The sequence below is a fragment of the Mesorhizobium sp. B2-3-12 genome, assembly GCF_006442205.1.
In the GTDB taxonomy this organism is placed as follows: Bacteria; Pseudomonadota; Alphaproteobacteria; order Rhizobiales; family Rhizobiaceae; genus Mesorhizobium.
Genome location: NZ_VFVR01000007.1, coordinates 173014 through 229643, shown reverse-complemented (window position 1 = coordinate 229643; position 56630 = coordinate 173014). Strand labels below are relative to the sequence as shown.

Here is a 56630-nt window from a genome sequence, read left to right as displayed (position 1 = left end):
CAGCCCGGACGCAACCGAGCGGCAACTCTTTTCAGTCCTGGTGACAGCACAGCGCCTTCAACAGCCGAGAACCCCACACCGCCGTCGACTTGTTCACCGGCTGCCCGCGCTTTCGGCGGTCAGACCCATTCGTCTGATGAGCCACGGCATGGTCAAGCCTTGGACAAAGATGGAAAAGGCAACGACTGCGAATGCGACAACGATAATTTGACTGCGCTCGGCGACGTTTTCAGGAAGTGCGAGCGCCAGGGCCAGAGCGAGGGCGCCGCGCAGACCGCCCCAGACCAAAATGTGCTGGTAGCTGGCATCCACCTTCAGGGGCGTCGCAGCAAGGAGGGCACAGAAAGGATAAATGGCCAAGGTCCGACCAACCAGCACGAGGATGACGGCGACCGCCGAGGTGCCTGCGAATATCCCAAACGGCTGATGGGCTTCATGGCCGCCGATCAGGATGAACACGATCGAATTTGCCAGGAAGGCCGCGTACTCCCAGAACGCCAGAACGTGACTTCTGGCATTGGCGGAAATAGCGCCTTTCCAGCCGACGTTGCCGACAATCAAGCCTGCGGTGAGAGTAGCCAGCACGCCCGACATGCCAAGGTCCTCCGCAAGCAGAAACGAACCGTAGGCCGCGATGGTCGTCAGGGTTATTTCAACAAGATGGTCTTCGGTCCGGCCGGCGATCAGAAGGAGCAGAGCTGCCACTGCCGCACCGGAGGCAATCCCACCCGCGACAGTCCACACCAGCGATCCAGCAACGTTCAGGGGCGTCGCCTCGGTGCCTGCCGCGATCGCGGCCAAGATGCCGAAGCCAACTGCGGCTGCGCCGTCGTTGAGCAGACTTTCCGATTCGACAAGCAGAGCCAGGCGGGGTTGAACCTTCATTTCCTTGAAGGCTGCGATGACCGACACCGGATCCGTCGCCGCTATCAGCACGCCGAACAGCCCCGATCCGATCCAAGTCCATCCGAGCAGCAAATGCATGCCAGCCGCAACCACTGCGGCGGCAATTGCGACCCCGGGAAAAGCGAGCAGAATCGTGACCGGCAGGTTGAGGCGAAAATGACGCCATTCAATCGCAAGTGCCGCCTGGAATATCAGCGGCGGCAAAAAGACCGTGAAGATCAAATCCCGACTGAGGGGAAGTTCGACAACGCCGGGCATGAAGCCAAGGGCTATACCTGCCGCAACTAGCCCGACGCTGTAAGGAAGTTGCAGCCGTCTGAAGATCATCGCCACCAAAGAAGCGGTGAGCAGGATCATCCCCAGGGTGAGGATTGGAAGATCGTTCATGGCGGCCTCAGGTAAGGTCTAATCAGGACAACTAGGGCTATGAGGCCCCAGTGGAACCGCCGGTGCGAAGAAGTTCGCGTAGTTTGAAGGGAGATGTGACCAGAGCAGATCCGGATGCGCCCTAGCCGATACGCCGCGCCACTATGTTCCCGATTACAAACGCGTCAGAAGCGGAACATTTCGGGATGAAGAGGGCGCGGATCAAATAAGCCCGCAGCTGCTGGATCTCCGCCATGAAGCCGAACTTGTTGAGCCGCCGTAGGTTTCTCACGGCAGGTGCGACGGTCACAGCATCGGCCACGATTGGGGCGGCTTCGGCGCGAGACGTCAAAGGCGGCGACGGTGACAGGTGGCTGCCACATCAGGCGGACGCGCCAAACCCGCTCGAGGCGGCTGACTATAAATTCTTCACCGCCGATGAGGTCGCCTTTGTCGAGGCCGCGACCGAAAGGCTGATCCCCGATGATCCTCTCGGCCCGGGTGTCGCGCCTGTGGTGTGCCGCTGTTCATCGACCATCAGCTCGCTGGCGCGTATGGGCGCGCCGGCAGCTGGTACATGCAAGGCCCCTGGGACAAGGGCGAGGACACGCAGGGCTACCAATCGCGCATGACGCCTTCGGCGCTCTACCGCGCAGCGATCACTGCGATTGACCAGCATGCAGTCGCTTCGCAAGGGGGTGAGCGTTTCGCGGCACTCCTGTCTGATCTTGAGAAGGGTAAGGTTGATCTCGGCGGCGTCGACGCCAAGACATTCTTTAAAATGCTGTGGCTGAACACCAAGGAGGGCATGTTCAGCGATCCCATCTATGGCGGCAACAAGGACATGGCCGGCTGGAAGATGCTCGGCTTTCCGGGTGCGCGTTACATTATCTCGAGTGGGTCGACCGCCACGGGGACCGCTACGATCAGCCCCCTGTCGGTATTCGCGGCCGGCCCGCTTGGGACAGCAAGGGATAGGCACCGTGGCTCAGAAGCTTCCTTCGGTTGATGTCGTGCTGGTCGGATTCGGCTGGACCGGGGCCATCATGGGACACGAACTGACCGAGGCTGGCCTCGAAGTCCTTGCGATCGAACGTGGCAGTTTGCGGGAAACCAGCACGGATTTTGCCCCAACCTTCATCCAGGACGAGCTGCGCTATCGCTACCGCGGTCATCTGTTCGAACTGACCGCCCAGGAGACGCTGACGTTCCGCAATACGTCCGACCAGAGGGCGCTGCCGATGCGTCGCCTGGGTTCATTCTTACCCGGAACCGGCGTCGGAGGTTCGATCCTACACTGGAATGGTCAGGCCTGGCGCTTCCTGCCTTATGACTTCGAGATCCGCAGCCAGACGATCGCACGCTTTGGCGAAGGCATGGTTCCGCAGGATATGACGCTGCAAGGGCGTCATCTATGACGAGCTCGAGCCGTACTATACCCGGTGGGAAGAACTGTGCGGGATCGCCGGTCAGGCCGGCAACGTAAACGGACAGAAAAAATCGGGCGGGAACCCCTTCGAGGGACGGCGTTCCAAATCCTATCCCACGCCGCCGATGAAGCAGACCTATGGGCCGACGTTGTTTGCAGAAGCGGCAGGCTCAATCGGGCTGCATCCGTTCCCATGCCCTTCCGCCAACATGTCACAGGCCTATACCAACCCGCTCGGTGTCAGTCTGGCGCCCTGCACCTATTGCGGGTTCTGTGAAAAGTTCGGCTGCGGCAACTTTGGTCTTCGCACCGAAAGCGAGGTCACTGCCATCAATCTCGACAGCTCGCGCAAACACGCCACGGGCGTCACCTACGTCGACATGCACGGGAACGAATACGAACAGCCCGCCGACCCGGCTACGTGACCACGGGCCGGCCGATCGAGACCGAGTTCCTGCCGGAAGGCACCCCAAAATGGAGTGCCAAGTGAAAAAGGCTTTCATCGAGAACTATCTGACCTCCATGTCGGTTTCGTTGATGGGTGCGGTCATGCCGAACGCGGCCAACCACCTGGATCTTGATCCAAGGTATCGCGACGTCTACGGCCGACCCCTGATGCGCATGACTACGACTTCAAGCAGAACGAATTGAGGATGCAGGATTTCACCATGGCCAAGATGGTCGACATTGCAAAGGCGATGAAGCCGCGCGAGATCAAAAAGTCGCCGCGGGGGCCGCATTATGACATCGAGCCCTATCAGTCGACCCACAACGCAGGTGGCGCCATCATGGGCGCCACTCCTCAGGAAAGCGTCGTCAACCGGTATCTGCAGCACTGGGACGTGCCTAACCTGTTCGTGGTCGGCGCCAGCGCCTTTCCGCACAACAGCGGATACCAACCGAGACAGTGAGCGCACTTGCGCTTTGGGCAGCGGACGCGATCCGCAATCAGTATCTCAAGCGACCAGGTCCTCTGGTGCAGACATGACGAAGCAAACGCTCCTCGCCCTGGCTGCAACCACCGCCCTGATCGGCGGGTGGTTGGTTCTTCCCGGCCCCTTCGCCCAGGCGCAGATCGGGGACTTCGCCAGGCAGGAGCGCGGGCGCCATCTGGCGGCAGCCGGCGATTGCGTCGCCTGCCATACGGCGGATGGCGGCTGACTGTTTGTGGCTCGGTATTTCCAGGCGAAAAGGAGCAGCGCTACCAATGTAGGAATCACGATGACCAGCATTACGGCCAGCGAATTGAGCAGGATCTTTGTGTTGCCGGCCGCGATCGGTCCCTGCGGATCGAACACGCCTCCCGAACACCCGGTCAGAACCGTGGAGGCGACCGACAGAGTGGCCACGGCTCGTGCGATGACCGGTGCAGCGCGATCCCTTTGCCAGGTGCCCCCTTGGACTTCGCCCTTGCCTCGCATGCACGAGGACGCCTTTGCGCTTTGGCAATTCCCAACTCTCATTCGAAGTATGCCTTCGCAGCTTCCTGGATGTGGCCGATGGTGCATCCGGAGCAAGACAGTCACAGCGGCAGCGACCGGACCTGCGACCAGAGCTTTACCGGTGGTGGCGTTGGACATCACGGCCCGGGAAGGGCATAAGCGGCAACCTGATCGCCGACCTGGTCCTTCAGAATGGTGTTCCCGCCGGCCACGAACACCACGTACTCGCGGCCGCGGTACTCGTACACCGCAGGATTGGCCACCGCGGGCGCCTGGACGATGTCGGACCACAGTTCCTGTCCGTTCGCGAGAGAATAGGCGCGCACCTTCGCGTCCATCGAACCCCCGATGAATATCAAGCCACCCGCCGTCACGGCGGGGCCACCGATCGTCACCGAGCCGAGGGATTCAGGCATATAGAAGCCCCACTTCTGCGATGCTCCCATCGGCCGCCGCCATTTGACGTCGCCGGTGGTCATGTCGATGGCGGCGATTTCTCCGAAGGGGGGTGCCCAGCACGGCATGCCAAGCCAGTTGAGAGCGTTGTGCAGCGACATGCCGTACGGTGCGCCCTCTTGCGGATAGTAGCCCTGCTCATTGCCGGAATCGCCGGCGAGCCGTTGGTATTCATCGCGCGGATAGAGCTTGATGGATTGGACGACATGCGAGAAGTTGACCACCACCGTTTGGGTGCTTGGATCGAAACCGACCCCGCCCCATTGCACTCCGCCCGCCGAATCCGGGTAGGCCAGCACGCCCTCGCCCTTGTGTGTCGGCGGGCTATACATGCCACGATAGGAGAGGTTGTCCCATAAGCGGGAGCACTCGCCCAGACCGACGACATCAGCTATTCGCCAGATGGGTGGCTTTTTGGACTGGTCCAGCAGCGGTGCGGGTTTGGTCGGGAACGGCTGCGTGGGAGCGTAGACTTCCCCTTGGACGCTGCCGTCGCCGCCCGGTACAGGGCGTTCATCGATCGGCCAGACGTCTTTTCCGGTGCGCCGGTCGACGACGAACAGAAAGCCCATCTTCGTCGCCTGCATGAGGGCAGGAATTTGTTTGCCCGCCACGCTGATGTCCATAAGCGTAGGCGCCGAGTTGATGTCGTAATCCCAGATGTCGTGATGGACCCACTGTCGTGACCAGACGACCTTGCCGGTTTCCAGATCTAGTGCGGTGGTGGACGTCGCAAGCGGTATCGGGTCGGCACGATTGCCGCCCCAGTAATTTGGCGACGGGCTGGAGACCGGCAGGTACACGAGCCCGAGCCCTTCGTCCACGGACATTGCCGTCCAGACATTTGCGGTCCCGGTCCGTTTTGCGATCTGCGCCGGCAGCGCCGAAAACGACCACTGTCGCACGCCCGTCTGAGGATCCAACGAGAACACCGTCCCAGGAGGAGCCTCGGCATAGGCCCAATCCTTGCCAGCCCAGCCGATGATGACGTGGTTGCCCGCCACGGTGGGCGGCTGCAACAGCGAAAGCGGGTACTTGGCGTTGACGTCGTTCCACTGGTTCACATCCAACACGCCACCCGAGCCAAATTTCTTGCAGAGCTGTCCGGTATTGGCATCGAGCGCAAAGAGATGCGCATCCATGGTGCCCAGATAGATGATCTTCTGACAGCCCTCGCCCGCCACGGGATTCTTGCTCTGCCAGTAAGCAACGCCACGGTTCTTCAAGGCTGGCTGTGTCAAGGCCTTGAGAGTGGATTTGGACTCGAATTTCCATTTGATCGCCCCTGTGCCCGGATCGAGCGCCAGCACCCCGTAGAAGGGGGTCCCGATATAAAGGGTGTCATTGGCGAAAATGGGGGTTGCGGACCAGACCGACGGTGGCAATGCGCCCGATCCGTCTGACATATCGCCAGTGTGCAACTCCCATACTTTGCGGAGCGAACCGACGTTGTCCGCGGTAATCTGTGTGAGCGGCGAGTACTTCTGGCCATTGAGCTGGCCGTGAAAGCTGTTCCAGGTCGGCTGCGGCGGGATCAGCGGGATTGGCTTGGGTGCAGGGAGCGGGGCTGTTGTCGCCTCCTCCGGCGAGCCTGCTCCCCCGGCCGAAGGGCTGGTGCCTCCGCTCGTGTCGTTCGGGCGTCTACCGGCATCCGGTATGCCGCCCGGTTGTGACGCGGGTGAATTGTTGTCATTCTGGGCAGAGACGGAATGTGTGCCCAGCCCCAGCAACAGGGAGACGGCAAATGCCAGGCTCGAGCGGAAGATGGCAGTTCTCATCGGGACGGATCCTGAATGTTGGTCTGACGGCAACCCAGGGTGATCAACAGCCCGGCCAGCACGACGGCAACTGCCGCCACGAGCCACCAAGCATGGAGAAAGATGGCGGCAGCGAACGTGCCGAGTGCTCCTAGAAGGCCCAAGATCCAGGCCAGAGTGAAGACGACACCACTTCCTTTGAAGCGCAACACGAGGCCATCCAGCGCAAGCGCCAGGCTGGCAACGAGCACAAGCATCGCTCCTGGGGTTCCCGTTACTCCAGTGAGCGGGGTGGCGAAGTAGTAGAACGCGATTGCGCACGCCAGGGCCGCCGCCGCGATGACGATGAGCGGGCCGCGATGATTGATGTTCGGCAGTTGCTGGGTTTTCATGAACGTTCCTGCGACGTTTCTTAAGCGATCGCTCTCGGGGGCGTCTTGCGGCACGAAGCATGTCGCTAACCCGAGCTCAGCCGGTATGTTCCAGCCGCGGCTTCACCATCGCGTGAGCGGCGGAAGCTCGACGCGAGCGGCGGAACGCGCAGCGCGTGCTAGGGAAACGCAGCTTTGCTGGCCATCGTGCCGTCTGGATTGCCTGTGGCGCCCTCAGCTTCCCGGGGCGTCATCCCACCCCAATAAAGTGCATACGCTTTAGCATTGGGGGGCTCCCGCGCCGGCCCGAGATCCGGGGCATAGGTGAGCAATCTCGCGAGCAATTCATCCCAAGGCAGCCAGCCGACTATCCAGGCGCGATCCGCTCCCGGCCGACTGAGGCTGAGGCAGGGAAATCTGCCGGCGCCTCAGAATCTGGCTTCGCGCACATCCTCCTCGAGCGCGGCTCGCGCCTCGGCTCCGGTGACGTCCAACTCGAGCCGCTTGGGGTCGAGCAGATCAGGACGTGCTTCGGCAAGCTCATGTGCGATGTCGGCCAGCACTTCTTCTTTCGCGATGTTCCGCCCTTCAACCATCACAGCCTCGCGAATGCGGCGCAGATAGACGTCGGCGGCGGCGGCCGACTGGAGACCCGCTGCCTTGACCGCGAGACAGGAAGGCCACGAAGAGGCTGGCGGATCGCGAGCCCATATCGTCGGCTCGAATAGCATGCCAGTAATGCGAGCCGCCTGGATCCAGATCGGACCCATCTGCGCCGGACGGTGAACGTCGTTGAGTGGATCACTGAACTATCCCAGCTACCGATCATGCCGCCCAAACGCAATCGCAAAGCAATCCGACCGGCGAAGCCGTAGCGTAAGCGTCTCAATTGAGGCTCGAAGCCCCAGCTCCAACAGCACAGCGGATCCGTGAAATACGAGATCTCGAGAACCGGCGTGTCGTTGGGCCGAGGGTCGGGCGAGGCTTGGTTCTCGCTCTCACCCACGTCGTCAGATTCCCGTGGTTTGCGCTTTCACCGCCCTTCGCGCACCCTCAGCTACACAAGCGCAGAACTTTCGAGGGCACCCGGTGACCATGTTTCGCAGCGCGATAGGCGCGTGCTGTTCACCGGCGTCTCCGCATCTCCAGCAGGCTCCTGTCCGCTATGGTGTTTCCCGCTCGTCGCGCCGCATTTTGCGGCTGACACCTGTCCGGCCTCGCTGGAATTGCAAGGCGCTGAGCCCGAACATTGCCCCGAGCGCGGCCCACAGAAGGGTGCTGAATGTAAACGGACTGGCGAGCCATTCCAGCATGGGCACGGCATCGCCCGGCCAAGCATAGGCGAGATAGCCGAGTGCAGTCGACAGGGCGACCCCAGCAGCGACAGCGAATATCGTTTCGAATATCGATCTCGTCACAACGCATCAGGGAACGCTAAAAAAAGAGGCCGATCAAGAGCGATAACGCGATCGTGCAATCTGATCCCTCAAATGCTCCAAGCCTCGAAATGTGAATTGCTGCCGCGGCGCCATTCCTATTATCTGACGCCTGTGAACATCTCGAAACTGATAATCTGGATAATGCTGGCGATGTTGCTGGCCATCGGCATTTACCTGTTCGTGCAGGCGGACGCATCCGACTGGTCCCAGCGACTTTGACCTTCGCCGGGAAATCGTCGACGTCCTCGTGAGCTGCGGGAGAAGAACGAGTTTCTAAGGAGCCTTAGCCCGAGGAGAGCATCCGCCAAGATTGCACTTTGGTGCGTTTGGTGCGCCGCATTTTTCGAAGATTTCAGGCGTGCTCGATCGTCCTGTGCCGCCACCTCGCTATCCCGTTGAAGAGTTCCGAGGGTAGGCACCACTCGGGGTGGCTCTGACCCGTGTTCACAGATCATATTGCGGAGCATTATTGTTCGGTGCTGGAAATTTGCTCGTCGGCGATGCCGTGCGAACAGGCGCGAGGCAATCTGTAGCGGGCCTACACATAGGTCGCACCGGAAGATATGGCGCGTACATGAGACCGCGATTATAGATGCGCCGATCTCTGCGGACGACCAACGGGATGAGCCGCGGTGTGGCTGCCGCAAAGCATTGCGCTCAGGCGGTCAAACCATGCTTGACGCCCGCCTCGACATGCCGGCGCAGCACCATCTGCGCCGTCGCCACGTCGCGGGCCAACGCTGCCTCCAGCAACTGTCTGTGTTCGTCGGCCGCGATTTGCCCACGAAAGGTCAGCGATATCATCTGATACCGCAAATATTTGTCAAAAACCGCGGCATGCGTTTCCATGAGCGCACGAGACCCGCAGGCGGAAATCAGCGATTGGTGGAACTCCCAGTCGTAGCGTTTCCAGTCCTTGGTTACCGACCGGTCTCCACCGATCATCCTGATTTCCATCTGATGCAGTTTGTGGTGGGCCGAAACCACCTTACCCTCCCATTCCACATCCCCGGCGCCGAAGGACAATTCCATTGCGTGGCATTCAAGCAGTTGCCGCAGCGCCGCGATTTCCTTCAGATCCTCTGGTGAGACCGGCGCGACTTCGAAGCCCCGCTGTCCTTCTGCCACCACGAGCCCATCGGAGGCCAAACGGTTGAGTATTTCCCGCAGGGTTGAGACGCTGGCTCCGTAGAGGCCCTTCAGCCTTTCGAGCTTGAGCTTCTCGCCGGGAACCAGGCGGCCAAAAATTATGTCGGCCCGTATCTGCCGATAGGCGGTATCCGATATCGTCGCGTCGGAAGCGTTCATAAGCATTTGGCAGGAATATCATGAATTTCTCGAAATGCCATACGTCTGTCATGCTGTCGCGACCCTCCTGAGAACCTTGAAGCTGCTCACGCTGGGCGAGTGCTGTCAGGCCTACTGGCGGTGCGGGAGACTGCTACCCCCGCGGGCGCCAGAGGATCGTCATACAAAATGGCGAATATCTGGCGTCCTCCGCTACGTGGGTTGAACGAGGAAGGCTGTCGTGCGATGCTCGATTGCTGGGCACAACGTCGCCCGACATGCAGTTCAGGGAGGAAAAGCATGACCACTGCCACTTTCGATCGCCGCAGATTTCTCCGCACAACCGCTTTCGCCGTTGCTGGCGCCATGTGTGGTTCACGGGTAGGCGACGCCCTGGCGGACGACAAGATCACACTGAGGCTATCGTCACCGGCAACACCGGGCGATCAGCGCGCGGTGGCGCTGACCAGCGTGTTCGCCCCAGCGGTGCGCGCCTTCGCCACGTTTGAGCCGCACTGGAACGCCGAACTGTTCAAGCAAGGCACCGAACTGGAAGCAATTGCCCGTGGCAATCTGGAAATGTCGATCACCTCGGCGCAGGAACTCGCCTCGCTTTATCCCGAATGGGGGATCTTCACCGCCGGCTATCTGCATCGTGACGCCGAGCACCAAAAAAAGGTTTTCGCGGCTGACTTCATGGATCCGATGAAGAAAAAGGTGGAGGATGAACTCGGTGTCAAGCTGTTGACGGTGATGTATCTCGGCCGCCGCCAATTGAACCTTCGCATCGAAAAGGAAATCAAGACGCCGGACGATTTGGCCGGCGTTAAGCTCAGAATGCCCGGAACCGATGCCTGGCAATTTCTTGGCAAGGCGCTGGGCGCCAATCCGGTGCCAGTGGCGTTTACCGAAATCTACACAGCCTTGCAGACCGGCGCGATCGATGGGCAGGACAATCCCCTGCCATCCGACAAGGATTCCAAATTCTACGAGGTCACCAAGCAGATTTGCTTGACCAGCCACCTCGTGGACCTGAACTACCTCGCCTTTTCCAAGAAGGTCTGGGATGGGCTGGCACCGGATCGGCAGGCGGCGGTGCAGAAGGCGGCGGACGACGCAGCCGAGTCCGGACGGCAGAAGCAGCTGAAGCTGGAATCCGAACTCGAGCAGTTCTTCAAGGACAAGGGTTTGAAAGTCTACACGCCCGACGTCGACGCGTTCCGCAAACATGTGCAGAAGGCCTATCTGGACTCCGACTTCGCTAAGGACTGGCCGCAAGGCATGGTCGACAAGATCAACGCCCTCTGAGCCGGAAAGACCGATGTCCGCAACCATCCGCTGGTTGCAGGCGCGGGCCGATAACGTGGCGGTGGCGCTTCTCGCCGCCATGTTCATCGCCTTCATCCTGCAGATATTCACGCGCTACGTGATCAACGACCCGCTCGGATGGACACTGGAAGTGTGTCTGACGACCTGGCTGTGGTTGGTGTTCTGGAGTTCGGCATTCGTGCTCACCGAGCGCGACCACGTCACGTTCGACCTGTTCTACCTGATTGCCAGCCGCCGAACCCAGCGCGTTTTCGCGCTGATTTCGGCGGCGGCGATCATCGCTGGATTCCTAGCGGCGCTGCCGGCAACATATGACTACATCGCCTTCTATAAGATCAAGAAAAGTGCCACGCTGCGCATCCGGCTCGACGTCGTGTTCAGCGTCTATGGGCTATTCGCCGTCGCGGTGATCGTGCGCTACGCGCTGCGCGTATGGCAACTTGCTCGCGGCGGCGCGCCCGAGCCGCATGAGGAGGCGACGCCGCTGTGACCGCCGCCTTCTCTCTTTGCCTGCTGGCGCTGTTCGTCCTAGCTGGAATTGGCACGCCAGTCGCCTATTCCATGATCGTCGCGGCGATCGTCTACCTTGCTGTCAAGGGTCAGGATCTGGGGCTTGCCGCCGAGCAGATCATCCAGGGGCTCTATGACGGCTTCATTATCCTGGCCGTGCCGCTGTTCATCGTCGCCGCCAACATCATGAACGCCGGCACGATCAGCGAGCGGCTGCTGCGGTTTTGCATGGCGATCGTGGGCCGGATGCGAGGCGGGCTCGGGCACGTCAATGTCGTCGCCAACGTGATCTTTTCAGGCATGTCCGGCTCGGCCGTGGCCGACGCCGCCGGGCTGGGCAAGATCATCATCGAAATGATGACCAGGGACGGTCGTTATCCGCGCGGCTACGCCGCCGCTATCACCGCCGCCGCGTCAACCATTGGGCCGATCATCCCGCCGTCGATTCCGATGGTGATGTACGCGCTGGTATCGGATGCCTCTATCGGTTTCCTGTTCCTCGGCGGCATCCTGCCTGGCCTGCTGATGGGCGCGGTGCTGATGGGCCTCAACGCGTGGGTCGCCCGCAAGCGCGATTTCGCGGTCGAGGAAGCCGTGCCTCTGCGAGCCTTGCCGAAGGTGACTCTCAATGCATTGCCGGCGCTGCTTATGCCGGTCATCCTGCTCTACGGCATCTATGGCGGCGCGACCACGCCGACCGAAGCGGCCGCCGTCGCGGCCGCCTATGCGCTGGTACTGGCCGCTGTCTTTTATCGTGCGCTGAGCTGGCGGAAGCTTTATGCCATCCTTTCTGAAAGTGCACGCTCGTCCGCCGCCGTTGGCCTGGTCATCGGCGGCGCCCTGATCTTCAATTACATCGTCGCCAGCGAAAACATTCCAGCCCACATGGCAGCCTCGCTGCAGGGACTGCACATATCCCCGCTCGCTTTCCTGTTCATGGTCAACGTGCTGCTGCTGCTGCTTGGCTGTCTGCTCGACGCATCGACGATCATCCTGGTGATCGTACCGCTGTTCATTCCGACCTGCCGGCTGCTTGGGATCGACCTCGTGCATTTCGGCGTCGTGGTGGTGGTCAACACCATGATCGGGCTGATTACACCACCTTATGGGGTCGTGCTGTTCGTCATCAATGCGACGACGCGCATTCCGCTGCGCGAAATTATCAGCGAGATCTGGCTGTTCATCGGCGTGCTGGTCGTTGCGCTGCTGCTGATGATGCTGTTTCCGGAAATCGTCCTGTGGCTGCCAAGGCAGTTCGGATACCAGGGATGAGCACGGCTCCGCACGATCGCCGATGTGCCGGCCTGACCGACGCGGTCAGGCTTGGGTTGATCGGCGACAACATAAAGCGCTCGCGTTCGCCGGACCTGCATCGTCTCGCCGGCCGCCTCAGCGGCCTGGACGTCAGCTACGACCTCTTCATCCCGCGCGAGATGGGTAAGGACTTCGACGCCGTGTTCGACGCCTGCCGCGACGACGGCCTTCGCGGCGTGAACGTCACCTATCCGTACAAGGAGATCGTGGCCTCCAGGCTGCTCATACACGACGACCTGACCAGACGTATAGGTTCGGTCAACACAGTGGTGTTCGGACCGCAGGGCTCAAGCGGCTACAACACCGACCATACCGGTTTCATAGCCGCCTACCGCGAGGCTTTTGGCGACATGGCGCCGGGCAGCGTCGGCCTGATCGGAGCAGGCGGTGTCGGCAAGGCCGTGGCCTTCGGGCTGCTGGCGCTCGGCGCCGAGGCCCTGACCGTCGTCGACAGCGATGCCGAGAAGGCTCACTCGCTTGCCGCCGCGATCGCGACCGCCTCGAAAGGCGCCGTCGCGACGTCCTCACGCGTTGACGTCGATGCGGCGATAGGCGGCGCGGAAGGCATTGTCAATTGCACGCCGCTCGGCATGCACGGACATCCGGGCTCTCCGGTGCGGCCGCAATTGCTGGGAAAGCAGCGCTGGGCGTTCGATGCCGTCTACACACCCGTCGACACGATCTTCAAGCAACAAGCCGAAGCGGCGGGCGTCAAGGTACTCAGCGGTTTCGAGCTGTTCTTCCACCAAGGCATCGAAGCCTTCCGTATCTTCACCGGGCGGGCGCCGGCCGATCTCTTATCCTTACGCCGAATGCTCCTCGAAATCCCGCCAACTAATTAAGGATAGTACCTGTGTCCGATGACCATCCCATGCGCAAGAAGATCGGCCTCAGCGCGGCGCTGACAACACCGTTTGAGCAAAGTGGCGCAATCGACTGGCCCCGCTTCGTCGCACACGCTGGACACTTGCTGGCACAAGGTATGCGGGTGGTGACCGCCTTCGGCACGACCGGCGAAGGCGTGTCGATTTCGGCCACGGTCCGTGCGACCCTCTACGAGAGAACGGCCGCGGCCGGCATCCACGCCGACAGGCTGATCGAATGTGTCTACGGGCCGTCGTCACAGGACGCAGGCGACCACGTCCGGCGATCACTTGAGGCTGGTTGCGGCGGCATCCTGCTGACGCCCCCCTTCTATTTCAAGCAGCCAACGGAGGAAGGCAGCTATCGCTGGATCAGCGAGGTGCTGGAGCGCTCCGGCGCGGCCGCCCGCGACGTCATCCTCTACAACATCCCGGCCCTTACCGGCGTCCGGATCGGCCCGAAACTGGTCGCGCGCCTGCGCGTCGCCTTTCCGCAGGCCATCGCCGGGGTCAAGGACTCCAGCGGCGACTGGGAGCAGACGGCGGCGCTGCTTGCCGAGCATCGCGACCTCGCTGTACTCGTCGGCCATGAAGGCCATCTGGCGAGAGCGGTCAGGCAGGGCGCCAGCGGCGCGATCAGCGGGGTGGCCAATTTCGCACCGGCCCTGCTGGCGAAACTCGTGCGCGGTGAGGACGATCCCTTGATCGACGACCTGCTTGGCAAGCTCCTGAAGCTGCCCGTCGTGCCAGCGGTGAAGGCGGTTCTGGCCCAACGGACCGGGGACGCCGTATGGCTGCGCGTTCGCGCTCCTCTGGAGGCGCTCGGTCAAGCAAGCGACTTGGATGCCTGCCGGGAAATTGCGGCGATGGTGGCCAACGGTGACGGCACAGCCGTGGGCGAGATGTGAGCTCCTCCGCCCCTGTCGGACAGAGTGTGTCGAAGAGGGTACTGGTGACGGCGAAACCCGGAGAAGCCAAACTTGGGGGCAAGCACATCGACAGTTCAGCGGCCGGTTGACGCCAAGGTGGTAGACCGGCCCTTGCTGCGCATAGCTACCGCTGTGCCGATTGCGGTTCTCGCCCCGACCCCGAGTCGGCGACATCGGGCTCCCTTCGAAGTTTCCGTCTGTAGCGCAACGCCACAGGAAGAGATCAGGAGGCTGATAAAATGAGCAGCCAGCATCTTGCCTTCAGAAACTTGCGACCGGCGTGGAATAGATTCCGCCCATACTAAGTATATTGTGCATCAGACAAATCGGAAGCTCTGCCGGTGAGATGCCCCGCCCCTCCACCTGCTGGACAGCCAGCAGTAAGCTTTTGACGACCTGGGCGGGTTGGCTTGGATCCCAGTCCACAGAGAACAAACAAGACGGAGGACCAGAAATGTCGCAACAATTCGAAGAATATCGGCCTTCCAAGACGCTCTGGTTCTGGTCAGTGGTAGGCGCGATGGTCCTCACCATCATCGTCGGATTCACTGCCGGCGGCTGGACCCTGGCAGGAACTGCGGCGGAAATGGCCAAGACCTCAGCCATAAAAGCCAGGGCAGAACTGGCCGCCAATCTCTGTGTCCAAAAGTTTATCACGGCGTCCGACGCGAGCCAAAATCTGGCCAAGCTGAAGGAAACGTCTTCCTATCAGAGGGACGGTTTCATTACCGACGGTGGCTGGGTCAAATTCGCTGGAATAAAAAAGGATGCACCGGGCGCCGCTGATCTGTGCGCGGAAAAACTGGTCGCGTTGGACGCGATTCCGATGAGCACCGTGTCTGAGGATCAGACGAAGGGATGATGCCATACGTCGTCTGCTGGCGAGAACCTCAACGGGCGCATGTCGCAACCCGTAAACCTGATCTGAATTCAACGGTGGCTTGAACTGCGGTGGCCGATCTGGACACTACCTGGAAAGACGGATCCTGCATCTTCTCACGGCATTGAAATCCAGCTCGCCTCGAACCTCAGTTGGCCTCTACAGAGCATAGGACGGCGTCCGGCAATCAACGCTCTCGTTTGTTGCTATGCGAGATTGCCGTTCCACATTCCGTGGCAGATTGCATGAAGTCGACGGTGAATCTCGGCCCGAACGTCCTCAGCAAGGCCGGGCATCACTGGTCTATCTCTCTCGCTCGGTTCATTCTGATAGCTGCATCGCTCGCAGGATCCGCGACGGCGACTGGTCTCCGCTCCAAGGCTAATCTTCTCGTTCTGCCTCGCTTTGCCACGCTTAGAGCGTCATCAGCCAACCTTCGTGTCGGGCCTGGCATGGGGTATCAAGTTGAATGGATCCTTCTGCGCCCGGGGATGCCGCTGGAAATCTACCAACAGTATGACAATTGGCGACGGGTCAGAGACTGGGACGAAACCAGCGGATGGATTCATGAATCGCTCCTGTCAGCCCGCAGGGCGGCCGTTGTCGAGCCCTGGGCCAAGGACAACGTTGCGCTGCGCGACAAACCGTCCACTGGCAGTTCGGTTGTTGCCTGGCTGCAGCCTGGCGTGCGGGTAAAACTGACCCGATGCGACGGACGATGGTGTGCTGTTGCACTGGGTCCCAAATCCGGCTTCATCAGGCAGATCAGTATGTGGGGTGTCTATCCCGGCGAGGTGCTTTGAAGCGACCCGCACGGGTCGAGTGGCTAGCGGACGATCACAGGCAAGCATTCCAGAGGACGGATTGTTGAGCGCCCCCTATCTTATGAACAACGTGCTGCCTGTTGCGGGCCGGAGCCTTCCACTCACCAGTTTGTGAATCGTTAGGACGGCAAGCTGACGGCAGTCACGAACCCTGGAAGAGCCGGAAGCCGAATTTGCTAGGCGAAAAGCCTCGGGGACACTATGGCGCTGCAAGCTGGAGGAACAATGGGCATCAAATCAGTTGGAGCGATGATCGCATGTTTGCTGGTTTCTTCCACTTGGGTGCAGGCTGCCCCAAGACTCCTCTCGGGGCACGGCGCTTGGGGCGTCTATTCTTATCGTGCCGACACGACAAGGTGCTATGTCTTGAGTGTCCCCGTTTCCAAACTGCCGGCCCGTGTCGATCATGGCGAAAATTTTGTAACGGTCTCGCGCACACCGGTCGAGGAACAGCCCGAGGCAATCATGGGGTATCGGCTCAAGCCAGGGTCGGATATCAATGTCGTGATCGCAGACCAGCGCTTCTCAATGTTCACGCAAGATAACAGGCCTGGCTTCAGAACGCCGCTAAAGATCGGTCAATGATCAGTGCGATGCGAGCCGGAAGCAACATGAAGCTGTTCGCCACGTCCTGGAGGGGCACCCAAACCCAGTACGTATATTTGAGCGCCGCATTCAACAGACGAACTCGGTTGCAGCGCTGTATTGGCGGTAGCGCTCTACCGACTCGAACCCCCATAGATGCTTGGATCAAGGTTGCACCACAGCGGATCCAGACACCCCGACCTCCTTCAGAAGCGCGCGCATCTCGACGGCAGCCGCAAGACAGAAAGTTCGAAAAGCTTCTAGGAACCCCAGTCGATGGCCAATTGTAGTCTGACGTACGGCTCTCCGTTGGCTAGGGGTTGTTCGGCTTTTGCAGTTCCTGATTCGTGCGGCCATATATCCGACCTGTAGGTGCGGCCATTCATGTGTCGCTGCCACAATGCCATTCGCGCGGCTCAGGCCCAATCGTAAGCTCGCACTCGAGGTGCACGGGCCCAGTCGGTTTTCCTGATCCGGCGGTATCAACCGGCTTGGTGCATTAGCTCCTGCCCGCCCTCTCCAAACTCGTCAGTGACCGCTCGCCTTTGGCTCGGTTTATACGATGAGCGGCTCCCTGTAGCACTCGCCGTTCGCTGGACACGAGTCCCTAAGTGCACGGTTCGGGGGAGACTGAATTACCCAAGAGTTTGACTGGCGAGGGCATAGGTCACCGGTGCAACTGCGCCGTCGATGCCAAAATCGGAGAGGTGTTTGCCCAGCGACATGGTGAGCACCGTGTCGAAAACTGGCATTCCGCTGTGCGACAGAAAGGCAGCGAACTCGCCATTGTCCATGTGGGTGTCGATACGCAGGAAAGACCCCGCACGGTCGGCCACGTGCGGCCGGACGATCGCCACGGCGTCGGCGTCGCTTTCCGCCACGACCGGCCCCACGACATGGCCCCGTCCGAACGGCCGGCAGAGCGCGAATGCGTTCAGCTTATCGCCCTTGAAAAGACCATAGCCGGCCGAGTGTGCCAAAAGCTTCTCGATGAGCGCCGCCCGCCTCACGCCAAACCCTGCCGCGTCGAGCGCGATCACGGCGGGAATATCATTTTCGACTAAACTCCGGACTTCGCCGCGGGTATTTTCCTGCCCAACTGTCGTCTGCGCACGGACGATGCCCTGGCATTGATAAACGGTCTTCTCCGGCTGGAAGTCGAGCGAGAGATAGAGCCGCCTTGCCGCGCGCGTTGCGTTGAGGCGCAAGTCGCGGCCGACGACCTTGTCGAAGACCCGCTTCATCAACCATTGCCCCGCCCCCAGCGTCTGGAGTCGCGGTGAGGTGATGACCATGCCCACGGTGGCGAAATCGGCACCATGCGCGAACCACATGGCCGAGCCGAGAACCCGGCCGATCTCATCGAGCGCCACCAACCCCTGCCCCGATTCACGCACGAATTGCCAATCCTCGGCGCGATGCGGCCATCCCACGGAGAGCGAGAGCGCGTGCAAACGATCCAGTTCGACGTCTTCGATGTCGCCAATCCGCATCGAGAAGGTATCGATTTTCAAGCTTCCGGACGGCTTCAATTCCATGCCCCTGCAAGATTTCCGCAACCAGAGCGCCACGCGCCGATGGCCACCCTCTGCCGCCAACGCTAAACGAGCAGACCGATACGATTTGCTCGAAAGCCGCGCAGCAACGCAAGATTCAACTGAAACATTTCAGCTTTCGGCACGCAATCGCGAAAGAACGCACGCATCCTCTTTGGAAATCTGGCAGCATATGGCCGACGGCACCGATCCCGGCCAATCCGAAACGTTTGAGGGCTGGAATGGACGTCTTCGACATCCTCGATCGTCTCGTCGCCTTTCCATCGGTCGCCGGCAGGCCGAACGGCGACGTCGCCGGCTGGATCGAGGCCTATCTCGCGGAACAGGGAATCCAGGTCACCGTGCTTCCAGGGCCGGAAGGCGATCGTTCCAATCTTTTCGCGACGATCGGCCCTGCCGATGGCCCGGGCTACATACTGTCCGGCCATATGGACGTTGTTCCCGCCAGCGAGCCGCAATGGAGCTCGAGCCCTTTCGCGCTGCGCAAGGAGGGCGAACGGCTCTACGGACGAGGCACCACGGACATGAAGGGGTTTCTTGCCGCAGCACTCGCGGCCGCTCCCAGGCTTGCGGGACTGCGCCTTGCCAGGCCCATCCACCTCGCCTTCTCCTATGACGAGGAAGTGGGATGTCGCGGCGTGCCGCATTTGATCGCCCGCCTTCCCGAACTTTGCGCCAAGCCGCTCGGCGTCATCGTCGGCGAGCCGAGCGGCATGCGCGCCGTGCGCGGCCACAAGGGCAAGGCAGCCGCCCGCGTATCCATCAAGGGACGTGCGGGGCATTCCTCAAGACCCGATCTCGGCCTCAACGCCATCCATGCCATGGCCGCTGTGCTGGGCGCGGCCGTGAACGAGGCCGAACGGCTGACGCACGGTCCATTCGACCCTGCCTTCGAGCCATCCTACTCCTCGCTGCAAGCTGGCGTCGTCGCGGGCGGACATCAGGTCAACATCATCCCCGACACCTGCACGCTGGACCTGGAGGCACGCGCCGTACCTGGCGTGGACCCGGCGAGCCTGCTGGCGCCTGTGAGGGCACGCGCAGAGGCTCTCGCGGCGGATGGCTTTCGCATCGAGTGGAGTCCGATGAGCGCCTATCCGGCGATGTCGCTGCCGCCGGACGCGCCACTCGCTGGACTGCTGCACGCCTTGACCGGCGAGGTGCCGCTTGCAGCCGTCAGCTACGGTACGGAGGCCGGACTTTACCAGGCCGCCGGGCTCGATGCGATCATCTGCGGCCCCGGCGACATCGACCGCGCCCACAAGCCGGACGAATACATCCTTGCCAGCGAACTTGCCGCCTGCCAGCGATTGATCGAAGCGCTGGGCGCCCGCTGCGCGGCTTGAAAGGGAACTGGAATGACATTCCTGTTCAATTCCGATGCGCGCCGCGGGGCGGTCTTCGCCGATGCCTTCGCGAGAGACCTGCCGGACGTCCCATTGACGACGAATGCCGCAACGGTCAATCCCGACACCGTGCGTTACCTGATCAGTTGGACCCTGCCGGATAATCTCGCCCGCTACAGGAACCTGGAAATCCTGTTCTCCATCGGCGCCGGCGTCGACCAGTTTCGCCTCGATGCGGTGCCTGCGAAGGTGAAGATCGTGCGCATGATCGAGCAAGGCATCGTGCGCATGATGCAGGAATATGTGACGCTTGCCGTGCTCGGGCTCCACCGCAACCTGCCTGGATATCTGGCGCAGCAGCGCGCCCGCGAATGGGCCGATATCGCGCAGCCGCAGGCCGGGTCGCGTCGGGTTGCTGTGCTCGGCCTCGGGCAGCTTGGCCAAGCCGTCCTCGATCGCCTGAAGCCCTTCGGCTTCCCGCTTGCAGGATGGAGCCGCTCGCCGCGGCGAATCGAGGGCGTGACCTGTCATCATGGTGAGCCCGGATTGAACGAGATGCTTGCGGCCAGCGACATTTTGATCTGCCTGCTGCCGCTGACCGAGGAGACGCGGGGGTTCCTCGATGCCGGCCTGTTTGCGAAACTGCCCGAGGGCGCGGCGCTCGTCCACACCGGCCGGGGGCCGCAGCTCGACCAGGAAGCCCTTGTCGCCGCACTCGACAGCGGCCACATTTCGGCGGCGATGATCGACGTCACCGATCCCGAACCGCTGCCGGCGGGCCATCCGTTCTGGTCGCATCCGAAGATCATTCTGACCCCGCATGTCGCCAGCGTCACCCAGCCCGCCAGCGCCGCACAGGCCGTTGTCGAAAACATCAAGCGTTACCGCGCCGGTCTTGACCCCATCGGGCTCGTCGACCGGTCGCGCGGCTATTGAATTTCAACATGAAAGGCTATCCCTTGTCCCTGCTCAAGATCGATACCAGCCCTGCCTTCCAGCCGCGCGAATCCGGGGCGCTGCCCGAACGGCTGATTTCCGGCAACCCCGCCTTCAAGACCTGGGCTCAGGATGTCGCCAAGGGCGACCTCGTTCATACCGGCCTCTGGGAGGCGACGCCTGGCGAAACGCGCTCGATCAAGGGCGAGACTTTCGAGTTCTGCCACATCCTCTCCGGCGTGATCGAAATCACGCCCGACGGCGGCAAAACGGTGACCTACCGCGCCGGCGACAGCTTCGTGATGAAACCTGGCTTCACCGGGATTTGGAAGACCATCGAAACGGTCCGCAAGATCTACGTAACCGTGGGGTAGCGGGAGCGCGAAGGCGCCGGCCTCCGCAACAGATTTTGCCGTCTGTCATCGCCGGCACACAACAATCATCCGCGACCGATCGTCGAACGGTGCATGCTGCGCCAGAGCCCGCGCTAGGCTCCTGCAGAATTCCAGAGTGGGTGCCATGGGCCTGAGCTTCGACCCGGATACCGTCTCCCTTCCCGTCGGCCATTTCATTGGCGGCGAGTTGATCGCGGCCGAGGGTGCGATCGAGATGTACCGACCGTCGGACGGCAAGGCATATGCCGCTTGCCCGGTGGCCGGCGTCGACATGGTCGACCGTGCCGTTGAAAGCGCCAACGCGGCGCTGAAGTCCAGCAACTGGGGCGGCGTTCGGCCGCGCGAACGGACGAAGGCACTCCAGGCCTGGGCCGACCTGATCGAAGCGGAAGCCGAAACGCTGGCCAGGATCGAGGCGCTGTGCTCCACCCGGCCTGTCGGCCAGCTCGTTGCCGGCGACATCGCGATAACCGCCGAGCAGATCCGTTTCTTTGCCGAATTCGCCGACAAGGAAGGCAGCGAGCTCGTGCCGACAGACGACGCCACTCTCGGCATGATCATGAGCGAGCCCTATGGCGTGGTCGGCGCGATCACGCCCTGGAATTTTCCCATCTCGATGGCCGGATGGAAGCTCGGTCCGGCATTGGCCGCGGGCAATGCGGTCGTGCTGAAGCCATCGGAAATGACGCCCTTTTCGGCAGTCTACATGGCGCAACTCGCCGTCAAAGCGGGCCTGCCGGCAGGGCTCATAAACGTGGTGCTGGGAGACGGTCCGACGACCGGCACGGCGCTGACCGGCCATCTCGATATCGCCAAGATCAGCTTCACCGGCTCGACCCGCGCCGGATCGGCAATCATGGAGAACGTGGCCCGCACCGGCGTCAAGCCGATGACGCTGGAACTCGGCGGCAAGAGCCCGCTGATCGTCTTTGCCGATGCCGATCTGGACAAGGCGGCAACGGCCGTCGCCGGCAGCGTCACTTTCAATGCCGGCCAGGCCTGCGTCGCCGGCACACGCCTGATCGTCGAGAGGAGCGTGGCCGACAGGCTGACGGCCGCGATCCTGGAGAGGATGAAGGCTGTGCGCCCCGGCCCGACCTGGGACGAGGCAACGCAATATTCGCCTGTTATCTCGGAGCGGCAGCGGGCGCGTGTCGACTGCATCGTGCGGGCCGCGATCGACGCCGGCGGCGAATGCCTGACCGGTGGCGGCGTCATGGACAGCCCCGGCTATTTCTACCAGCCGACGCTGATCGCCGATGTCGACCAGGCCAATCCGGCGATTGTCGAGGAAATCTTCGGCCCGGTCCTGACCATTCAGACCTTCGAGACCGAGGAAGAGGCGCTGGCGCTGTCCAGCCATCCAACCTACGGGCTGGCTTCCGGCCTGTTCACTTCCGACCTGTCCCGCACCATTCGCTTCGCGCGCAAGCTTGAGGCGGGCACCGTCTGGGTCAATCGCTACAGCCGCTCGCGCGACCATATCCTGCCGACCGGAGGCTACAAGCGCTCCGGCATCGGCAAGGATCTCGGCCGCGAGGCCTATCTCGCCAACCGCAGGACCAAGAGCGTCCTGATCAGCCTCTAGAGAGATGCCGATGAAGTCCTATTCGATTGCCCTGATCCCCGGTGACGGCATCGGCAGCGATGTGACCGCCGCCGCCTGGACGGTGCTGGAAACGGTGGCCGGAAACTTCGGCTTTGCGCTGACCGGAACCGAGTTCCCCTGGTCCTGCAAATTCTTCAAGGAGACCGGCCGCATGATGCCGCAGGACGGCATCGAGACCTTGCGCGGCTTCGACGCCATCCTGCTCGGCGCGGTCGGCTGGCCGGCGGAAGTGCCGGATTCCGTCTCGCTACACGGTCTGCTGCTGCCGATCCGCAAGGCGTTCGTGCAGTACGCCAACATCCGGCCGCATCGCCTGCTGCCGGGCGTCACGGGACCGCTGCGGGCGGAGAACTTCGACATATTGTGCATCCGCGAGAATACCGAAGGTGAATATTCTGGTGCCGGCGGGCGCGTGCATCAAGGCACGCTGGACGAGGTCGCCGTGGAGACCTCGATCTTCACCCGCGCCGGCGTCGAGCGCATCCTGCGCTTCGGCTTCGAGCAGGCGCGGGCAAGGCGAGGCAAACTTGCCTCCGTCACCAAGTCCAACGCGCAGAAATACTCGATGGTGTTCTGGGACGAGATCACGCGAAAGCTGGCCGCGGACTATCCTGATATCGAAGTCACCAGCTATCATGTCGACGCGCTTGCCGCGCGCATGATCATGACGCCGGAGAGTCTCGACGTGGTCGTTGCCTCCAACCTGTTCGGCGATATCCTCACCGACATCGGCGCGGCAATCCAGGGCGGGCTCGGCTATGCCGCCTGCGCCAACATCAATCCCGGCCGCTCGGCACCATCCATGTTCGAGCCGGTGCACGGCTCGGCGCCCGACATTGCCCATCTCGGCATCGCCAATCCGATCGCCGCCATCTGGTCCGGCGCCATGATGCTCGATCATCTCGGTGAAAAGGCAGCGGCCGACCGCGTCATCAAGGGGGTCGAGGCTGCAACCGCCAGAGGCATAGGCACCATTCCCGGCAAGGACCGGACGGAGGCCATCACGGCCGCCGTCGTCGCCGCGCTCACCTGATTGCAAGGTCGTATCCGATGAAGAACCTCAGAGACAAAAGCCTCTTCCGCGAAGCCGGCCTGATCGGCGGCGAATGGGTTGCTGCCGGCTCCGGCAGGACGGTCGACGTCATCGATCCGGCAACCCAGGTGGCGATCGGCACGGTGCCCGACATGGCCGGTCCGGAAACGCGTGCGGCCATAGAGGCCGCGGCTGCCGCCTATGGGGACTGGAAGAAGAAAACCAACGCCGAGCGTGCTACGCTGCTGGAGGCATGGCATGGCCTGATGCTTGCGCATCTGGACGATCTCGCGCTGATCCTGACGACGGAACAGGGCAAACCGCTGGACGAAGCCAAAGGCGAGATCCGTTACGGTGCGGCCTTCGTCAAATGGTTCGCGGAGGAAGCGCGCCGCATCAATGGCCACACCATCCCCTCACCCACCTCCGACCGCCGCATCATCGTGCTGAAAGAACCGGTTGGCGTTTGCGGCATCATTACGCCGTGGAACTTCCCCAATGCGATGATCACCCGCAAGGTCGCGCCGGCACTGGCCGCCGGCTGCACGGTGGTGATCAAGCCATCCGAGTTCACGCCCTATTCGGCGCTGGCGCTCGGCGTGCTTGCCGAACGCGCCGGCATCCCCGCTGGCGTCATCAACATCGTCACCGGCATGCCCACGGAGATCGGCAACGAAATCATGGCGAACGAGGCCGTCCGCAAGATCTCCTTCACCGGCTCGACGCGGGTCGGCTCGCTGCTGATGCGTGGGGCCGCCGACAGCGTGAAGCGGCTCAGCCTCGAACTCGGCGGCAACGCGCCCTTCATCGTCTTCGACGACGCCGATCTCGATCTCGCGATCGAGGGTGCACTCGTCTCAAAGTTCAGAAACGGCGGCCAAACCTGCGTCTGCGCCAACCGCATCCTCGTCCAGTCCGGCGTCTATGAAGCCTTCGCCGCCAAGCTATCCGCCCGCGTCAACGCCATGACGGTCGGACCGGGCACGCAGCCCGGCGTCGCCATCGGGCCGATGATCAACATGGCAGCGGTCGAGAAGATAAACCGCCACGTCGAGGACGCGCTCGCCAAGGGTGCTGCGATCATCACCGAGAAGCCGGCATTGCCCGACGGTCCTCAATATGTCGCGCCGCTGGTGCTGACCGGCGCCACGAAAGAGATGCAGCTTGCTGGTGAGGAAACGTTCGGCCCGGTCGCGCCGCTTTTCCGGTTCGAGACGGAAGAGGAGGCGATCGCGCTGGCCAACGGCACGCCCTACGGGCTTGCTTCCTACTTCTACACCGAAAACCTGAAACGCGCCTGGCGCGTCGGCGAGGCGTTGGAGTTCGGCATGGTGGGGTTGAACACCGGCTCGGTTTCGATCGAGGTCGCCCCTTTCGGCGGCGTCAAGCTGTCCGGCCTCGGGCGAGAGGGCGCGCAGGCCGGCATCGAGGAGTATCTCGAGATGAAGAGCTTTCACATCGGCGGGCTCAGCTGAGGCAATTTTTTGCCCAAGCCGGGCCAGACCGGCGATCACTGAATCCGGTCGAGCGCCTTGTAGTAGAGGCCGACCATCGGCAGGAACCAGGGCTTGCCGGAGTAACCGGGAATGGACGGCCATTCGAGCCCCTTCATCGGATTGCGGTCCTCGCGGCCGAGCATGGCATCGGCCAGGATCATGCCGAGATGGGTGGAAAGCTGCGCACCGTGGCCGGAATAGCCCATCGCGAACCAGACACCGTCATGGTAGCCGGCGCGCGGGAAGCGGTCCTTGGTCATGTCGACCAGCCCGCCCCAGCAATAATCGATCTCGACCTTGGCCAGCTGCGGAAAGATCGCCGCGAGGCCTGCCCGCAAGATCTCTCCGCTCCTGGCGTCGGAGCGCTGGTCCGATGTCGCCGAAAAGCGAGCGCGGCCGCCGAAGATCAGGCGCCTGTCGGGCGAAAGCCGGAAGTAGTTGCCGATGTTCATCGAGGTCACGCATGTCCGGTTGCCGGGCATGGTGGCGGCGATCTCGGCGTCGCTCAGACGCCGTGTGGCGATGATGAAGCTGCCGACGGAGATGATCCGGCGGCGGAAATAGCCGAAATCAGGCGTCGTGTAGGCGCCGGTCGCCACCAGCACATTGTCGGCGCTGATCCGGCCACGCGAGGTGGTCAGCTCATGCCTGCCGCCGGCCTGCTTGCGGCCCGTCACCGCCGCGTTCTCGTGGATCACGGCGCCGTGGCGGGCGGCTGAAGTGGCGAGACCCGCGACATAGCGGCCCATATGCATCATGGCGCTCTTCTTCGACAGCATCGCGCCGTGGAAGGGTGAACCGATCTCGGACTTGAGATCCGCCGCCGACAGCAGCGCCGTGTCCGGATCCACCTCGGCGTGAAGGGCTTCGAAATTGCGGGCGATTGATGCAAAATGCTGCGGCTTGGAGGCGAGCTTCAGCTTGCCGGCGCGGCGGAAATTGCAGTCGATGCCTTCCTCCGCGACCAGCGCCTCTATGGTGTCGACGGAGTCGTCCAGCGCCCGGTAGAGCGCGATTGCGCGGTCCTTGCCGAGCTCCGCCTTGGCGGAGAGATAGCCGTGGGCAAGGCCGTTGTTGAGGTGCCCGCCATTGCGGCCGGATGCGCCCCAGCCCACCCGCTCCGCCTCCAGCACGACCACCTTGGCGCCGGCCTTCGCCAATTGGCGCGCGGCGGCGAGACCGGTGAAGCCACCGCCGATGACGGCGGCATCGTAGTGCCCCTCGACCGGGCCTTGCGCCCCGCCGGAAAAGGCAGGGGCGGTGTCGTGCCAGTAGGAGACGAACTTCATCGGGAATCCGCCTGTTTCAGAGACCGACCACGCCTGCAAGACCCGAAATGTCCGATATTTCGACATAGCCGTAATACGGGTTGGCTGGTTCGTGGCCGCGATTGACCCAGACCTTGTTCTTGATGCCGAGGTCGTGTGCCGACATCAGGTCGTAGCGGAAAGAGGACGAGCAGTGAAGAACGTCCTCGGGGCCGCAGCCCAGCCTGTCGAACATATACTCGAAGGCTTGAAAACGAGGCTTGTAGGCCTGCGCCTCCTCAGCCGTGTAGACGGCATGGAACGGCGCACCAAGCTTTTCGACATTGGACATGATCTGCGCGTTCATGGCGTTGGACAGGATGACCAACGGAATTTCCTTGGCGACCTTCGCCAGGCCGGCCGGAACGTCGGCGTGCGGCCCCCAGGTCGGGACGCGCTCATAGATCACTCTGGCATCGTCGGCGCTGAAGGCAACGCCGTTGCGCTTGCAGGCGCGCTCGAGCGCATTGTGGACGACATCGGCATAGGGCTTCCAGTCGCCCATGATCTCGTCGAGCCGATACGCCGCGAAATTCTTGATGAACTCCTGCATGCGCGGCTCATCGAGCCGGCTGCCATAGAGATCGCGCGCCGCTTCCGCCATCTGGAAAAAGGTCAACGTGCCGTAGCAGTCGAAGGTGATGTATTTGGGCCTGAAGGAAGCCATGTCCGTCGATCTCCGGTGGAAGCACATCCGCGCTGGGATGTATTTCATCATAGGGCCGCCGGTGGCGACCACCTGTCCGAAATCGCCCTCCCGAAAGCAGAAAGTTCCGTATCCACCCGCTGGTTTGGCACGCTGTAGCATCTGGCGTGCCGATCGCGGCGCCGCGATCGGCGTGAAACGCATCCGCCGCGGCCAGTGCCAGCACAAGATGCGGTGCACCACTTGCGCTACGGCGAAAGATACCGCCGAAGCCGATGCCTTCAGATGATCTGCGGCGCGCCGATGGCCGAGACTTGGGCACTAAACGGAAGGATGCCTCATGCAGCAGGGCGAGATCGAACTCCAGACCTTCGGGCCGGACCATATCGAGGGCGCCGTAGCGCTTTCTCGCCAGGAGAATTGGCCGCATCGCCCGCAGGACTGGCAGATGGCGCTGCAGCTCTCGAACGGTGCGGTCGCGCTCGACGACCAGGGCCGCGTCACCGGAACCATCCTGGTAACGCCCTATGGCATGGATTGCGCCATGATCAACATGGTGATCGTCGACAGGACTGTGCGGGGCAAGGGGCTTGGTCGCCGGCTGATGGATCAGGCCTTCGCCCTTGCCGGCGACCGTCCGTTGCGGCTCGTCGCGACAGCGGACGGCATTCCTCTCTATGAAAAGCTCGGCTTCGTGCCGTCCGGTACGATCCGGCAACATCAGGGCAGCGTTGCCAAGCTTGGTGCGCCCGACGGCGTGGAAGTTGCGGACACCGCCGATCTCCCGGAAATCAAGGCGCTGGACCGCGACGCCTACGGCGCCGACCGTGAAGCTCTCATCGATGCGCTGGCGGAGCGCGGCCAATTCGCCGTCATCCGCCGCAACGGTGCCATCGAGGCCTATGCCGCCATCCGCCCGTTCGGACGGGGCGAGGTGATCGGTCCGGTCATCGCGGGAAGCACCGACGAGGCTAAGGCCCTGATCGGCTTCTTTGCCGCGCCACGTCCCGGCGCCTTCCTGCGCGTCGATACCGGCAGCGGGACCGGCATCGCCGGCTGGCTGGAGGACATCGGCCTCGCCCATGTCGGCGGTGGCGTGGCCATGGACCGTCCACCCAAGACGGACATGGAACAGGCATGGCCAAGAGTTTACGCCCTCGCCAACCAGGCGCTGGGCTAGTCCGGAGGATAGAATGCTCGCCAATTCCCTGATCGAACTCGACCGCGCCCATCTCATCCACCCGGTCTCTTCATACCGTGGTCATGAGGCGCAAGGCGTGCGCGTCTTGAAATCGGCGAAGGGGGCGACCGTGACCGATGCGTCCGGCCGGCAACTTCTCGACGGTTTCGCGGGACTGTGGTGCGTCAATGCCGGCTACGGCCACGACAGCATCGTCGAGGCGGCTGCCCGGCAGATGCGCGAGCTTCCCTACGCCACCGCCTATTTCGACCTCGGCTCTGAGCCGGCCATCCGGCTCGCTTCGGAACTGGCCGAGCGCGCGCCCGGAGATCTCAATCACGTCTTCTTCACACTTGGCGGGTCGGACGCGGTCGATAGCACGATCCGTTTCGTCCGCTACTACTGGAATGCCAGGGGCGAGCCAAAGCGCGACCAGTTCATTTCCATCGAGCAGGGCTATCACGGCTCGTCGGTGGTCGGCGCGGGCCTGACCGCCCTGCCCGCCTTTCACGCCGGTTTCGGCATTCCCTTCGAATGGCAGCACAAGATCCCCTCCCCCTATCCCTATCGCAACCCGGTGGGCGAGGACGGGAACGCGATCATCGCCGCATCACTCGCCGCGCTGAAGGCCAAGATCGAGGAGATCGGGCCGGAGCGGGTCGCTGCCTTCTATGCCGAGCCGATCCAGGGCTCAGGCGGCGTCATTGTTCCACCGAAAGGCTGGATCAAGGCGATGCGCGAGCTCTGCCGGGAGTACGGCATCCTGTTCATCGCCGACGAGGTGATCACCGGCTTCGGCCGCACGGGACCCTTGTTCGCCTGTGCCGATGAGGACATCGTTCCCGATTTCATGACGACCGCGAAGGGGCTGACCTCGGGCTATGTTCCCATGGGCGCCGTGTTCATGGCCGATCATGTCTACGACGTCATCGCCGATGGCGCCGGCTCCTCGGCGGTCGGTCACGGCTACACCTATTCCGCTCATCCCGTCAGCGCCGCCGTCGCGCTCGAAGTGTTGAAGCTCTATGAAGACGGCCTTCTGGAGAATGGCATCAAGGCCGGCGCTCGCCTGATGGCGGGCTTGGAGAGCCTGAGGGACCACCCGCTCGTCGGCGATGTGCGCGGCCGCGGCATGCTTGCCGCGATCGAACTGGTGGTCGACAAGCAGAAGAAGACACCGCTTCCGGCGTCGGCCATGCCGGCGCGGCGCGTCTTCGACAGGGCATGGGACAATGGCCTGATCATCCGTGCCTTTGCGCATGGGGTTATCGGCTATGCACCGCCGCTCTGCTGCACCGACGGCGACATCGATGCGATCATCGAGCGCACGCGCCGGACGCTCGACCAGACACTGGACGATCCCGACATCGCCAGGCCCTGGCATGACGGCAGACCAATACCCCGTGTTTTGAAATAGCGCCGGGGTAGATGATTTCGCAATTTTGTGCCGCCCCCTCGCGCCTTTTCGGCGAATCCAGCGCGGGGGAAGTGCCAGACTGCTTATAAGACAAGGCCAGAAAGCTTGGATTTCCGGGCCTTCGAAAAAGGCCGACGCCCCGGACAGCACGGAATTTTGTTCTGTTCAACACATGCAATTCGGCCGTACGCAGAGGAGACCCAGTCTTGGCCAGGGGCTTTAGCGAATTCAAATACATGACCTTCGATGTCGTCGGCACGCTGATCGACTTCGAAGGCGGGATAACGACCTGCCTGGCCGGAATCGCCGCCGAGGCCGGCGTTTCGCTCGATGGTGAGGAAGCGCTGAGCCTTTACCGGCAGGCCCGCTACATGCCCGATGCGAGCCTGTTTCCCGACGATCTCCTACGTGTCTACATGGTCATCGCGCCACGGCTCGGCCTGCCGGCCGAGGAGAAATACGGCATCCGCCTGCGGGACTCCGCCAGCGTCTGGCAAGGCTTTCCTGACAGCGCGGCGGCATTGGCCGAGCTTGCGAAATCGCACAGGCTGATCGCCATGACCAATGCCCGGCGCTGGGCGCTCGATCATTTCGAGAAGCAACTCGGATCGCCCTTCTTCGCCACCTTCACGGCCGACGATACCGGCATGGAAAAACCGGACCCGGCCTTTTTCCAGAAGGTCTTCGATTTCGTCGCCTCAAGGGGCGACAGCAAGGATGACATCCTGCACGTCGCGCAAAGCCAGTATCACGATATCGGCATATCCCGGGCGCTTGGCTTGACCAACTGCTGGATCGAGCGCCGGCATGCCCAGAAGGGCTATGGCGGCACGATCGAGCCCGAGCGCTTCACCGTGCCGGACTACCACTTCACCTCAATGGCCGCGTTGGCGTCGGCCGTACGGGAAAGCCTGAAGCAACGAACCTGAGCCCAAGCCCGGAAAGCCGCGTCAAGACGAGCAAGCCGGAAAACAAACAGAAAGGGGAATGATATGACCGACAAGATCACGAACTGGACCAGCGCAGACGATGCCATGGTCGAAAATGCCATTCGGCGGGGCGCGAGCCGCCGCGAACTCCTCAAGATGCTGTTGGCCGGCGGCGCCGCGGTTGCCGCGGGCAGCATGGTGCTTGGCCGCGCCACTAATGCCGTCGCCGCCACGCCGGTTTCCGGCGGCAGCTTCAAGGCCGCCGGCTGGTCGTCCTCGACCGCCGACACGCTCGATCCGGCAAAGGCGTCGCTGTCGACCGACTATGTCCGCTGCTGCTCGCTCTACAACCGCCTGACTTTCCTCGACAAGGATGGCGTCACGCAGATGGAGTTGGCCGAAAGCTTCGACAGCAAGGACGCCAAGACCTGGACGGTGAAGCTGCGTAAGGGCGTCACCTTCCACGACGGCAAGGCCCTCACCGCCGACGACGTCGTCTTCTCGATGAAGCGCCATCTCGATCCGGCGATCGGTTCCAAGGTCGCCAAGATCGCCGCGCAGATGACCGGTTTCAAGGCCGTCGACAAGTCCACGGTCGAAATCACGCTCGCCGATCCGAATGCCGACCTTCCGACCATCCTGGCGCTGCATCACTTCATGATCATCGCCGATGGCACCACCGACTTCTCCAAAGGCAACGGCACCGGCGCCTTTGTGCTGCAAACGTTCGAACCAGGCGTGCGGTCGGTCGTCACCAAGAACAAGAACTACTGGAAATCCGGCAAGCCCTACCTCGACTCGTTCGAATTCATCGCCATCAGCGATGACAGCGCCCGCGTGAACGCCCTGCTTTCCGGGGATATCAACTTCGCCGCCTCGATCAATCCGCGCGCGATGAAGCTCATCGGCGGCCAGCAGGGCTTCGAATTGTCGAAGACGACCTCGGGCAACTACACCGACCTCAACATTCGGCTCGACATGGATCCCGGCAACAAGGCCGACTTCGTGACCGGCATGAAATACCTCGTCAACCGCGAGCAGATCGTCAAATCGGCATTGCGCGGCCTTGGCGAAGTCGGCAACGACCAGCCCGTCTCACCGGCGAACATCTTCCACAATGCCGACCTCAAGCCGAAGGGCTTCGACCCGGACAAGGCCAAATTCCACTTCCAGAAGTCGGGCCTGCTCGGTCAGTCCATCCCCGTGGTCGCCTCCGATGCCGCGACCTCGTCGATCGACATGGCGGTGATCATCCAAGCCGCCGGTGCCGATATCGGCATGAAGCTCGATGTCCAGCGCGTCCCGTCCGACGGCTACTGGGACAATTACTGGCTCAAGGCGCCGGTCCATTTCGGCAACATCAATCCACGCCCGACGCCGGACATCCTGTTCTCGCTGCTCTACGCCTCCAACGCGCCCTGGAACGAAAGCCAGTACAAGTCGGAGAAGTTCGACAAGCTGATGATCGAGGCGCGCGGCTCGCTCGACCAGGCCAAGCGCAAGGAAATCTACGGCCAGATGCAGACCATGGTCTCCGAGGAGGCCGGCACCATCATCCCAGCCTACATTTCCAACGTCGATGCCCTCTCCAGCAAGGTGAAGGGTTTGGAGGCGAACCCGCTCGGTGGCATGATGGGCTACGCAATGGCGGAATATCTCTGGCTCGAAGCCTGAGAGGCGCCTGCCAGGGACCGGACAGCCGGTCCCTGGCACTTATTGCGCAACATGGCTTGGCCGAACGCAACCGCAGGAGCGCTTCCATGACGTCTGGGGTTCTAAACCTCGTGTTGAAGCGGCTGGCAATCGCGGTCATCACGCTTCTGATCGTCCTGTTCGCCGTTTTTTTCGCCACCAGCATGCTGCCCGGCGACACCGCGTCGATCCTGCTCGGCCAGGCGGCGACACCCGAAGCCGTCGCCGGCCTGCGGCAGGCCATGCATCTCAACGATCCGGCAATCCTGCGCTTCCTGCGCTGGCTTCTCGGCCTGCTCCACGGCGATCTCGGCACCTCCTATGCCAATGAGATGCCGGTCGCGGCACTGATCGGCGGGCGCTTCATCAACACCATGGAGCTCGCCGGCATCACCACGCTGCTCTCGGTCCCCCTGGCGCTGACGCTGGGCATCACCGCCGCCATGCTGCGCGGCTCGCTCTACGACCGCACCGTCACCATTCTTTCGATCGGCGTCATCTCGGTGCCGGAATTCATGGTCGCCACGCTGGCGGTCCTGCTTTTCGCCGTTTATCTCAAATGGCTGCCAGCGCTTTCCTCGGTCAATGAGGCGCATACGCTGACCGACCTCGTGCGCATCTATGCAATGCCGGTGATCACGCTCACCTTCGTCATCTCCGCCCAGATGATCCGCATGACCCGCGCCGCGGTGATCGAAACGCTCTCCACGCCTTATGTCGAGATGGCGCTTCTCAAAGGCGCCTCACGCGGCCGCATGGTGCTCAAGCACGCACTCCCCAATGCGCTCGGGCCAATCGTCAACGCGGTTGCGCTGTCGCTGTCCTATCTGGTCGGCGGCGTCATCATCGTGGAGACGATCTTCAACTATCCCGGCATCGCCAAGCTGATGGTCGATGCCGTCGCGACCCGCGACCTGCCGCTGATCCAGAGCTGCGCGATGATCTTCTGCCTTGGCTATCTCTTGCTCATCACCGTCGCCGACATCATCGCCATCATGTCCAACCCGAGGCTCAGGTGACGATGGCGCGCGTGGCAGCTTCCCGACGGTCATTCCTTGGCCACAGCTACAATCTCGTGGGCGTCGTGGCCGCGCTGGTCATCCTGGCGTGGACGCTGATCGCCATCTTCGCGCCTTACATCATTCCCCATTCGATCGGCGATATCGTCGACGACGATTATTTCGGCCCGATGCGTCAGGGCCTATGGCTCGGCTCGGACTATCTGGGCCGCGACATGCTCTCGCGGGTGCTGATGGGCGCGCGCTACACCGTCGGCATATCGCTCGCAGCCGTCGCCATCGCCTGCTTCTCGGGCGTCGTGCTGGGGATGATCGCTGCCGTCACCCGCGGCTGGCTCGACAGCTGCCTTAGCCGCTTCCTCGATGCCATGAACTCCATCCCCAGCAAGCTGTTCGGCCTTGTGGTCGTCGCCGCTGTCGGCTCGTCGATCCCGGCGCTGATCTTGACGCTCGCCGTCATCTATATTCCCGGCGCCTACCGTTTCGCGCGGGCGCTCGCGGTCAACATCAACAGCATGGACTTCATGACCGTCGCTCGCGTCCGCGGCGAAAGCACCGCCTATCTCATCGGGTCCGAGATCCTACCCAATATCATGCGCCCGGTTCTGGCCGACTTCGGCCTGCGCTTCGTCTTCATCGTGCTCTTGCTCTCAGGCCTGTCCTTCCTCGGGCTCGGCCTGCAGCCGCCGCTCGCCGACTGGGGCGCGCTGGTGCGCGAGAACATCGGCGGCCTGCCCTTCGCGGCGCCCGCGGTCATCATTCCGTCGCTGGCGATCGCCAGCCTCACCATCAGCGTCAACCTGCTGATCGACAACCTGCCGCAGAAGATCAGGGACAGGGACGCATGACCAATCTCGTCGAGGTCAGGAACCTAAGGATCGAGGCGACGACCGACGCCGGTCGTGTCGTCGAAATCATCAAGGGCGTCAGCCTCGACATCGCCGATGGCGAGATCGTCGCCCTGATCGGTGAGAGCGGTTCCGGCAAGACGACGATCGCGCTCTCGCTGATGGGCTATGCGCGGCCTGGCTGCCGGATTACCGGCGGCGAAATCAATGTCAACGGCAAGAACATGGCGGCACTTTCCGAAAAGCAGCGCGCCAGGTTGCGCGGCACCGACATTGCCTATGTTCCGCAAAGTGCCGCCGCCTCCTTCAACCCCTCGTCCACCATCATGGAGCAGGTGATCGAGGTTACGCGCATCCACGGGCTGATGTCGCCCGAGCAGGCGCGCAAGCGCGCGGTCGAGCTGTTCCGGGCCTTGTCGTTGCCGGATCCGGAAGGGATCGGCGCGCGCTACCCGCACCAGGTTTCGGGCGGGCAATTGCAGCGGCTGTCGGCGGCCATGGCGCTCATCGGCGATCCCAAGCTGATGATCTTCGACGAGCCGACGACGGCACTCGACGTTACGACGCAGATCGACGTGCTGAAGGCATTCAAGTCGGTCATGCGGGCGGACGGAATAGCGGGGGTCTACGTTTCCCACGACCTCGCCGTCGTCGCCCAGATCGCCGACCACATCGTCGTGCTGAAGGGCGGCGAAGTGCAGGAGACAGGCACCACGGCTCAGATACTTTCGGCTGCCCAGCACCCCTATACGCGCGAACTGCTGGCTGCCTTCGAGCCGAAACCGCGGCAAGCGCATGCGGACGCGGATGCCGGGACGAAAGAGCTGCTGCGTATCGACAATGTGACCGCCGGCTACGGCGCGGTGCGGGGTGACGGACTGCCGATTATCCGCGCTGTCGATTCCGTCACCCTAGTCGTCGAGAAGGGACGCAATCTCGGCGTCATCGGCGAATCCGGCTGCGGAAAATCGACGCTGGCGCGCGTCATCGCCGGCATCCATCCGGCGGCGGCCGGCGACATCGTCTTCGACGGCAAGGAATTGGAGCGCACTGCGGGGAAACGCAGCCAGGACCAGCTGCGCGAGATGCAGATCGTGTTCCAGTATGCCGACACCGCGCTCAATCCAGCCAAGCCGGTGGAGGACATCATCTCCCGCCCGCTGGCCTTCTATCACGGGCTCGACAGACAGGCGCGCTCGAAGCGCGTCGACGAACTGCTCGACATGGTTCGCCTGCCGAGGGGCCTGCGCTATCGCCGTCCGTCGGAGCTCTCGGGCGGCCAGAAGCAACGCGTGAACTTCGCGCGCGCTCTGGCGGCCGACCCCAAGCTCATCATCTGCGACGAAATCACCTCGGCGCTCGACACGGTGGTCGCGGCCGCCGTGATCGAACTGCTCAAGGAGTTGCAGCGCGAGTTGGGCCTTTCCTATATTTTCATCAGCCACGACCTCTCCGTCGTCGAAGCGATCTGCGACGAAATCATGGTCATGTATAATGGGCAGCGGGTGGAGCAGATCACGCCCGACAAGTTGCAGGCGCCCACCCACCCCTATTCCAAGCTTCTGTTCTCCTCCGTGCCGAAGCTCGATCCGACGTGGCTCGATGGCCTCGTCCGCGATCCCGAGCTCGTCAGCCAATACGGCCATCGCTAGAGCCGCTCAGCATTTTACGGAAACGGTGAGCCGCTCTGACTACATCGGGAACAGGCTGGGCAACGGCATGTGCGCCTTGACGATGGGAGATTTCAGCACCACGAAGCTGAAATACTTGTCGATGCCGATATCCATGTCGCTCAGCCGCTCCATGATCTCCTGATACTCGCCGATGCCGGCGGCCACGAATTTCATCAAATAGTCGTAGCGGGCGGAAACGCGGTGGCATTCGACGGCCGCATCAACCTTGTCGACGGCGGCAAGGAAACGCGCGAAGTCGATCTGTCGATGGTTCTTGAGCGTGATTTCCGTGAAGACGGTGAGCGTCCGCCCCAGCTTTGCGATGTCGATCTGCGCCGAATAGCGCACGATATAGCCTTCGGCATGCAGCTTCTTTACCCGCATCAGGCAGGGGCTGGGAGAGAGATTGACCCGTTCGGCCAACTCCACATTTGTGATGCGGCCGTTCTTCTGCAGCTCGTACAGAATCTTGATGTCGATCCGATCGAGTTTCATGGCCCCATCTACAATTGCGAGCAGAGCCGGTAGGCCTCGTAGATCGACGAGTAGATGTCCCGGCTGGCCACTGCGTCTCCAATGCGGTGCAAGACGAACGATCCGGCAGCTTGCGGACCATTGTCCCGCTTCGTTGCCGTTCCCGTCATCAGCGCTATGTCGGTGACGCCGTTGTTGGCGGAGCGCGCACGCAGTTCCTGGTAGGTATCCTCCATGGGCACGGTGCCGCGCTCGACAATGAGTTGGGCCGCCGTCATTTCTGTTTCCGCACCGGTGAGTTCATGCCGGAACGTGGCGGCGATGCCGTTGCCCTGGCGCGCTGCCTTGACCAGACGCATATCGCTGACGACGCGGATGCCGCGTTCCGAGGCGCGTTTGCGAAAACTCACCCGGTCCGGATAGGGCGTCTCGATCGCCAGCGTGTCGTCCGCTATGGCCAGGCTGACCACGCGCCCGTGTTGGGCGAGATGCAGGGCGCAGGAAATTGCGGCCTGGCGTCCGGTCTCGTCGTAGATCAGCACATCGTCCTTCGCCGGCACGACCCCGGTCAGGACGTCCCATACGCTGTCGCAATGTTCAGCACCCTCCAGCCGTTCCATATCCGGAACGCCGCCGGTGGCGACGATGACCGCGTCCGGTTCCGCAGCAATGACGATTTCTGCGTCCGCATAGGTGTTGAGACGGACTTCCACTCCAAGCCGCGCGAGTTCGTCTACGCGCCAGTCGACTATGCCGATGAGATCATTGCGATCGGACGCCGAGGCCGCGATGAGCACTTGCCCACCAAGCCGCGCCCCAGCTTCGAGCAGGCTCACTCTGTGGCCGCGCTCGGCGGCGACCCTTGCCGCTTCCATCCCGCTCGGGCCACCGCCGATCACGACCACCCGTTTCGGCGTTTCAGCCCGCATGATGGTATGGCTGATGATCGTTTCATGGCCGCTGGCCGGGTTGTGAATGCACTGCACCTTCTTGTAGAGGCAGTAGGACGCGCCGACACACGGGCGAATGCGTTCTTCTTCGCCGCGCATCACCTTGTTGACGATATGGGGGTCGGCAATATGCGCTCGGGTCATGCCGACCAGGTCGACAAGGTTCTCGCGGATGGCATGGCGGGCCGTCGCTATGTCCCGAATGCCTGCGGCGTGGATCACGGGCAGCCTGGTTTCCCGTTTGAACTGTCCGACCAGCGGCAAGAACGGCGCGCTCTGGCTGAACATGCCGGGCATGTTCTGCTCAGCCAGCGACAGATCGGTGTCCATGCGGCCAAAGATGCAGTTGAAGAAGTCGATATGGCCTTCCCGCTCGAACAGCTTGGCGAAGGCAAGGCATTCCTCGAAATCCGAGCCATCCTCGACCGCCTCGTCGATCACGAACCGGATGCCGACAGCGAAGTCGTCGCCCACCGCGCGGCGGATCGCCTCGTGAACCATCAGGCCGAAGCGTGCGCGGTTTTCCAGCGAGCCGCCGAAGCCATCCGTGCGCCTGTTGGTTCTGAGCGAGAGGAATTGCCCGATCAGATGGCCGCCGGTGACGGTTTCGACGCCGTCCAGACCGCCGTCCACGCAGCGCCTAGCGGCACTGGCGTAATCCTTGATGATCCTGTCGATGTCGGGGGCGTCCATCTCCTTTGGAAAATTCCGGTTCCGCGTCTCGCGAACGCGTGACGGCGCCACCGGCGGCAGCCAGTTTCCGGCATAGGCGGTAGCGCGCCGGCCAAGGTGTGAGACCTGGCACATGATGGCAGCGCCATGGCGATGCACCCGCTGCGACAGGGACTGGAGATGAGGCACGATGCGGTCGGTCGAGAGGTCCAGCTGACCGCCGCCCCAGCTCGAGTCGGGCGACGTCATGGCCGAGCCGCCCACCATGGTCATCGCCAGGCCGCCGCGCGCTTTCTCCTCGTGGTAGCGTTGGTAGCGCTCGAGCGGCAGGCCGCCATCGTCCAGCATCGAGGCATGGCTGGTGCTGACGACGCGGTTGCGCAGCGTCAGACCCTTGAGCCGAAACGGCTGAAGCAGAGGATCGCTGGATGTGCTGCCCGCTTGAGATGCCGCTGCCTTCACGTCCTGCTCCCCCATTCATCAGGGTTATACTTCGCCATTTCCGAGATCGTAGAAAGCTTGTAAATTGTTGGGGTGGCTATACCCTGGGCGTATGGCTGGTTTCGCAAAACTCGTTCCTTCCGCGCGCGGACTGCTTGTCTTCGAAGCTGCTGTCCGGTCGGGTAGCTTCACGGCAGCGGCGCGCGAGTTCAACGTCACGCAACCATCGATCAGCCGCAGCATTGCCCAGCTCGAGGCCGATTTTGGTGTTGCTCTTTTCACGCGGAGTCCTGCGGGGTTGACCCCGACCCCGGACGGACGTGCCCTCTATTCGGCGGTGCGGGAGGGATTTGACGGCATTGCGGAGGCGATCCGCAGGATCAAGCAGAACAGTGCTGCAAAGCCGGTGGTGACTCTTTCCCTTTCGAGTTCTCTGGCAACCTATTGGTTCGTTCCGAGGTTAGGGGCATTCAACACCAGGTTTCCTGACGTCGACCTGAGGTTCGAACTGATCGCGGGCGTTCTGCGAGGACCCGCCGAGACTGTCGACCTTGCCACGAGAATCCTGGCTGATGACGACACCCACTATCACCATTGGGCATTCTCGCCGGAGATCATCGTTCCGGTGTGCAGCCCATCCTATTTGTCGGCCCACGGCCGGCTGATCCATGCCGGAACCGGGGAAGGTCATGCCTTGCTTCACCTGACCGACGCCAAGGAGCAGTGGCTGGACGCCTGGGGCAGTGTGGCGGACCGCAAGACCAGCAGGGCAAAGTGGCTCGAATTCTCGGACTACGCGGTCGTGCTTCAAGCCGCGATGAACGGGGAAGGCGTGGCGCTCGGCTGGCTCAGCAACGTTTCAAGGGCATTGCTTCAGGGAACCCTTGTCCCGGCCTCGGACAGGCAGATCAAGACGGGTCGGATCCATCAGCTGATAGCGCCGCGCTCAAGGCCGGTACGGCCTGTCGTCTCCGATATCCGCGCCTGGATGATTGCCGAGATGCAAGCCGAATTGAAGGCACTGCACCCGATATTGCGGCCGGACGCCTTGTAGCGGGCCGCAGGCGACAAGCGCGGCGCGGTCGCCGCGGACTACCTCGGAAACAGGCTGGGCAGCGGCATGTGCGCCTTGACGATCGGCGACTTCAGCACCACGAAGCTGAAATACTTGTCGATGCCAATATCCATGTCGGTCAGCCGCTCCATGATGGTCTGGTACTCGGCGATGCCGGCGGTCACGAACTTCATCAGATAGTCGTAGCCACCCGACACGAGGTGGCATTCGATGACCTGGTCGATCTTCTCAACCACGGCGAGAAAGCGGGCGAAATCCACCTGGCGATGGTTCTTCAAGGTGATTTCGGTGAACACGGTCAGCGTCTGGCCGAGCTTGCCGATATTGATCTGCGCGGAATAGCCCTCGATGTAGCCCTCCGATTGCAGTCTCTTGACCCGCATCAGGCACGGGCTTGGCGACAGGTGCACCAGATCAGCCAGTTCCACGTTGGTGATGCGGCCATTCTTCTGCAACTCGTACAGAATCTTGATATCGATCCGATCCAGTTTCACTGTCGTCTCCGCAGAACATGCCGCAGCACAAAATGCTGCCTTGCTCATAGACATTGACACTACCACAGCCCGTTGGCCTGTCCATCCAAGCGGAGAGCGCTTTGAAACGCAGCGGTTCCCGATTTTGACTGCGTTGCCGGAATAAAATTCTGCTTCGGCCGCAACTGCGGCAGCGGCTGCCTGCGCAACGCGTTAAATTGGCGCGTCAAGGCAGAGAGACCATGCGCGCACCCCTACAGAAAATCGAGACATCCGGAGACCTGCCACGGAACGCGGACGCGGTGGTGATCGGCGGCGGCATCGTCGGTATCTTCGCGGCCTACTACCTGGCACGGCGCGGCATGAAAGTGGCGCTCGTCGAAAAGGGACGCATCGGCGCCGAGCAGTCTTCCAGGAACTGGGGATGGTGCCGCCAGCAGAACCGCGACGCGCGCGAGTTGCCGATGGCGACAAGAAGCATCGACCTGTGGGGCAGCTTTGCGGCAGAGACTGGCGAAGACACCGGCTTTCGCCGCTGCGGCCTGCTCTATCTCAGCAACGACGATGCGGAACTGGCCGGCTGGGTGCGCTGGCGTGACTTCGCTAAAACGGCTGGCGTCACGACGCATATGCTCGACGGCACCGAGGCCTGCGAGCGGGGCCGCGCCACCGGCCGGACATGGAAGGGCGGCGTCTTCTCGCCCACCGACGGCACCGCCGATCCGTCGCGGGCAGCACCCGCGGTCGCCCGCGCCATCCTCAAGCTTGGCGGCTCCGTGCACCAGAATTGCGCCGCGCGGGGTATCGAGACCGAAGGCGGCCGCCTGAGCGGCGTGGTCACCGAAAGCGGAACGATCCGGACCAAGATGGCTGTGCTGGCCGGCGGTGCCTGGGCCTCCTCCTTTTGCCGGCAGTTCGGTTTCCGTTTTCCGCAGGCGTCGATCCGCTCGTCCATTCTGTCCGTCTCGCCAGGCGCGGAAGGTCTGCCGGATGCGCTGCACACGAAAGGGATCTCGGTCACGCGTCGCGGCGACGGCGGCCACACGCTCGCCATAAGCGGACGCGGGCGCGTGGACGTTACGCCGCAGCAGTTGCGCTTCTCCTCGCAGTTCCTGCCGATGTTCCTGAAGCGGTGGCGCAGCCTCGCGCCTGGCGGCCTGCAGGGCATGCGCTCGGGTCACGAAACGCTCCGACACTGGCGGCTCGACCAGCCGACACCGATGGAGCGGGTGCGCATCCTCGACCCGGTTCCGGACCAGGCGACCATCCGCCTGGCCCACGCCCGGGCGCTCGAGCTGCTGCCGGCACTGCGCCAGACCAGGATCAGCGCGACCTGGGCCGGCTACATCGACAGCACGCCCGACGGTGTGCCTGCCATTGGCGAGATCCATATCGTTCCGGGTTTGTTTTTGGCTGCCGGGTTCTCGGGGCATGGCTTCGGCATCGGACCCGGCGCCGGGCATCTCGTCGCCGATCTGATGACCGGCTCCAAACCGATTGTCGATCCGCAATCCTATGATCCCAGGCGCTTCGACGCTTCGTCTTGGGGGAAGGTCGCCGACTTTTAGACGTGATACAGGCAGACATACCAGGTCGGCCCAGAATCGCATCAGCCGTCCCGCAGAAAGGCGCCGATAGGCGCCGGGCGGACAGGCGCTTGCCCGCGGAACCGACCGACAGCGCCAGGCGTGCAGCCGGTCTGCGCCGCGATGAGTTCGACGGCGGCCAGCTGACAATAGCGCCCCTGGCATCGCCCCATGCCGACGCGCGACAGCGATTTCACCCTGTTGGCTTCGGTACCGCCGAAATCAGTGCTCTGGCGTAGGGCCGCGGCGGTCACGTTCTCGCAGCGGCAGACGACCGCGTCGTCGGGGAGTGCCCGCGCCATCGCCGTCGGCCAGGGAAAGGCGCGAGCCAGGCCGCGGGCAAAGCGTTCGAGCCGTGCGAGTTTGCGCAAATCGGACGCGGTGGAGGGCGCTGGAAATCCGAGATCGGCAAGGCACGCCACCGCGGCAAGACGCCCCGCGATCTCCGCGCCGTCTGCTCCCAGAAGACGAACTCCATCGCCCGCAAGATAGGCTCCGTTGCCGGCGCGGCCCATCTCATCGGTCTTTGGCAGCCATTGCCGCCACTTCTCGTCATAAATGAAGGCACATCCCGCCAGGTCGGCGAGATGCGTCTCGGCCCGCAAGTGCCAGCCCACGCCTATCGTGTCGCATAGCGTGAGATGTTCCCTGCCGCCGGCGTCGTGCCAGCGGATCGCGGTGACACCTTTGCCGTCGGCCTCGATCCGTTCGAGCGTCACGCCGGCATGATAGCGGCCGCCGAGCCTCGCCCGCAGGGCTAGACCGCGCAGCGCGACCAGCGGCCGGGCGGCAAGTTCCCAGAGTCCCTGCATCTGCTGGCGCCGGGAAGAGGTGTCGAGCACCGCCACCACATCCGCTCCAGCCTTGACGAGTTGGGCGCCAACCAGCGTCAGCAAAGGCCCCGATCCGATCAGGACGATGCGCTGCCCCAGCGCCACGCCCTGCGCCTTCAGCGCGATCTGCGCCGCGCCAAGGCTGTAGACGCCGGCACTCTGCCAGCCCGGGACCGGAGCGACACGGTCGGATGCGCCCGTCGCAAGGATCAGGCGGTCATAGCTGACCAGCTGTACGCCGCCCTCCCCCAACACGTGCAGCCGCCCCTCCTGCAAGGCGATGACCGAGCTTGCCGCGCAATGGGTGAGGCGCCCCTCTTCGGCCAGCCGGTCGAAGAGGGCATGCAATGCGACCGCTTTCGCCGCCTCCGACCCGTAGAGCTGCTCCGGCGTGCGGACGAACCCGGCAGGTGGGCGGCGGTAGATCTGCCCGCCCGCGCGCTGCCCTTCATCGATCACCACCGGGTGGAGCCCTGCCTCGACCAGCATGGCCGCGGCCCTTATGCCGGCGGGACCGGCGCCGACGATCACGATCCGCGGCGAGGTCTCGCTCACGGCCAGCTCTCCGGCTCCGTTGTGCGCAACCGCATGCCTTCGGTGATCGGGGCCGAGCACGCGCGGATGCGCGATCCCTCGTCCTGCCATATCCAGCAATCCTGGCAGGCTCCCATCAGGCAGAACCCGGCGCGCCACTCGGGTCCGAACTCGGATTTTCGCAGCGCGTGTCCTGATGCCAGCATCGCGGTCAGCACGGTGTCGCCCGCCAATGCGCTACACATCTGTCCGTCGAGAAAGAAATGCAGCTGCGCCCGCCCGAATTCGGCGAGCCGGACGATGCGGCCGTCGGTGATCATTCAGCCGCCTCTCGCACCGGGCCAGGACGAGGCAGTTCCGGGAACCGTTCGCAAACAGCGTCGAACGCCTGCTGGACGCCTGCCGGCCCCGAACGCCCCTTCATGCGGCGGAAGATCTCCGTCTTGGTGAAGAACCGCCAGTGGATCGGCAAATCTCCCAGTATGGCCGTGAGCCGGTCATAGGCGGCCGGCGTCCACTGCGCTTCGTAGCCGTCGCGCTCCGGACCGAAATGGAAATGGCCGGCGGCAGGCGCCTGCCGCGCGCGCAATTGCCCCGTTGCCTGCTCGTCGATCTCGCCGCCGCGGATGACCACGCCATAGCCGTGCTCGGCCGCAGCCGGCGAGACATAGCCGCGCCGCACATCCTGCGCGACCCGCCAGGGTTCGCGTTGATGCGGATCGCCGCGCCCGCCGCCTCCGGCGGAGCGTATCTCAAGCACGTCGCCGGGCTGCAGCACAGTGGTGTCGATGTTGCCCAGCCGCCGCTCATGCTCGGTCCCTGGATTGACGATCATGTCCGACAGGCCGGCCGCCTTGCCGCCCAGCACGCCCCAGGGACGAAAGAAGCTGCGGTCGCGGTTGCGCGCCGTGATCCTGGAATCGGGGGCAAAGACACGGAAGGCCATTTCGGTCGCCAACCCGCCGCGCCAACGCCCCGCCCCGCCGCTATCCCTGGCGAGCCCGTATTTCACGAATTCGACCGGGGTCTCGGTCTCGGTGATCTCGATCGGCGTGTTCTTGAGATAGGCGGCATCCGCGCCCGATCCATTGGTTCCGTCGCGATGCGGCATCGCCCCGCCGCCGCCGACCACGGGATTCACCGCCGTGATGACGGTCCGGTAAGTGCGCTCGTCCGTGGTCATGACATTGACGATGCAGTTGTTGCCGGCCGGAGCTGCTGGCAGGCGCTCCGGCACCGTTTGCGAGAAGGCGCCGAAGATAACCGACCGCAGCCGGGCGCAGGTGAGCGAGCGCATTCCCACGGCGGCGGGGTGTACCGGGTTCAGCACGGAGCCCCGGGGCGTGATGCAGGTAAACGGCCGGGTAAGGCCGGTGTTGAGCAGGATCTTCGGGTTGAGCGTGTAGAGCACGTAGTAGACGCCAACCAGCAGCATGGTGTGTCGCGGGTCACCGCCCGAAGGCACGTTGAGCGAGGAGCCGAGCTGCGGATCGGAGCCGGTGAAGTCGAGCACCGACTCGTCGCCCTTGATCGTCAGCGTCAGCTTCAGCCGGCACGGATTGGCCTCGACGGAATCCTCATCGGCATAGTCGCAGAAATCCCATGTGCCGTCGGGCATGGAGCGCAGCACGTCGCGCGCCTGCGCTTCCGCCTGGTCGAGAAGAGCGGAAACGCCTTCGATGAAGCCTGCCTTGCCGAACTTCCTCACCATTGCCTGGATCTTGCGCTCGCCGGTGTTGAGCGCGCCGACCAGCGCCTTGATGTCGCCGATGTTGAGGTCGGGCTTGCGCACATTGGTGCTCATGATCCGCAGGATCGTCTCGTCGAAGACGCCCTCTCTCACCAGCTTCATCGGGGGAAAGCGGATGCCTTCCTGATGGATTTCGGTCAGCGCCCGGCTGAGCGAAGCCGGCACGGCGCCACCCATATCGGTGTTGTGGATATGCCCGCCGGTCCAGGCGACGATCTCGCCATCGACGAAGACCGGCTTCCAAAGATGCGTGTCGGGCGCGTGCGTGGCGACGTGCCCGGAATAGGGATCGTTGGTGAAGGCAATATCTCCCGGCCGGTAGTCATCGACCATGGCGATCGCGCGGTGATACGAAAGCCCCGGATACCAGGTGGCGCCGAGCTCCATCGGCACGGCGAAGGTCGCGCCTGAACGGTCCATCAGCATCACGGTAAAGTCCTGCGTCTCCTTGACGAAGGCGGAGTGCGCGGTGCGGTGCAGCGTGTGCGCCATGTTCTCTGCGGCCGCGCGGGCATGGTTCGCCAGAACCTGAAGGTTTGTCCGGTCAAACAAGGCATCACTCCGGGAAGGTCAGCAAAAGGTTGAGAAGGCGGTCGACCCTTGCCTGCGCTCCCGCGGGAATGGCAAAGGTGGTGTCTTCCTGAACGACCACGGCAGGCCCGTGAAACATGCTTCCCGGCACGAGGGCTTGCCGGTCGTGGAGGTCGACAGTCTCGACGCTCGCTCCCGTGTAGACGGAGAGCCGGCGCGCCGGAATGGCCAGAGCATCGACCTCGTCGATTTCCGGGAAGGAGAGTTTCGGCCCTGCGCCTATGGCCGATAGCCGGACATTCACAAGTTCGATCCCGCCCTCCGGGTCGTGGAAATCGTAGAGCCGCTCATGGGTGAGGTGGAAGGCCTGCGCGATGGCGGCCACATTGCCCTCCGCCAGCCATTCCGGCTGAAGGACGACCTCGATCTCATAACTCTGCCCGACATAGCGCATGTCGCAGGTGAGACTGAGCTCCGCCGCCGCATCGTGCCCCTGCGCCGCGAGCCAGTCGCGGCCCTCGCGCGCCAACGCCTCGAAGGCTTCGCGAATTCCGGCAAGCGCCACGCCAGACAGCGGGCTGAAGATGGTGCGAATGAAGTCACCGCGCAAATCCGCCACCAGTCCGCCCAGCGCCGACACCACACCGGGCCGGCGGGGCGCCATGACGCGCTTCATGCCGAGTTCGCGGGCAAGGAATGCGCCCAGCATCGGCCCGCCGCCGCCGAAGGGCATCAGCGTGAAATCGCGCAAGTCCACGCCGGCGCGCGAGGCAAGCTTCTCGACCTCGACGAACATCTCCGACACCGCGATGTCGAGGATCGCCTGCGCGGTGTGCTCGATGGGGCGGTCGAGCCGGGCGGCAAGCTCGCCGACCGCGCGATGCGCCAGGCCGGTGTCGATCCGCAACTGGCCATAGGCCATCTCGCTGTGACCGAGCCATCCGCACACCACCATGGCGTCCGTCACCGTCGGCCTCTCGCCGCCACGACCATAGCACGCCGGTCCTGGCGTCGAACCGGCCGATTCCGGTCCGACCCGCAGCACACCTTGCGCATCGACACTGGCGATCGAGCCGCCGCCGACACCGATCGAGCTTACCGACACGGAGGGGATATGGAGCGGAAATTCGCCGATCAGTTCGCCGGTGCCGAATTGCGGCTCGCCATCGATAATGAGCGCGAAATCGGCCGAGGTCCCGCCAATGTCGAGGGTCAGGATCCTGTCCTCTCCGGCCTGGCGCGCCAGCCACGAGGCGCCCATGACACCGGAGGCTGTCCCCGACAAAAGCATGTTCACGCAGGCGCGCTTGCCTTCGGCAGCGTTCATCAGCCCGCCATTCGATTTGGTCAGCATGGGGCGGGCGGGTACACCGTGGTCCTTCAGCCGCTCTTCCAACGCCGTCAGATAGCCGGAGACGCGCGGATGGACATAGCCGTTGAGGATGGCGGTCGAGCTGCGCTCATATTCACGGATGACCGGCCAGACCTCGGCCGAGGAGAAGACGAACAGGTCGGGCGCAAGACGCGTGATCCTCGCCTTCACCGAAGCTTCCTGAGCGGCATTGCGCCAGGAATGGAGGAAGGACACGATGATGCCTTGCGCTCCGTTCGCTTTCGCCACCGCCACCGCCCTTTCCACCGCCGCCATGTCCGGCGCCCGGGACTCGCTGCCATCGGCACGCATGCGGGCCGGAATGCCGAAAACCATGTCGCGCGATATCAGCGGGTCCGGCCGCGAGCAGAACAGCGAATACATGTCCGGCATGCGCAGCCGCGCCAGTTCGATGACGTCCTCGAAGCCGGCATTGGTGAACAGTGCCAGCGGTGCGCCCTTGCGCTGGATGATGGTGTTGATGCCAACGGTCGTACCGTGCACGAAGCGCGTCATGCGGGCAGGATCAAAGCCTTCACGCTCGGTCAGAAGCGTGAGGCCCGTCATCAGTTCGGCACCCGGATTTTCCGGCGTCGTCAGCACTTTCAGCGAGGCGACGCGCCCCGAATTTGCTTCGAGCGCGCAGAAATCGATGAATGTGCCACCGATATCGACGCCGACCTTCCAGTCGGCTTCGTTGCTCGCCTCGTCCGCCACGATGGCACCATCCATGATGCGTCCCTTCCTGTCTGCCAACCAAAGCTGACACGACAGGATGGCCAGGGTCCAAGACGTATGACGAGCGGGACTATAAGTCTTGCTTATGCCCTTGCTCTGTCACCGCCCAGCACGGCGGAACAGGCCGCGCGGACTTGCTCGCGCATCATCTCATCGGCCCGCGAAAGCGCCCGGGTGCGCGAGGTCAGCAGCGCGATCGGAAATTCCGGCCCCGCCGCGAGCGGCCTGACGGCAAGCCCGGCAAACTGGTGCCATGGCAGCAGCGCGTCGACGAGCGCGACACCCAGGCCGGCCTGGACGAAGCCGACGGCCGAGATGGAGACGTCGATCTCGAGCGACGGCGAAAGCACCACACCCTGCGCGCGGGCAGCGTGGGTCAGTTCGTCGGCGGGACGGGTGTTTGCGCGATAGGATATCAACTCTTCGCCGGCGAGATCGGCGAGCGTCAGCTCGGTCTTCCCGGCCAACGCATGCCCCGTGGGCAGCAGGCATGAGAAGCCGACGCTGCCGATCACTTCCGCGTCGATATCGGGAGGCAGGCGGTCGTCCATGGCGACGCCGAGGCTGGCATCGCCGGCGCGCAGCATGTCGATGATCGCGGCGATCGGCGCCATGTGGGACCGTAGCAAAATGTCGGGATGCTGCGCCCGGAAGCTGGTGAAGGCGCGCGGCAAGATCGCCATGGACGGCGGCGGCGAGGCCGCGACCCGCACCAGCCCCGTCCGGCCCAGCCGAAGGTCGGTGGTCTTGCGGCGCAAGCCCTCCAGCCCCGCCGACAGCCGCTCGGCATCGGCGAAGATCTCGAGCGCCTCCGGGGTCGGCCGCAGCCGGCCCTTGACGCGCTCGAACAGCGTGAAGCCGAGTTCGTCCTCGGTGTGGATCACGATCTGGCTCAAAGCGGGTTGGGAAATGTTCAGCATCCGCGCCGCGGCGGTCACGGTGCCCGCGCGCATGACGGCGATGAACACTTCGAGCTGACGGGCCCGCATTGCCACTCCATAGGTTCGGCTTATGGCTGTTGTCCAAACTCATCTTTGACGCAATGAAGCGGTGCCGACAAGATCGGCGTCTTCAGGGAGTATCCGCTCCGCACAAGGAATAACCATGGACGTGATCGTGCTGGGCGGTGGACTGATGGGGACGGCTTCGGCCTATTTCCTCGCGAGGCGCGGCGCGCGCGTGACGCTGGTCGAGCGCAAGCGGATCGGCACCGGGGCGACCGTCGCCTCCTTCGGCAACATCCGGCGTACGGGGCGCCATCTGTCCCAGCTTCCGCTGGCCGACCGCTCGCTCAGGCTGTGGGGCGAGGCTGAAGAGATGCTTGGCCGCGACGTCGAGTTCCGCGCCACCGGCCATATCCGGCTGATCTTCGATGAAGGAAGCCTTGCCGATATGCGGGCCTATGCCCAAGCCGCGCGGCCGTGGGGGCTCGAGCTGGAAGAACTCGGCCCGCGTGAGATCCGTTCCCGGTTTCCCGGTCTCGGCCCTTACTCGATCGGAGCGTCGTTTTCTCCGCAAGATGGCAGCGGCAATCCACGGCTGATCGCACCCGCCTTTGCCGAGGCGGCCCGCAAACTGGGGGCGCAAATCATCGAGGGAGCTGAGGTCGAGAAGATCACCCACACGGGTTCTGGTTTCCTTGTCACCAGTTCGAAGGGTGCATTCGCCGCCGAGTGCCTGCTCAACACCGCCGGAGCCTGGGGCGCGCGCATTGCCGCACAGTTTGGCGAAGAGGTCCCGCTCGACGCCCGCGGTCCGCAGATGGGTGTGACCGAGCCGCTGCCGCATCGGATTCTGCCGGTGGTCGGCATCTGGACGCGCGACAAGGACCATGGCGCCTATTTGCGTCAGGTCGAGCGGGGCAACATCGTTTTCGGCGGCGCCGCCGAAAGGGTGTCGGTGAACCTCGAACCCGGCCATGCGGCCGCCGATCCCATGCGCCTTCCCCTGCAATTGCGCGCCGTGGCGCGGTTGTTGCCGGCAATCGCGCGGGTCGCGGTCATCCGTACATGGTCCGGCTGCGAGGGCTATATCAGGGACATGCTGCCGGTCATGGGCCGCTCGGCAACGACGCCAGGCCTGTTCCACGCCTTCGGCTTCAGCGGACATGGCTTCCAGCTTGGTCCGGGCGTGGGCGACGCCATGGCCGAGCTCATCGCGACCGACCGTTGCGAAACGCCGCTCGACGATTTCATGATCAACCGCTTCAGCCGCGCTGCTGCATGATGGTTACAGAGAAGAATCGGGTCGCACGAAACGGTTGTAACGCGGTCATCCGTAGCTCTATAACCCTGGACAACACTCAATGCGTTGCAGTTCCCGCTCGCTCATCGATGACCGGTTTTGGGATCAGTGCTTTGCTGCCCTGAACGTATATGAGAGGCGCAAAGCTTCCGTTCAAAAAGTAGCACACTTGGAGTCGTGCTGACGCGCTATGGCGCACTTGCCAGAAGTCGATGGCCAATTGTAGAACCGTCTGACGTCCGGGTTGGGGCCGCTTTCGGGTGCCGTGCCATCCTAATATCGGCAAGTCGCCTAACTCGGATGTCCTGCCGTTCCCGAGCCGACAGGTTTTGCGTCTCGGCGTGCATGTACTCGTTCTTGCCGCATCGCTTGCAGCTCATTTTGTTCCCGACCAGCTCGGCCTCGATGTCCCCAAAGATTCCCTCAGGTCACTCGGCTGATACCAACGTTTGACGTTACAAGCCCGCATCTGACAAGCACGAGTTGACCAGTCTCATGGGCATTGCTGAGCTTCCACTCGCCACCACGCTTTCGTGTTCCACCAGTGTCAGGCATGACCCCAAAATAGGAACTCATTCCTCTCCTGGTCAATCCGCTCTTGACATTTTTGTTCTCTTTCTGTTCACTGCAAGCTTGGAACATTTGGAGTGATCGGCATGGACCACATTGTGCATTGAATAGCCGCCAGGAGGCTGCCCTCCAGGCCCATGCCGAGGATTTCATTGCCGTGCACAAGGGTGATGTGATGAAGGCGCTTAAGGAAATGATCGTGCTCAACGGGCACCTTCAGGAACGACTTGATGCACTCACTGCACAGCGCAGGGCAGCCCGTTAGGAGATATTGCGATGGCCACGATGCATCTCGATTCCGATTCCAAGGCCGACCTACATGCCGAAGCGGAGAAGCTTATAGGCCGCTACGAGAGCCCTCTTGAGACCGTGAAGGCGCTCATGGCCTACAACTATGAGCTGGAAACCCAAATCCTCACCCTCGCCCATCGGCATCCTGGGCTGGTGGCAATCAGCTTTGACCCTACGCCACCCGTGCTTGGATGAGGGACCCCGCTCGATGCACGACCTTATCGCTTTTATTGGCGGCAACACGGCGCTGGTTATCGCTAACCCAGTAGCGTTCGCTACTTTTGCCGCGTTGTTTGGCGGCGGAGGATTTGTCGTCGGACGCTATTTCTTAACGGAGCGCATTGCAAATCTAGAAAGCCGAATTGCGCGCCGCGACGAGGAAATCACAGACCTCAAGGCCAAGCAGAAGACGGCAGAGCCGGAAGCCTCCACGGCCACAGTGCCACTGTTCGAGATGACTGAGGTTCTCCCCCCTGCACCGCTCAACTTCAACCGGCTTCTAGTCCAACGGAGAGATGACGTTCATGCCGGATAACTTACAGCCTCAGCACAAGGCACCGAAACTAATCGTCGTCACCGCCTTCGACCGCGATGAGACAGGCGACCTTCAGCCTGTGTTTGGGCCAGCCGAGCAGCAGACCGAGGATCGCGCGATTAGGACCGCAAAGGGATTGGCGGGAAAACATGCTGGGGTCATTGCGTGGTCACGCGATGCCAACCCTTCGCTTGGTGAATACGGTGAGCCGACAACACTCTTTGTAGGAGGCGACGTGCCGGACATGGAGTGAGTGACGGTTGATCAGCACCCCCTCAGGCTCCACTGAGGTTCTCCTCAGGAAGCAGCAGGGGGCGCAGGAGACCTCTTATCTGCCACTTCTTCTCTAGCCCGATGCTCGAATGTGTTGCCATTGCAGTCAAGCTCAGGCGCCCCGTAACCCATGATGCGATACCACTTTCAAGCTGCGGGTGTTGCGAGAAGGTCATCGACTTGACAACTCAGAAGACAAAATGGGGGCGCCTTAACCCGGTTTTTCCTGGTTGGCTCGTCAAAGCTTCCTGACCGGCTGGAATGTCCAGTACCGTTTGAAACCTTGCGAGATGCTGCGGGAAATCCCGCGCAAGGTGTCTGACCACCCGTCCATTGTCCAAGAGCCGGTCGAGATATAGCCTCGCCGCCGTCAACTCCAGCGCCCACATGCCACGAAGGCTGGCGCAGTAGAGGAATTCTTCGTTCAACAACTCAAGTTCGCCTTCCATGATGGCAAGATCGTCGGCTGTCACCCCGACAAACTTCTTTCTCGGCCTGGAAGGGTCCACCAACTGCGACGCCGGGGTAAGCGTTGAGAGGAGCTGCGCATAGTGGAAGCTCACTCTCTTTAGGGCAATCATGAGCCTTGCCGCTTTGAGCTGCCTTTCCGGAACCATCTTGCGCAAGGACGCGAAGACTTGGGGCGGCACCCTCCAATCCTGCAATAGCTCGATGACTTCGGGAGAAACACCATTGACCAACGGCCTTGGCGCGGGACTCTCCACAAGCAGGTTCAAGGTAGGTCCTTCGATCAGGGCCTTCGGCACAGAAGCCAGGCTTTCGGCCGACAGCAGGCGACGAAAGGATTCCTGTTTGATCGGATATCGAAACACCTCGGCAATCGTCTCCAGTAGCTTCCGGGAGATAGTCGCTTCGGCGATCATGTCCCGCGTTCTTCGGCATTCATCCTGATAGGTCTTGCACAGCCAGGGACCGGTGAACCATCTGTTGGGCTCGTGCATCGTTTCCAAAAGCGCCGCGTGTCTTGTGCGGCTGTTTTGCAAAAGCCGGTCGGCCGCTTCCAGGCCCAGAACCTTGCGGCGCTCCTTCATGTGGCGTTCCCGACGAATTTTCGCTCAGCCAGGGCAACGAGCGGATCCAGCGATGGGAAAAGAAACGCATCCAGCTTCATTCCATCGTTGACATGAAAATCTCCTTTGAACCCGGCAATTTCATTCATCGGAGCAATCAGGTAGTCGCGAATGGTCAGATTGCCTGGCTGCATTCGGATCAAGACGAAAATATCCGACTTGGCTTCTCGAACGGCCCTCGAAGACCAGCGCGGGAAGGCGCAATGCGAAACGCGGCACCTGGCGATTGCGAGTGCTACAGTCGACTCGCCGTTGATGCGGATGTTCTCCGTTTCAGGATCCTGGGAAGCGCGGCCGCCTGCCTGTTCGATCGCGACCTTGAGGTCTTCCAACGCGCCATGGCGGATAGCCTTGAGCCGCGCGCCAATATCGATGAAATAAGACTTTCTGGGCGGCAGGCAACCGATCAGCTTGTATGCGCCGAGCAGACCTCCGAAATGGGCGCTGTAGCGATAGGCCGACGGGCATTCGGGCGCTGCGTTGATGATGCCCCATGACAGTTTCCCATGCCGCTGGTGGAGCTTTCGCAGGGCTGCCAGCATCTCTTCATCGCTCATGCGGAGATAAAGCGATTTCAATATTTGCTGGGCTCTGTCGAATAATTGACGACTGATGATGGGCTCAAAGGCGTTGTCCGCTCTGACCCATTGTTCCGGGGGATTGTACGCAACTTTGGTTTTCAGCTTCGTGCAGCGCCTGTTCCAGACGTTGTTGCCGATATATTTCTCATTGGTCAGGACGCGGCGTACGCTGTGGGTCTTCCAAGGCCGACCGAAGTCGTTGAGAATTCCCCGGTCATTCAGATATTTTGCGATTTGAGGCTCGCTTTTGCGGGACCTGACGAACAGGCGAAAGATCAAACGAACGGTAGCTATCTCTTCCGGTGGCCCGGGTACGATGATCACCCGGTCTGTCTGGAAGTTCTTGTGTTCATAGCGGGCGAGGATGAGTTTGGGCTGTCCGAACTGGTCGACCATAAGGCGCCTCAGTCCGAGCCCCTGGATGCCGCCGACGTGGAAGCCCATGCGGGCCATCCTGACCTGGCCCGAGAAGACCCTCTGTGACAACATCCGGCTGTACTCTGCGGCCATGCTACGCTTTATGGATTTGAGGACATCGGATCCTACGGTGCCATCGTTCGCGAATTGCTCGGCGCAAAACTCGATCCGCACGCCCGCCATCTGACATCGATATTCGTAGGAAGCGCTTTCATCGACGCTCTGGAACCGGCCCCATCTGCTGACGTCGTAGACGACGACCGTCTCGTAGTCGGCCAGTCCGTGTTCAATGTCGAACAGCAGCTTCTTAAGGCCGGGCCGGCCTTCCATGTGCAACCCGCTACGTCCGGGGTCTGCATAGGTTGCGACGATGTCGTACCCCATGAGCTCGGCATAAGCGCGGATCGCATCTTTCTGATTCTCAAGGGAATAAGCCTGGTGCTCTGTGGACATTCGTACGTATTGGGCCGCGCGCACTCTGCGCCTCTCCTTGGGAGGTTCGCGAGCCGCAGCAACCTTGTCCATCGCCTAGCACCATCAGGACGAACGGAAAATCTAGCGCGTACCGCATGGCAATTCCAGTCAATACTGGGTCGAAGCGTCCGTCCGGCCAGCTTTCCGCTTTGAAACCATGGCTTTCAATTACCGGGAAACCTTGAATCACTTGGTGAGAAGGCGCGCCGCCGTTCCGCCGCAATGCAATCTCACTTGGCTGGTCATCGGCCCGCGTGGCCTCAAAGGAGGTTCTTCAGATGCTACTCAAGAAAGCGATTTTGGCCGTCCTCATGACCGCAGCGCTCGCCGGCTGCGAAACGCAGACCGAAGGCCAGCAGCGCGCCACCACCGGCGCCCTGCTCGGCGGCGCCGGTGGCGCCCTCGTCGGTCAGGCGATCGGTGGCAACACCAAGAGCACGGTTATCGGCGCGGCCAGCGGCGCGCTGCTCGGCGCCGTCGTAGGTTCCGCCACCACCCCGCAGCCCCGCGGCGAACAGATGTGCCGCTACCAGGATCGCCGCGGCATCTACACCGCTCCCTGCGACGACCGTTATTACGACGGCAATTACTGATCGCCGCTGATCGGCTTCGGCTCCAGAGAAGTAGGCTTGACAAAACCCGGTCGCGGTATTGTGTCCGGCAACATGGTGGCGTCGATTGTCATTCGGAAATTGCTCCTCGAAGGCGCGCGGGTGACAAAATGTCGGGGTCGGCGCCTTCGACAGCAAATGTGTCAGGCATGGCGCTCGCGGCCACCAGCCCTGCGGTCAGCTGACCGAGCGCGGGAGCGGTCTGGATGCCGTAGCCGCCTTGTCCGGCCAGCCAGAAGAAACCTTCAACTTGGCTATCCCATCCGACGGCCGGCGTCTTGTCGGCAAAGAATGACCGCAATCCGGCCCAACTGCGTGAGATGCGCGTTACCGGCAGGTCAGCGGCCTGTTGAATGCGGTCGACCGCGATGGCGATGTCGATCTCTTCGGGCTGCGCATCGCCAGCTTCGCTTGGCGTCTCGTCGGCTGGCGAGAGCAACAGCATTCCCGAAGATGGTTTGAAATAGAACATCTCGTCGACATCGATTACGCCTGGCCAATCCCTGGCGTTGACGCCGGGCGGCGCATCGACAAGCATCGCGGTTCGTCGTTTCGGCACCAGCCCAAGCGGCGTGGCGCCGGCCATGGCAGCCACCTGGTCCGCCCAGGCGCCGGCGGCGTCGACAAGGATACGCGCGTCAAAGACGCCGACCGGGGTCGTCACAATCCAGGTGCCGCCGACACGCTCGATCGCCTCGACCCGTGCGTTGGTGACGATCCGCGCGCCGTGACGGCGTGCGCCCCGCAAAAAGCCTTGGTGAAGAGCGTCGACATCGATGTCCATCGCCGAGTGATCGAGATACGCAGACCCGATGTAATCAGGTCGCAGGATTGGAATGACCGATCGGGAAGCGTCGGTGTCAAGCCAGTCCAAGGGCGCCGCCGATTCCGTGGACGTCTCGGCAAACAGCGCCTGCAGTCTTGGCCTTTGCGCGTCCGTGCCGATGACCATTACGCCGCGAGGAGTCAGCAAAGGGACATCACAGAAGCCGGAGGGCGGTTCAAGTAAGAACTGGCGGCTGGCGCGGGTGAAGGCGCGGATGGCGGCGTTCCCGTAGCCCTCGCTGAAGAGGGCGGCGGAACGTCCTGTCGTGTGCATGCCGCAATGGGCTTCGGCTTCAAGCACGGTCACTCGACTACCAGACGCCAGGAAGAAGGCCGCCGAAGCGCCAGCCATGCCGCCGCCGATGATAAGAACGTCCTGCATTGCCACTCTCAAACCAAGCGCCGGCAACCAAGCAGAAGATTTCCGATCGGTCAAATATCTTTCCTATGATAAATGCGTCATCGCCTGCGAGTCGACTTTGCCCGGTCTCAACCCTAAAGTGCGGCCAACGTCAAAAAGGGGTGCGCCATGAGCGATTCGAAGCCAAGTCTGGGGGAATGCCTCAAAGAGCTGCGGCGGGAACGAGGCTTGACGCTGACGCAGGTCAGCCAGATGTCGGGCCTGGCCATCTCGACCTTGTCGAAAGTCGAGAACAATCAGATGTCGCTGACTTATGACAAGCTGCTTCAGCTTGCCCAAGGGCTGAAGGTCGACATAACTGAACTCTTCGGCGTCAAGAAGGCCAGCGCATCTCCCATAGCTCACGGCGCGCGGGCGGTAAGCCGGATCGAGGACGGCCGGATCGTCGAAACCCCCAATTATGTCTACCGTTTCCTATGCACCGAGCTGTCGCGCAAGGAGATGATCCCGATGCTGGGAGCAATCACCCAGCAGAGCATCGACACCTTCGGCGAACTGATCAGTCATCCCGGTCAGGAGTTCACATACGTTCTTGAAGGCGAAGTCGAATTGCATACCGATGTCTATGAAACACTGAGGTTGAAGACCGGAGAGTCGGTTTATTTCGAAAGCACCATGGGGCACGCCTATGTCAGCGTCGGCGACAAGCCTGCCCGGATCCTATGCGTGTGCACATCGGCATCTGGCCAATCGGAGCAGACATTGATCAAGGGCGTCCAAGGCATGCGGCTCGATGACGGCCAGCAGCCCCGCGAAGCTGAAATGACACTTGGCTAATTAGAAAAATATCTTTCCTATCCGAAAAATCGGCTTGCCATCCCGAATGCGGATGTTAGCGTGTGCGAAATGCATCCTTCGGGCCATCCCGTCGAGGTGCAAAACACAAGCTCGAGGGGAGCGCATCATGTTGTTACGTCGCCTGCCGACCCTTGCGGCATTCGCCGCGCTGGCCGTCTTCACCCACACCGCACCGGGCTGGGCCACCGACAAGGATGTTCTGGTTATCGACAAGGCCGAGGATCCGCCCACCGCCGACCCAGGTGTGGAGGTCTCCAACAACGGCTATACGCTGATCTTTCCGGCCTACGAACGTCTGGTG

At 62.6% G+C, this 56630-nt stretch carries 54 protein-coding genes and 1 pseudogene (1 of these 55 running past the window's edge); 36 read left to right on the top strand and 19 right to left on the bottom strand.

Going from position 1 to position 56630, the window contains the following annotated elements:
• Nucleotides 1–93 precede the first annotated feature (93 nt).
• A complete protein-coding gene (locus FJ948_RS20705; RefSeq protein WP_140707622.1) occupies nucleotides 94–1293 on the bottom strand; it encodes a cation:proton antiporter in 1200 nt (399 codons plus the stop codon).
• Between the two features lie 487 nt (nucleotides 1294–1780).
• On the opposite strand from FJ948_RS20705, the pseudogene FJ948_RS20700 reads away from it, so the two are divergent.
• From FJ948_RS20700 to FJ948_RS30315, 5 genes and pseudogenes are all read left to right on the top strand, one after another.
• Nucleotides 1781–2281 (top strand): annotated as a pseudogene (locus FJ948_RS20700) (gluconate 2-dehydrogenase subunit 3 family protein); the annotation flags it as partial.
• Complete coding sequence (locus tag FJ948_RS31015) at nucleotides 2256–2690, top strand: hypothetical protein (RefSeq protein ID WP_348643004.1); 435 nt, start codon at nucleotides 2256–2258, stop codon at nucleotides 2688–2690. The pseudogene FJ948_RS20700 and the gene FJ948_RS31015, both read left to right, overlap by 26 nt.
• Before the next feature lie 136 nt (nucleotides 2691–2826).
• Nucleotides 2827–3126, top strand: coding sequence for a hypothetical protein (locus tag FJ948_RS31010; protein WP_348643003.1), 300 nt, complete (start codon nucleotides 2827–2829; stop codon nucleotides 3124–3126).
• A 243-nt stretch (nucleotides 3127–3369) separates the two neighbouring features.
• The gene (locus FJ948_RS31005) at nucleotides 3370–3612 is read left to right on the top strand and encodes a GMC oxidoreductase (RefSeq protein ID WP_348643002.1); all 243 of its coding nucleotides are present in this window, start codon (nucleotides 3370–3372) and stop codon (nucleotides 3610–3612) included.
• Between the two features lie 73 nt (nucleotides 3613–3685).
• On the top strand, nucleotides 3686–3862 hold the full coding sequence (locus FJ948_RS30315) for a hypothetical protein (RefSeq protein ID WP_181173758.1): 177 nt from the start codon (nucleotides 3686–3688) through the stop codon (nucleotides 3860–3862).
• A gap of 418 nt (nucleotides 3863–4280) precedes the next feature.
• Here FJ948_RS30315 and FJ948_RS20685 read toward each other — a convergent pair whose 3' ends face one another.
• The 3 genes from FJ948_RS20685 to FJ948_RS20675 form a co-directional block, all read right to left on the bottom strand.
• Nucleotides 4281–6377 (bottom strand): pyrroloquinoline quinone-dependent dehydrogenase, encoded by a 2097-nt coding sequence (locus FJ948_RS20685; protein ID WP_140707618.1) that lies wholly within the window; start codon nucleotides 6375–6377, stop codon nucleotides 4281–4283.
• Nucleotides 6374–6748, bottom strand: a complete 375-nt coding sequence (locus tag FJ948_RS20680; RefSeq protein WP_140707616.1) for a hypothetical protein — start codon at nucleotides 6746–6748, stop codon at nucleotides 6374–6376. Before FJ948_RS20680 ends, FJ948_RS20685 begins: the two co-directional genes overlap by 4 nt.
• Nucleotides 6749–7155: 407 nt before the next feature.
• Nucleotides 7156–7497, bottom strand: a complete 342-nt coding sequence (locus FJ948_RS20675) for a DsbA family protein (protein ID WP_140707614.1) — start codon at nucleotides 7495–7497, stop codon at nucleotides 7156–7158.
• Nucleotides 7498–7845: 348 nt separating this feature from the next.
• Here FJ948_RS20675 and FJ948_RS20670 point away from each other — a divergent pair, with 348 nt between their 5' ends.
• Nucleotides 7846–8385 (top strand): hypothetical protein, encoded by a 540-nt coding sequence (locus FJ948_RS20670; RefSeq protein ID WP_140707612.1) that lies wholly within the window; start codon nucleotides 7846–7848, stop codon nucleotides 8383–8385.
• A gap of 438 nt (nucleotides 8386–8823) precedes the next feature.
• Here FJ948_RS20670 and FJ948_RS20665 read toward each other — a convergent pair whose 3' ends face one another.
• On the bottom strand, nucleotides 8824–9480 hold the full coding sequence (locus FJ948_RS20665; protein ID WP_140707610.1) for a GntR family transcriptional regulator: 657 nt from the start codon (nucleotides 9478–9480) through the stop codon (nucleotides 8824–8826).
• Between the two features lie 273 nt (nucleotides 9481–9753).
• Here FJ948_RS20665 and FJ948_RS20660 point away from each other — a divergent pair, with 273 nt between their 5' ends.
• The 8 genes from FJ948_RS20660 to FJ948_RS20625 all read left to right on the top strand — a co-directional run bounded on the left by FJ948_RS20660 (nucleotide 9754) and on the right by FJ948_RS20625 (nucleotide 16687).
• A complete protein-coding gene (locus FJ948_RS20660; RefSeq protein WP_140707884.1) occupies nucleotides 9754–10761 on the top strand; it encodes a sialic acid TRAP transporter substrate-binding protein SiaP in 1008 nt (335 codons plus the stop codon).
• A 13-nt stretch (nucleotides 10762–10774) separates the two neighbouring features.
• Entirely contained in the window at nucleotides 10775–11272 is a 498-nt protein-coding gene (locus tag FJ948_RS20655; protein WP_140707608.1) for a TRAP transporter small permease subunit, read from the top strand.
• The gene (locus tag FJ948_RS20650; RefSeq protein ID WP_140707606.1) at nucleotides 11269–12564 is read left to right on the top strand and encodes a TRAP transporter large permease; all 1296 of its coding nucleotides are present in this window, start codon (nucleotides 11269–11271) and stop codon (nucleotides 12562–12564) included. The genes FJ948_RS20655 and FJ948_RS20650 overlap by 4 nt, the downstream gene beginning before the upstream one ends.
• The gene (locus FJ948_RS20645) at nucleotides 12561–13448 is read left to right on the top strand and encodes an NAD(P)-binding domain-containing protein (RefSeq protein ID WP_140707604.1); all 888 of its coding nucleotides are present in this window, start codon (nucleotides 12561–12563) and stop codon (nucleotides 13446–13448) included. Before FJ948_RS20650 ends, FJ948_RS20645 begins: the two co-directional genes overlap by 4 nt.
• A gap of 29 nt (nucleotides 13449–13477) precedes the next feature.
• Nucleotides 13478–14377 (top strand): dihydrodipicolinate synthase family protein, encoded by a 900-nt coding sequence (locus tag FJ948_RS20640; RefSeq protein WP_224542464.1) that lies wholly within the window; start codon nucleotides 13478–13480, stop codon nucleotides 14375–14377.
• A gap of 475 nt (nucleotides 14378–14852) precedes the next feature.
• Nucleotides 14853–15260 (top strand): hypothetical protein, encoded by a 408-nt coding sequence (locus FJ948_RS20635; RefSeq protein ID WP_140707600.1) that lies wholly within the window; start codon nucleotides 14853–14855, stop codon nucleotides 15258–15260.
• A 263-nt stretch (nucleotides 15261–15523) separates the two neighbouring features.
• Nucleotides 15524–16081, top strand: coding sequence for an SH3 domain-containing protein (locus FJ948_RS20630; protein WP_140707598.1), 558 nt, complete (start codon nucleotides 15524–15526; stop codon nucleotides 16079–16081).
• Between the two features lie 246 nt (nucleotides 16082–16327).
• The gene (locus FJ948_RS20625) at nucleotides 16328–16687 is read left to right on the top strand and encodes a hypothetical protein (RefSeq protein ID WP_140707596.1); all 360 of its coding nucleotides are present in this window, start codon (nucleotides 16328–16330) and stop codon (nucleotides 16685–16687) included.
• Between the two features lie 635 nt (nucleotides 16688–17322).
• Here FJ948_RS20625 and FJ948_RS20615 read toward each other — a convergent pair.
• Nucleotides 17323–18225, bottom strand: coding sequence for a GNAT family N-acetyltransferase (locus tag FJ948_RS20615; protein WP_140707594.1), 903 nt, complete (start codon nucleotides 18223–18225; stop codon nucleotides 17323–17325).
• A 239-nt stretch (nucleotides 18226–18464) separates the two neighbouring features.
• On the opposite strand from FJ948_RS20615, the gene argE reads away from it, so the two are divergent.
• From argE to FJ948_RS20585, 6 genes are all read left to right on the top strand, one after another.
• Nucleotides 18465–19589 carry an acetylornithine deacetylase gene (gene argE, locus FJ948_RS20610; protein WP_140707592.1) on the top strand — a complete coding sequence of 375 codons (1125 nt, stop codon included), beginning with the start codon at nucleotides 18465–18467 and terminating at the stop codon, nucleotides 19587–19589.
• Nucleotides 19590–19601: 12 nt separating this feature from the next.
• Nucleotides 19602–20525, top strand: coding sequence for a glyoxylate/hydroxypyruvate reductase A (locus FJ948_RS20605; RefSeq protein WP_140707590.1), 924 nt, complete (start codon nucleotides 19602–19604; stop codon nucleotides 20523–20525).
• Between the two features lie 23 nt (nucleotides 20526–20548).
• Nucleotides 20549–20899, top strand: coding sequence for a cupin domain-containing protein (locus tag FJ948_RS20600; protein WP_140707882.1), 351 nt, complete (start codon nucleotides 20549–20551; stop codon nucleotides 20897–20899).
• Nucleotides 20900–21044: 145 nt separating this feature from the next.
• Entirely contained in the window at nucleotides 21045–22508 is a 1464-nt protein-coding gene (locus FJ948_RS20595; RefSeq protein WP_140707588.1) for an aldehyde dehydrogenase family protein, read from the top strand.
• Nucleotides 22509–22518: 10 nt separating this feature from the next.
• Entirely contained in the window at nucleotides 22519–23562 is a 1044-nt protein-coding gene (locus tag FJ948_RS20590) for a tartrate dehydrogenase (RefSeq protein ID WP_140707586.1), read from the top strand.
• A gap of 17 nt (nucleotides 23563–23579) precedes the next feature.
• Entirely contained in the window at nucleotides 23580–25037 is a 1458-nt protein-coding gene (locus FJ948_RS20585) for an NAD-dependent succinate-semialdehyde dehydrogenase (protein ID WP_140707584.1), read from the top strand.
• A 35-nt stretch (nucleotides 25038–25072) separates the two neighbouring features.
• Here FJ948_RS20585 and FJ948_RS20580 read toward each other — a convergent pair whose 3' ends face one another.
• Complete coding sequence (locus FJ948_RS20580) at nucleotides 25073–26347, bottom strand: FAD-binding oxidoreductase (RefSeq protein WP_140707582.1); 1275 nt, start codon at nucleotides 26345–26347, stop codon at nucleotides 25073–25075.
• Nucleotides 26348–26363: 16 nt separating this feature from the next.
• The gene (locus FJ948_RS20575; protein ID WP_140663699.1) at nucleotides 26364–27032 is read right to left on the bottom strand and encodes a haloacid dehalogenase type II; all 669 of its coding nucleotides are present in this window, start codon (nucleotides 27030–27032) and stop codon (nucleotides 26364–26366) included.
• 319 nt (nucleotides 27033–27351) lie between these two features.
• Between FJ948_RS20575 and FJ948_RS20570 the strand changes: the two genes are divergently transcribed.
• From FJ948_RS20570 to FJ948_RS20540, 7 genes are all read left to right on the top strand, one after another.
• A complete protein-coding gene (locus tag FJ948_RS20570) occupies nucleotides 27352–28191 on the top strand; it encodes a GNAT family N-acetyltransferase (RefSeq protein ID WP_140707580.1) in 840 nt (279 codons plus the stop codon).
• A gap of 13 nt (nucleotides 28192–28204) precedes the next feature.
• Nucleotides 28205–29608: an aspartate aminotransferase family protein gene (locus FJ948_RS20565; protein WP_140707578.1), complete on the top strand. Its 1404-nt coding sequence runs from the start codon at nucleotides 28205–28207 to the stop codon at nucleotides 29606–29608.
• Between the two features lie 206 nt (nucleotides 29609–29814).
• Complete coding sequence (locus FJ948_RS20560; protein ID WP_140707576.1) at nucleotides 29815–30537, top strand: HAD-IA family hydrolase; 723 nt, start codon at nucleotides 29815–29817, stop codon at nucleotides 30535–30537.
• Between the two features lie 63 nt (nucleotides 30538–30600).
• On the top strand, nucleotides 30601–32211 hold the full coding sequence (locus FJ948_RS20555; protein ID WP_140707574.1) for an ABC transporter substrate-binding protein: 1611 nt from the start codon (nucleotides 30601–30603) through the stop codon (nucleotides 32209–32211).
• 86 nt (nucleotides 32212–32297) lie between these two features.
• Nucleotides 32298–33248, top strand: a complete 951-nt coding sequence (locus tag FJ948_RS20550; protein ID WP_140707572.1) for an ABC transporter permease — start codon at nucleotides 32298–32300, stop codon at nucleotides 33246–33248.
• A 2-nt stretch (nucleotides 33249–33250) separates the two neighbouring features.
• On the top strand, nucleotides 33251–34096 hold the full coding sequence (locus FJ948_RS20545; RefSeq protein WP_140707570.1) for an ABC transporter permease: 846 nt from the start codon (nucleotides 33251–33253) through the stop codon (nucleotides 34094–34096).
• The gene (locus FJ948_RS20540; protein ID WP_140707568.1) at nucleotides 34093–35748 is read left to right on the top strand and encodes an ABC transporter ATP-binding protein; all 1656 of its coding nucleotides are present in this window, start codon (nucleotides 34093–34095) and stop codon (nucleotides 35746–35748) included. Before FJ948_RS20545 ends, FJ948_RS20540 begins: the two co-directional genes overlap by 4 nt.
• Nucleotides 35749–35787: 39 nt before the next feature.
• Here the strand turns inward: FJ948_RS20540 and FJ948_RS20535 are convergent, their stop codons facing one another.
• Both FJ948_RS20535 and FJ948_RS20530 read right to left on the bottom strand, forming a co-directional pair.
• Nucleotides 35788–36264 (bottom strand): Lrp/AsnC family transcriptional regulator, encoded by a 477-nt coding sequence (locus FJ948_RS20535; protein WP_128308402.1) that lies wholly within the window; start codon nucleotides 36262–36264, stop codon nucleotides 35788–35790.
• Nucleotides 36265–36272: 8 nt separating this feature from the next.
• A complete protein-coding gene (locus FJ948_RS20530) occupies nucleotides 36273–38342 on the bottom strand; it encodes an NADH:flavin oxidoreductase (protein ID WP_140707566.1) in 2070 nt (689 codons plus the stop codon).
• 76 nt (nucleotides 38343–38418) lie between these two features.
• On the opposite strand from FJ948_RS20530, the gene FJ948_RS20525 reads away from it, so the two are divergent.
• A complete protein-coding gene (locus FJ948_RS20525) occupies nucleotides 38419–39360 on the top strand; it encodes a LysR substrate-binding domain-containing protein (protein ID WP_140707564.1) in 942 nt (313 codons plus the stop codon).
• 38 nt (nucleotides 39361–39398) lie between these two features.
• Here FJ948_RS20525 and FJ948_RS20520 read toward each other — a convergent pair whose 3' ends face one another.
• Entirely contained in the window at nucleotides 39399–39875 is a 477-nt protein-coding gene (locus tag FJ948_RS20520) for an Lrp/AsnC family transcriptional regulator (RefSeq protein WP_127327820.1), read from the bottom strand.
• Nucleotides 39876–40096: 221 nt separating this feature from the next.
• Between FJ948_RS20520 and FJ948_RS20515 the strand changes: the two genes are divergently transcribed.
• A complete protein-coding gene (locus tag FJ948_RS20515) occupies nucleotides 40097–41422 on the top strand; it encodes an FAD-binding oxidoreductase (RefSeq protein WP_140707562.1) in 1326 nt (441 codons plus the stop codon).
• Between the two features lie 41 nt (nucleotides 41423–41463).
• Here the strand turns inward: FJ948_RS20515 and FJ948_RS20510 are convergent, their stop codons facing one another.
• From FJ948_RS20510 to FJ948_RS20490, 5 genes are all read right to left on the bottom strand, one after another.
• Nucleotides 41464–42828, bottom strand: coding sequence for an FAD/NAD(P)-binding oxidoreductase (locus FJ948_RS20510; protein WP_140707560.1), 1365 nt, complete (start codon nucleotides 42826–42828; stop codon nucleotides 41464–41466).
• A complete protein-coding gene (locus FJ948_RS20505) occupies nucleotides 42825–43127 on the bottom strand; it encodes a (2Fe-2S)-binding protein (protein ID WP_140707558.1) in 303 nt (100 codons plus the stop codon). Before FJ948_RS20505 ends, FJ948_RS20510 begins: the two co-directional genes overlap by 4 nt.
• The gene (locus FJ948_RS20500; protein ID WP_140707556.1) at nucleotides 43124–45109 is read right to left on the bottom strand and encodes a hydantoinase B/oxoprolinase family protein; all 1986 of its coding nucleotides are present in this window, start codon (nucleotides 45107–45109) and stop codon (nucleotides 43124–43126) included. Before FJ948_RS20500 ends, FJ948_RS20505 begins: the two co-directional genes overlap by 4 nt.
• Nucleotides 45110–45113: 4 nt before the next feature.
• The gene (locus tag FJ948_RS20495; protein ID WP_140707554.1) at nucleotides 45114–47192 is read right to left on the bottom strand and encodes a hydantoinase/oxoprolinase family protein; all 2079 of its coding nucleotides are present in this window, start codon (nucleotides 47190–47192) and stop codon (nucleotides 45114–45116) included.
• 89 nt (nucleotides 47193–47281) lie between these two features.
• Entirely contained in the window at nucleotides 47282–48187 is a 906-nt protein-coding gene (locus tag FJ948_RS20490) for a LysR family transcriptional regulator (protein WP_140707552.1), read from the bottom strand.
• A 115-nt stretch (nucleotides 48188–48302) separates the two neighbouring features.
• On the opposite strand from FJ948_RS20490, the gene FJ948_RS20485 reads away from it, so the two are divergent.
• The 4 genes from FJ948_RS20485 to FJ948_RS20460 all read left to right on the top strand — a co-directional run bounded on the left by FJ948_RS20485 (nucleotide 48303) and on the right by FJ948_RS20460 (nucleotide 51091).
• Complete coding sequence (locus FJ948_RS20485) at nucleotides 48303–49424, top strand: FAD-dependent oxidoreductase (protein ID WP_140707550.1); 1122 nt, start codon at nucleotides 48303–48305, stop codon at nucleotides 49422–49424.
• Nucleotides 49425–50288: 864 nt separating this feature from the next.
• Nucleotides 50289–50498, top strand: a complete 210-nt coding sequence (locus tag FJ948_RS20470) for a hypothetical protein (RefSeq protein WP_140707546.1) — start codon at nucleotides 50289–50291, stop codon at nucleotides 50496–50498.
• Between the two features lie 13 nt (nucleotides 50499–50511).
• Nucleotides 50512–50838 carry a hypothetical protein gene (locus FJ948_RS20465; protein WP_140707544.1) on the top strand — a complete coding sequence of 109 codons (327 nt, stop codon included), beginning with the start codon at nucleotides 50512–50514 and terminating at the stop codon, nucleotides 50836–50838.
• Nucleotides 50828–51091 carry a hypothetical protein gene (locus FJ948_RS20460; RefSeq protein ID WP_140707880.1) on the top strand — a complete coding sequence of 88 codons (264 nt, stop codon included), beginning with the start codon at nucleotides 50828–50830 and terminating at the stop codon, nucleotides 51089–51091. The genes FJ948_RS20465 and FJ948_RS20460 overlap by 11 nt, the downstream gene beginning before the upstream one ends.
• Before the next feature lie 208 nt (nucleotides 51092–51299).
• On the opposite strand, the gene FJ948_RS20455 is transcribed toward FJ948_RS20460, so the two are convergent.
• Together FJ948_RS20455 and FJ948_RS20450 are read right to left on the bottom strand one after the other, a co-directional pair.
• Nucleotides 51300–52163 (bottom strand): plasmid partitioning protein RepB C-terminal domain-containing protein, encoded by an 864-nt coding sequence (locus tag FJ948_RS20455; RefSeq protein WP_140707542.1) that lies wholly within the window; start codon nucleotides 52161–52163, stop codon nucleotides 51300–51302.
• Nucleotides 52160–53725, bottom strand: coding sequence for a recombinase family protein (locus tag FJ948_RS20450; protein ID WP_140707540.1), 1566 nt, complete (start codon nucleotides 53723–53725; stop codon nucleotides 52160–52162). The genes FJ948_RS20455 and FJ948_RS20450 overlap by 4 nt, the downstream gene beginning before the upstream one ends.
• Before the next feature lie 227 nt (nucleotides 53726–53952).
• Here FJ948_RS20450 and FJ948_RS20445 point away from each other — a divergent pair, with 227 nt between their 5' ends.
• Nucleotides 53953–54267 (top strand): YMGG-like glycine zipper-containing protein, encoded by a 315-nt coding sequence (locus FJ948_RS20445; protein ID WP_140707538.1) that lies wholly within the window; start codon nucleotides 53953–53955, stop codon nucleotides 54265–54267.
• A gap of 88 nt (nucleotides 54268–54355) precedes the next feature.
• Here FJ948_RS20445 and FJ948_RS20440 read toward each other — a convergent pair whose 3' ends face one another.
• The gene (locus FJ948_RS20440; RefSeq protein WP_224542474.1) at nucleotides 54356–55546 is read right to left on the bottom strand and encodes an FAD-binding oxidoreductase; all 1191 of its coding nucleotides are present in this window, start codon (nucleotides 55544–55546) and stop codon (nucleotides 54356–54358) included.
• A 93-nt stretch (nucleotides 55547–55639) separates the two neighbouring features.
• Here FJ948_RS20440 and FJ948_RS20435 point away from each other — a divergent pair, with 93 nt between their 5' ends.
• Nucleotides 55640–56308: an XRE family transcriptional regulator gene (locus FJ948_RS20435; protein WP_140707536.1), complete on the top strand. Its 669-nt coding sequence runs from the start codon at nucleotides 55640–55642 to the stop codon at nucleotides 56306–56308.
• A gap of 127 nt (nucleotides 56309–56435) precedes the next feature.
• Nucleotides 56436–56630 carry the 5' portion of an ABC transporter substrate-binding protein gene (locus FJ948_RS20430; RefSeq protein WP_140707534.1) on the top strand. Its footprint extends 1353 nt past the window's final position, so only the first 195 of its 1548 coding nucleotides appear in the window; its start codon is at nucleotides 56436–56438; its stop codon lies off the right edge, out of view.

Bases quoted from the DNA above. Each gene is read 5' to 3' on its own strand.
- FJ948_RS20705 (WP_140707622.1), bottom strand. From the start codon at position 1,293: ATGAACGATCTTCCAATCCTCACCCTGGGGATGATCCTGCTCACCGCT.
- FJ948_RS31010 (WP_348643003.1), top strand. From the start codon at position 2,827: ATGAAGCAGACCTATGGGCCGACGTTGTTTGCAGAAGCGGCAGGCTCA.
- FJ948_RS31005 (WP_348643002.1), top strand. From the start codon at position 3,370: ATGGCCAAGATGGTCGACATTGCAAAGGCGATGAAGCCGCGCGAGATC.
- FJ948_RS30315 (WP_181173758.1), top strand. From the start codon at position 3,686: ATGACGAAGCAAACGCTCCTCGCCCTGGCTGCAACCACCGCCCTGATC.
- FJ948_RS20685 (WP_140707618.1), bottom strand. From the start codon at position 6,377: ATGAGAACTGCCATCTTCCGCTCGAGCCTGGCATTTGCCGTCTCCCTG.
- FJ948_RS20680 (WP_140707616.1), bottom strand. From the start codon at position 6,748: ATGAAAACCCAGCAACTGCCGAACATCAATCATCGCGGCCCGCTCATC.
- FJ948_RS20675 (WP_140707614.1), bottom strand. From the start codon at position 7,497: ATGGGTCCGATCTGGATCCAGGCGGCTCGCATTACTGGCATGCTATTC.
- FJ948_RS20665 (WP_140707610.1), bottom strand. From the start codon at position 9,480: ATGCTTATGAACGCTTCCGACGCGACGATATCGGATACCGCCTATCGG.
- FJ948_RS20660 (WP_140707884.1), top strand. From the start codon at position 9,754: ATGACCACTGCCACTTTCGATCGCCGCAGATTTCTCCGCACAACCGCT.
- FJ948_RS20655 (WP_140707608.1), top strand. From the start codon at position 10,775: ATGTCCGCAACCATCCGCTGGTTGCAGGCGCGGGCCGATAACGTGGCG.
- FJ948_RS20645 (WP_140707604.1), top strand. From the start codon at position 12,561: ATGAGCACGGCTCCGCACGATCGCCGATGTGCCGGCCTGACCGACGCG.
- FJ948_RS20640 (WP_224542464.1), top strand. From the start codon at position 13,478: ATGCGCAAGAAGATCGGCCTCAGCGCGGCGCTGACAACACCGTTTGAG.
- FJ948_RS20635 (WP_140707600.1), top strand. From the start codon at position 14,853: ATGTCGCAACAATTCGAAGAATATCGGCCTTCCAAGACGCTCTGGTTC.
- FJ948_RS20630 (WP_140707598.1), top strand. From the start codon at position 15,524: ATGAAGTCGACGGTGAATCTCGGCCCGAACGTCCTCAGCAAGGCCGGG.
- FJ948_RS20625 (WP_140707596.1), top strand. From the start codon at position 16,328: ATGGGCATCAAATCAGTTGGAGCGATGATCGCATGTTTGCTGGTTTCT.
- FJ948_RS20615 (WP_140707594.1), bottom strand. From the start codon at position 18,225: ATGGAATTGAAGCCGTCCGGAAGCTTGAAAATCGATACCTTCTCGATG.
- argE (WP_140707592.1), top strand. From the start codon at position 18,465: ATGGACGTCTTCGACATCCTCGATCGTCTCGTCGCCTTTCCATCGGTC.
- FJ948_RS20605 (WP_140707590.1), top strand. From the start codon at position 19,602: ATGACATTCCTGTTCAATTCCGATGCGCGCCGCGGGGCGGTCTTCGCC.
- FJ948_RS20595 (WP_140707588.1), top strand. From the start codon at position 21,045: ATGGGCCTGAGCTTCGACCCGGATACCGTCTCCCTTCCCGTCGGCCAT.
- FJ948_RS20590 (WP_140707586.1), top strand. From the start codon at position 22,519: ATGAAGTCCTATTCGATTGCCCTGATCCCCGGTGACGGCATCGGCAGC.
- FJ948_RS20585 (WP_140707584.1), top strand. From the start codon at position 23,580: ATGAAGAACCTCAGAGACAAAAGCCTCTTCCGCGAAGCCGGCCTGATC.
- FJ948_RS20580 (WP_140707582.1), bottom strand. From the start codon at position 26,347: ATGAAGTTCGTCTCCTACTGGCACGACACCGCCCCTGCCTTTTCCGGC.
- FJ948_RS20575 (WP_140663699.1), bottom strand. From the start codon at position 27,032: ATGGCTTCCTTCAGGCCCAAATACATCACCTTCGACTGCTACGGCACG.
- FJ948_RS20570 (WP_140707580.1), top strand. From the start codon at position 27,352: ATGCAGCAGGGCGAGATCGAACTCCAGACCTTCGGGCCGGACCATATC.
- FJ948_RS20565 (WP_140707578.1), top strand. From the start codon at position 28,205: ATGCTCGCCAATTCCCTGATCGAACTCGACCGCGCCCATCTCATCCAC.
- FJ948_RS20555 (WP_140707574.1), top strand. From the start codon at position 30,601: ATGACCGACAAGATCACGAACTGGACCAGCGCAGACGATGCCATGGTC.
- FJ948_RS20550 (WP_140707572.1), top strand. From the start codon at position 32,298: ATGACGTCTGGGGTTCTAAACCTCGTGTTGAAGCGGCTGGCAATCGCG.
- FJ948_RS20545 (WP_140707570.1), top strand. From the start codon at position 33,251: ATGGCGCGCGTGGCAGCTTCCCGACGGTCATTCCTTGGCCACAGCTAC.
- FJ948_RS20540 (WP_140707568.1), top strand. From the start codon at position 34,093: ATGACCAATCTCGTCGAGGTCAGGAACCTAAGGATCGAGGCGACGACC.
- FJ948_RS20535 (WP_128308402.1), bottom strand. From the start codon at position 36,264: ATGAAACTCGATCGGATCGACATCAAGATTCTGTACGAGCTGCAGAAG.
- FJ948_RS20530 (WP_140707566.1), bottom strand. From the start codon at position 38,342: ATGGGGGAGCAGGACGTGAAGGCAGCGGCATCTCAAGCGGGCAGCACA.
- FJ948_RS20525 (WP_140707564.1), top strand. From the start codon at position 38,419: ATGGCTGGTTTCGCAAAACTCGTTCCTTCCGCGCGCGGACTGCTTGTC.
- FJ948_RS20515 (WP_140707562.1), top strand. From the start codon at position 40,097: ATGCGCGCACCCCTACAGAAAATCGAGACATCCGGAGACCTGCCACGG.
- FJ948_RS20505 (WP_140707558.1), bottom strand. From the start codon at position 43,127: ATGATCACCGACGGCCGCATCGTCCGGCTCGCCGAATTCGGGCGGGCG.
- FJ948_RS20495 (WP_140707554.1), bottom strand. From the start codon at position 47,192: ATGGATGGTGCCATCGTGGCGGACGAGGCGAGCAACGAAGCCGACTGG.
- FJ948_RS20490 (WP_140707552.1), bottom strand. From the start codon at position 48,187: ATGCGGGCCCGTCAGCTCGAAGTGTTCATCGCCGTCATGCGCGCGGGC.
- FJ948_RS20485 (WP_140707550.1), top strand. From the start codon at position 48,303: ATGGACGTGATCGTGCTGGGCGGTGGACTGATGGGGACGGCTTCGGCC.
- FJ948_RS20470 (WP_140707546.1), top strand. From the start codon at position 50,289: ATGGCCACGATGCATCTCGATTCCGATTCCAAGGCCGACCTACATGCC.
- FJ948_RS20465 (WP_140707544.1), top strand. From the start codon at position 50,512: ATGCACGACCTTATCGCTTTTATTGGCGGCAACACGGCGCTGGTTATC.
- FJ948_RS20460 (WP_140707880.1), top strand. From the start codon at position 50,828: ATGCCGGATAACTTACAGCCTCAGCACAAGGCACCGAAACTAATCGTC.
- FJ948_RS20455 (WP_140707542.1), bottom strand. From the start codon at position 52,163: ATGAAGGAGCGCCGCAAGGTTCTGGGCCTGGAAGCGGCCGACCGGCTT.
- FJ948_RS20450 (WP_140707540.1), bottom strand. From the start codon at position 53,725: ATGGACAAGGTTGCTGCGGCTCGCGAACCTCCCAAGGAGAGGCGCAGA.
- FJ948_RS20445 (WP_140707538.1), top strand. From the start codon at position 53,953: ATGCTACTCAAGAAAGCGATTTTGGCCGTCCTCATGACCGCAGCGCTC.
- FJ948_RS20435 (WP_140707536.1), top strand. From the start codon at position 55,640: ATGAGCGATTCGAAGCCAAGTCTGGGGGAATGCCTCAAAGAGCTGCGG.